This is a genomic window from Pseudoalteromonas sp. SG44-17, from assembly GCF_014164235.1.
GTDB lineage: Bacteria > Pseudomonadota > Gammaproteobacteria > Enterobacterales > Alteromonadaceae > Pseudoalteromonas > Pseudoalteromonas rhizosphaerae.
This window is the reverse complement of sequence record NZ_JACJEV010000028.1, coordinates 1-56,372: the sequence shown is the minus strand read 5'-3', so window position 1 is coordinate 56,372 and position 56,372 is coordinate 1. Positions and strand designations below refer to the sequence as shown.

The 56,372-nt window shown below is 40.7% G+C and carries 52 protein-coding genes and 1 pseudogene; 30 read left to right on the top strand and 23 right to left on the bottom strand.

Translation table 11 applies throughout. From position 1 onward, the window contains the following. The first annotated feature begins 94 nt into the window (after positions 1-94). The 10 genes and pseudogenes from H5182_RS17095 (at position 95) to H5182_RS17050 (ending at position 6,346) form a co-directional block, all read left to right on the top strand. Positions 95-343, top strand: coding sequence for a hypothetical protein (locus H5182_RS17095; RefSeq protein WP_182760372.1), 249 nt, complete (start codon positions 95-97; stop codon positions 341-343). 31 nt (positions 344-374) lie between these two features. Beyond that, positions 375-710, top strand: a pseudogene (locus H5182_RS17090) (DUF600 domain-containing protein). Between the two features lie 386 nt (positions 711-1,096). Beyond that, a complete protein-coding gene (locus H5182_RS17085; protein ID WP_310736405.1) occupies positions 1,097-1,918 on the top strand; it encodes a hypothetical protein in 822 nt (273 codons plus the stop codon). Between the two features lie 10 nt (positions 1,919-1,928). After that, the gene (locus tag H5182_RS17080) at positions 1,929-2,675 is read left to right on the top strand and encodes an immunity 49 family protein (protein ID WP_259398159.1); all 747 of its coding nucleotides are present in this window, start codon (positions 1,929-1,931) and stop codon (positions 2,673-2,675) included. Positions 2,676-2,708: 33 nt separating this feature from the next. Further along, positions 2,709-3,209: a hypothetical protein gene (locus tag H5182_RS17075; RefSeq protein ID WP_182760371.1), complete on the top strand. Its 501-nt coding sequence runs from the start codon at positions 2,709-2,711 to the stop codon at positions 3,207-3,209. 32 nt (positions 3,210-3,241) lie between these two features. After that, positions 3,242-3,574, top strand: a complete 333-nt coding sequence (locus H5182_RS17070; RefSeq protein WP_182760370.1) for an immunity protein YezG family protein — start codon at positions 3,242-3,244, stop codon at positions 3,572-3,574. Between the two features lie 61 nt (positions 3,575-3,635). After that, a complete protein-coding gene (locus H5182_RS17065) occupies positions 3,636-3,878 on the top strand; it encodes a hypothetical protein (RefSeq protein ID WP_145242522.1) in 243 nt (80 codons plus the stop codon). A 263-nt stretch (positions 3,879-4,141) separates the two neighbouring features. Next, entirely contained in the window at positions 4,142-4,486 is a 345-nt protein-coding gene (locus H5182_RS17060; RefSeq protein ID WP_145242524.1) for a PEGA domain-containing protein, read from the top strand. A 155-nt stretch (positions 4,487-4,641) separates the two neighbouring features. Further along, positions 4,642-5,271, top strand: a complete 630-nt coding sequence (locus H5182_RS17055) for a hypothetical protein (protein ID WP_259397348.1) — start codon at positions 4,642-4,644, stop codon at positions 5,269-5,271. After that, positions 5,261-6,346 (top strand): rhomboid family intramembrane serine protease, encoded by a 1,086-nt coding sequence (locus H5182_RS17050; RefSeq protein WP_145242010.1) that lies wholly within the window; start codon positions 5,261-5,263, stop codon positions 6,344-6,346. The genes H5182_RS17055 and H5182_RS17050 overlap by 11 nt, the downstream gene beginning before the upstream one ends. A gap of 50 nt (positions 6,347-6,396) precedes the next feature. Here the strand turns inward: H5182_RS17050 and H5182_RS17045 are convergent, their stop codons facing one another. Together H5182_RS17045 and H5182_RS17040 are read right to left on the bottom strand one after the other, a co-directional pair. Then, entirely contained in the window at positions 6,397-7,593 is a 1,197-nt protein-coding gene (locus tag H5182_RS17045; protein ID WP_145242012.1) for an iron-containing alcohol dehydrogenase, read from the bottom strand. A gap of 46 nt (positions 7,594-7,639) precedes the next feature. After that, on the bottom strand, positions 7,640-7,999 hold the full coding sequence (locus H5182_RS17040; RefSeq protein ID WP_145242014.1) for a DUF1294 domain-containing protein: 360 nt from the start codon (positions 7,997-7,999) through the stop codon (positions 7,640-7,642). A gap of 52 nt (positions 8,000-8,051) precedes the next feature. Here H5182_RS17040 and H5182_RS17035 point away from each other — a divergent pair, with 52 nt between their 5' ends. Continuing rightward, a complete protein-coding gene (locus tag H5182_RS17035; protein WP_145242016.1) occupies positions 8,052-8,579 on the top strand; it encodes a hypothetical protein in 528 nt (175 codons plus the stop codon). Between the two features lie 267 nt (positions 8,580-8,846). Here H5182_RS17035 and H5182_RS17030 read toward each other — a convergent pair whose 3' ends face one another. Both H5182_RS17030 and H5182_RS17025 read right to left on the bottom strand, forming a co-directional pair. Continuing rightward, positions 8,847-10,967 (bottom strand): methyl-accepting chemotaxis protein, encoded by a 2,121-nt coding sequence (locus H5182_RS17030; RefSeq protein WP_182732119.1) that lies wholly within the window; start codon positions 10,965-10,967, stop codon positions 8,847-8,849. Positions 10,968-11,407: 440 nt separating this feature from the next. Further along, positions 11,408-11,836: an organic hydroperoxide resistance protein gene (locus tag H5182_RS17025; RefSeq protein ID WP_182732118.1), complete on the bottom strand. Its 429-nt coding sequence runs from the start codon at positions 11,834-11,836 to the stop codon at positions 11,408-11,410. Between the two features lie 125 nt (positions 11,837-11,961). Between H5182_RS17025 and H5182_RS17020 the strand changes: the two genes are divergently transcribed. The 5 genes from H5182_RS17020 to H5182_RS17000 all read left to right on the top strand — a co-directional run bounded on the left by H5182_RS17020 (position 11,962) and on the right by H5182_RS17000 (position 16,048). Next, positions 11,962-12,393, top strand: coding sequence for a MarR family winged helix-turn-helix transcriptional regulator (locus H5182_RS17020; RefSeq protein ID WP_145242022.1), 432 nt, complete (start codon positions 11,962-11,964; stop codon positions 12,391-12,393). Positions 12,394-12,497: 104 nt separating this feature from the next. Further along, entirely contained in the window at positions 12,498-13,508 is a 1,011-nt protein-coding gene (locus H5182_RS17015; protein ID WP_182760369.1) for a zinc-binding alcohol dehydrogenase family protein, read from the top strand. A 361-nt stretch (positions 13,509-13,869) separates the two neighbouring features. Continuing rightward, positions 13,870-14,100, top strand: coding sequence for a helix-turn-helix domain-containing protein (locus H5182_RS17010; protein WP_182719062.1), 231 nt, complete (start codon positions 13,870-13,872; stop codon positions 14,098-14,100). A 64-nt stretch (positions 14,101-14,164) separates the two neighbouring features. Continuing rightward, entirely contained in the window at positions 14,165-15,511 is a 1,347-nt protein-coding gene (astB, locus tag H5182_RS17005; RefSeq protein ID WP_145242028.1) for an N-succinylarginine dihydrolase, read from the top strand. 3 nt (positions 15,512-15,514) lie between these two features. Further along, the gene (locus H5182_RS17000; protein WP_182732116.1) at positions 15,515-16,048 is read left to right on the top strand and encodes a GNAT family N-acetyltransferase; all 534 of its coding nucleotides are present in this window, start codon (positions 15,515-15,517) and stop codon (positions 16,046-16,048) included. A gap of 253 nt (positions 16,049-16,301) precedes the next feature. Here H5182_RS17000 and H5182_RS16995 read toward each other — a convergent pair whose 3' ends face one another. Next, positions 16,302-17,156 carry a mechanosensitive ion channel family protein gene (locus tag H5182_RS16995; RefSeq protein WP_182733874.1) on the bottom strand — a complete coding sequence of 285 codons (855 nt, stop codon included), beginning with the start codon at positions 17,154-17,156 and terminating at the stop codon, positions 16,302-16,304. 346 nt (positions 17,157-17,502) lie between these two features. Here H5182_RS16995 and H5182_RS16990 point away from each other — a divergent pair, with 346 nt between their 5' ends. Next, complete coding sequence (locus tag H5182_RS16990) at positions 17,503-18,183, top strand: SDR family oxidoreductase (RefSeq protein ID WP_182733872.1); 681 nt, start codon at positions 17,503-17,505, stop codon at positions 18,181-18,183. Between the two features lie 58 nt (positions 18,184-18,241). Here the strand turns inward: H5182_RS16990 and H5182_RS16985 are convergent, their stop codons facing one another. The 7 genes from H5182_RS16985 to H5182_RS16955 all read right to left on the bottom strand — a co-directional run bounded on the left by H5182_RS16985 (position 18,242) and on the right by H5182_RS16955 (position 27,056). After that, positions 18,242-20,560, bottom strand: coding sequence for a family 20 glycosylhydrolase (locus tag H5182_RS16985; RefSeq protein WP_182760368.1), 2,319 nt, complete (start codon positions 20,558-20,560; stop codon positions 18,242-18,244). Then, a complete protein-coding gene (locus H5182_RS16980) occupies positions 20,553-21,494 on the bottom strand; it encodes a PfkB family carbohydrate kinase (RefSeq protein ID WP_182760367.1) in 942 nt (313 codons plus the stop codon). The genes H5182_RS16985 and H5182_RS16980 overlap by 8 nt, the downstream gene beginning before the upstream one ends. Further along, complete coding sequence (locus tag H5182_RS16975; RefSeq protein ID WP_145242040.1) at positions 21,487-22,935, bottom strand: sodium:solute symporter family protein; 1,449 nt, start codon at positions 22,933-22,935, stop codon at positions 21,487-21,489. The genes H5182_RS16980 and H5182_RS16975 overlap by 8 nt, the downstream gene beginning before the upstream one ends. A 161-nt stretch (positions 22,936-23,096) precedes the next feature. Continuing rightward, positions 23,097-23,480, bottom strand: coding sequence for a RidA family protein (locus H5182_RS16970; protein WP_145242042.1), 384 nt, complete (start codon positions 23,478-23,480; stop codon positions 23,097-23,099). Then, on the bottom strand, positions 23,473-24,945 hold the full coding sequence (locus tag H5182_RS16965) for an amidohydrolase family protein (RefSeq protein WP_257326829.1): 1,473 nt from the start codon (positions 24,943-24,945) through the stop codon (positions 23,473-23,475). The genes H5182_RS16970 and H5182_RS16965 overlap by 8 nt, the downstream gene beginning before the upstream one ends. Continuing rightward, positions 24,945-25,796, bottom strand: a complete 852-nt coding sequence (locus tag H5182_RS16960; RefSeq protein WP_145242044.1) for a MurR/RpiR family transcriptional regulator — start codon at positions 25,794-25,796, stop codon at positions 24,945-24,947. Before H5182_RS16960 ends, H5182_RS16965 begins: the two co-directional genes overlap by 1 nt. 12 nt (positions 25,797-25,808) lie before the next feature. Continuing rightward, entirely contained in the window at positions 25,809-27,056 is a 1,248-nt protein-coding gene (locus H5182_RS16955; RefSeq protein ID WP_182760366.1) for an amino acid deaminase, read from the bottom strand. Positions 27,057-27,257: 201 nt separating this feature from the next. Between H5182_RS16955 and H5182_RS16950 the strand changes: the two genes are divergently transcribed. Next, a complete protein-coding gene (locus tag H5182_RS16950) occupies positions 27,258-30,197 on the top strand; it encodes a TonB-dependent receptor (RefSeq protein ID WP_182732113.1) in 2,940 nt (979 codons plus the stop codon). A 136-nt stretch (positions 30,198-30,333) separates the two neighbouring features. On the opposite strand, the gene H5182_RS16945 is transcribed toward H5182_RS16950, so the two are convergent. From H5182_RS16945 to H5182_RS16925, 5 genes are all read right to left on the bottom strand, one after another. Next, on the bottom strand, positions 30,334-30,870 hold the full coding sequence (locus tag H5182_RS16945) for a hypothetical protein (protein WP_145242050.1): 537 nt from the start codon (positions 30,868-30,870) through the stop codon (positions 30,334-30,336). Positions 30,871-31,004: 134 nt separating this feature from the next. Next, positions 31,005-31,421: a hypothetical protein gene (locus H5182_RS16940; RefSeq protein ID WP_182732112.1), complete on the bottom strand. Its 417-nt coding sequence runs from the start codon at positions 31,419-31,421 to the stop codon at positions 31,005-31,007. Positions 31,422-31,693: 272 nt separating this feature from the next. Continuing rightward, positions 31,694-32,491, bottom strand: coding sequence for a response regulator (locus tag H5182_RS16935; protein WP_145242054.1), 798 nt, complete (start codon positions 32,489-32,491; stop codon positions 31,694-31,696). A gap of 127 nt (positions 32,492-32,618) precedes the next feature. Next, positions 32,619-33,335 carry a Sir2 family NAD-dependent protein deacetylase gene (locus H5182_RS16930; protein ID WP_182732111.1) on the bottom strand — a complete coding sequence of 239 codons (717 nt, stop codon included), beginning with the start codon at positions 33,333-33,335 and terminating at the stop codon, positions 32,619-32,621. A 17-nt stretch (positions 33,336-33,352) separates the two neighbouring features. Further along, positions 33,353-34,342 (bottom strand): GGDEF domain-containing protein, encoded by a 990-nt coding sequence (locus H5182_RS16925; protein ID WP_259397344.1) that lies wholly within the window; start codon positions 34,340-34,342, stop codon positions 33,353-33,355. A gap of 578 nt (positions 34,343-34,920) precedes the next feature. Between H5182_RS16925 and H5182_RS16920 the strand changes: the two genes are divergently transcribed. After that, positions 34,921-35,478, top strand: a complete 558-nt coding sequence (locus tag H5182_RS16920; protein WP_182760365.1) for a DJ-1/PfpI family protein — start codon at positions 34,921-34,923, stop codon at positions 35,476-35,478. 21 nt (positions 35,479-35,499) lie between these two features. Further along, positions 35,500-35,856 carry a ribbon-helix-helix domain-containing protein gene (locus tag H5182_RS16915; protein WP_145242060.1) on the top strand — a complete coding sequence of 119 codons (357 nt, stop codon included), beginning with the start codon at positions 35,500-35,502 and terminating at the stop codon, positions 35,854-35,856. On the opposite strand, the gene H5182_RS16910 is transcribed toward H5182_RS16915, so the two are convergent. Further along, positions 35,853-38,774, bottom strand: coding sequence for a TonB-dependent receptor (locus H5182_RS16910; RefSeq protein ID WP_182760364.1), 2,922 nt, complete (start codon positions 38,772-38,774; stop codon positions 35,853-35,855). The genes H5182_RS16915 and H5182_RS16910 overlap by 4 nt on opposite strands. A gap of 162 nt (positions 38,775-38,936) precedes the next feature. Then, on the bottom strand, positions 38,937-40,052 hold the full coding sequence (locus H5182_RS16905) for an FAD-dependent monooxygenase (RefSeq protein ID WP_182760363.1): 1,116 nt from the start codon (positions 40,050-40,052) through the stop codon (positions 38,937-38,939). 103 nt (positions 40,053-40,155) lie between these two features. On the opposite strand from H5182_RS16905, the gene H5182_RS16900 reads away from it, so the two are divergent. Then, positions 40,156-41,043, top strand: a complete 888-nt coding sequence (locus H5182_RS16900) for a LysR family transcriptional regulator (protein WP_182760362.1) — start codon at positions 40,156-40,158, stop codon at positions 41,041-41,043. A 149-nt stretch (positions 41,044-41,192) separates the two neighbouring features. Here H5182_RS16900 and H5182_RS16895 read toward each other — a convergent pair whose 3' ends face one another. From H5182_RS16895 to H5182_RS16880, 4 genes are all read right to left on the bottom strand, one after another. Beyond that, a complete protein-coding gene (locus tag H5182_RS16895; protein WP_084447949.1) occupies positions 41,193-41,438 on the bottom strand; it encodes a YfhL family 4Fe-4S dicluster ferredoxin in 246 nt (81 codons plus the stop codon). A 10-nt stretch (positions 41,439-41,448) separates the two neighbouring features. Beyond that, positions 41,449-42,852: a tRNA 5-hydroxyuridine modification protein YegQ gene (gene yegQ, locus H5182_RS16890; protein WP_182760361.1), complete on the bottom strand. Its 1,404-nt coding sequence runs from the start codon at positions 42,850-42,852 to the stop codon at positions 41,449-41,451. Between the two features lie 151 nt (positions 42,853-43,003). Then, on the bottom strand, positions 43,004-44,329 hold the full coding sequence (locus H5182_RS16885) for a methyl-accepting chemotaxis protein (protein WP_182760360.1): 1,326 nt from the start codon (positions 44,327-44,329) through the stop codon (positions 43,004-43,006). Positions 44,330-44,886: 557 nt separating this feature from the next. After that, positions 44,887-45,474 (bottom strand): hypothetical protein, encoded by a 588-nt coding sequence (locus H5182_RS16880; protein WP_182760359.1) that lies wholly within the window; start codon positions 45,472-45,474, stop codon positions 44,887-44,889. 244 nt (positions 45,475-45,718) lie between these two features. Between H5182_RS16880 and ndk the strand changes: the two genes are divergently transcribed. The 9 genes from ndk to der all read left to right on the top strand — a co-directional run bounded on the left by ndk (position 45,719) and on the right by der (position 56,323). Beyond that, entirely contained in the window at positions 45,719-46,150 is a 432-nt protein-coding gene (gene ndk, locus H5182_RS16875; protein ID WP_008111339.1) for a nucleoside-diphosphate kinase, read from the top strand. A gap of 171 nt (positions 46,151-46,321) precedes the next feature. Beyond that, positions 46,322-47,455, top strand: coding sequence for a bifunctional tRNA (adenosine(37)-C2)-methyltransferase TrmG/ribosomal RNA large subunit methyltransferase RlmN (locus H5182_RS16870; protein WP_145239689.1), 1,134 nt, complete (start codon positions 46,322-46,324; stop codon positions 47,453-47,455). 112 nt (positions 47,456-47,567) lie between these two features. Beyond that, positions 47,568-49,529 carry a type IV pilus biogenesis/stability protein PilW gene (gene pilW / locus H5182_RS16865; protein ID WP_182760358.1) on the top strand — a complete coding sequence of 654 codons (1,962 nt, stop codon included), beginning with the start codon at positions 47,568-47,570 and terminating at the stop codon, positions 49,527-49,529. After that, entirely contained in the window at positions 49,526-50,398 is an 873-nt protein-coding gene (locus H5182_RS16860) for a RodZ domain-containing protein (RefSeq protein ID WP_182760357.1), read from the top strand. Before pilW ends, H5182_RS16860 begins: the two co-directional genes overlap by 4 nt. Before the next feature lie 5 nt (positions 50,399-50,403). Beyond that, on the top strand, positions 50,404-51,522 hold the full coding sequence (gene ispG / locus H5182_RS16855; protein ID WP_182760356.1) for a flavodoxin-dependent (E)-4-hydroxy-3-methylbut-2-enyl-diphosphate synthase: 1,119 nt from the start codon (positions 50,404-50,406) through the stop codon (positions 51,520-51,522). Positions 51,523-51,658: 136 nt separating this feature from the next. Beyond that, a complete protein-coding gene (hisS, locus tag H5182_RS16850; RefSeq protein WP_145239702.1) occupies positions 51,659-52,939 on the top strand; it encodes a histidine--tRNA ligase in 1,281 nt (426 codons plus the stop codon). 16 nt (positions 52,940-52,955) lie between these two features. Then, on the top strand, positions 52,956-53,576 hold the full coding sequence (locus H5182_RS16845; RefSeq protein ID WP_145239705.1) for a tetratricopeptide repeat protein: 621 nt from the start codon (positions 52,956-52,958) through the stop codon (positions 53,574-53,576). 9 nt (positions 53,577-53,585) lie between these two features. Next, positions 53,586-54,764, top strand: coding sequence for an outer membrane protein assembly factor BamB (gene bamB / locus H5182_RS16840; RefSeq protein ID WP_182757529.1), 1,179 nt, complete (start codon positions 53,586-53,588; stop codon positions 54,762-54,764). 92 nt (positions 54,765-54,856) lie between these two features. Further along, positions 54,857-56,323: a ribosome biogenesis GTPase Der gene (gene der / locus H5182_RS16835; protein ID WP_145239710.1), complete on the top strand. Its 1,467-nt coding sequence runs from the start codon at positions 54,857-54,859 to the stop codon at positions 56,321-56,323. The last annotated feature ends 49 nt before the right edge of the window (positions 56,324-56,372 follow it).

The window sequence follows — 56,372 nt, the reverse complement described above, 5'->3', positions numbered from 1 at the left end:
TCTAATTTGATTGCAGCAGAATACGTTGCGCGTTTTAATTTCGTCATTTTTTCACCCAAATTTGTATGCTTATTAGCATAACATTTCTTTCTTAATGGGTGGCCAAATTAACTATGCCACTACACTTTACGTACTCTTAGAAATTAGAAAAGTAGTTTCTGATCACCCCACTCCATTTATTTCATTACAATTAAGTGATCCTAGTGATACGGAAATCGATTTAATGAAAAAAATCAACCAACTAATAGATAATGAAGATAAATCTCCTGAGTTTGAAACGTATTTAGAAAAAATAAGGTGGTGTGGAATAACCTTATTTAATAGTTTTGGCGTTCTATCTTAACTATAACAATTTATAACGCTAAGGACAGCATATGCAACCAGACATAAAAAACATCCGCCAACAACTCGGTCAGTACCTTTATCAGCAAATAAAATAGCCGTAGCTTGAAGCACAACTTATTTTAAACTGCGAAGATGAAAGCGTACTTGAATGCAAAGCCCATTATCAAACAGCAAATGACTCAAGTGAGCACCCAATCGCTGTTTCTAACGAAATAATCGAGTTATTCAGTACTTTGTTTGAGAATGCCACTAAGCACCAACCCAAAAACTGGACACGCGCTATTTTTACTATTAATCGCCAAGGCCAATTTAATCTCAACTTTGAGCGTGAGAATACCGTTCATGAAGTAATCACTGCGCAGTAAATGCACTAATTAATTACTTAAATTCAAGTAAAAAATAAACCCGCTCTTTAACAACATGTATGTTGTAAAGCTGGGCGCTACAGTCTTCAAAGATTAGTGCCCTAGCCTTTCATTTTTGCACAAGTAAATTCGAGTCTACGCATTCGTGGCAGCGGGTTTACCCCGCGACATAATTCCCCCGCAGCCCACAACGAATTATTATTTGATGATAAAGCCAATGACAGCAACGAATCGATGGAAGCCGCTATTGCAGTGTTCCGGCTTTATACCCAACGAAAGTAGGCAAAGGCGACCCAGTAAAATACCTGCGCGAAATAAACTGGCAAGACTTAGGCAAACAAGCCGCCAGTGAAGTCAAAGCAATTATTAAAAGCTTTAGAGATACCTTGCAAGATATTTCAACCAGCTGGAAATACGACCTCCTACTGCCAGACTCGGCCATTGACGGCATGCAAGCTATGGTCAAACAGCTTGATGAAGTCACCCCGCAAATAGACCAAGGGGTAAAAAACGCCGCAAACGAAATTGGCAATCGCGTAAACAAAGCCCTCGATGAATTTGAGCCACCGGCAAGCACGGGTATAGTAGGCAAACCGAAGAAAACCGTTGCCAATGAACTAGAGCCGCCGAAAGGGAATGACTTGAAGGGGGCTACAGCGCTTAAGCGAGTCAGAAACCCAGCCCTTGATGCCCATTATAAAAACTTAGCGGCTTATGAAACGGCTTATAAGAACAAACTAGATGACGCTATTAAAAATGGTGATTCAAGCCATCGCATTGGTGCATTTAAAGCGAAGCTTACCGAAGTTAAAGGTGAACGTGCAGCAAGTGCCTATATGGCACAACACTTTTATAAGCCCGCGCCACCTGCGAAAATGGAGCTAGGCTTTGGTCCGGGCCCCGGTTTTGACCAAGTATGGGCTAAGCGGGATAAAAATGGCAACGTGCTAGAATACTTTATCGTTGAAGCTAAGGGACCTGGCGCCGAGCTCACTAAAGGAGCTAAGAAAGGCGATCAAATGACCACGAAGTGGATAAAAAATACAATTAAAAGCATGAGAAAATCCAAGAAATATCCGGCTCAAAATACACTAGGCAACGACTTATTCAATGCGAATGACTTAGATATACCGTTAAATAAAATTGTTATTGAAGCCGTTGAAAAAGGCGGTCAAGTCGTCGAAGGAAAATTACAACCTTTACCATAGAGAATTGATAATGCTACAGTTAAACCAACTATCAATAGAAAATATAGAAGAAAACATCTCACGTGCAAACAGCCATTTGGCCGCATGGATAGAGCGTTTTCAAGATAATACTAGAACCCCTGAACAAAATAAAAATAGCGTATTTAAAATAACCGATTTCTATTTTATGCTTGCATACGCTAAATACGCACTCGAAGAGCACTCAGAAGTAAAACCCAATTTTGAAAAAGCAGCACCGTTTGCTTTTTTATGCGGCTTCGACCCTAAATTAAAAACGAGTAATAACGATTGGACTATTCAACAAGAGCTAAATGTTGTTCTTCTCTTTGCTGAGCAGGATGTTTTAGAAAAGCTTAAACACAGTGAAATAAAGTTATCCAGCGTTCAACATCAAGCAAAACTCCAATACGCTGAACTATTAAAAGCGATTGGTACAGGCCAAACTATTAATAAAGATGATGTTGAGGCTGCTTTACTTGAAGCCAAAAACACTAAAGACAAAGATGTACTGCAATATATACTTCCTTTATTAGAAGCAATCTCGGCCTTAGTCTCAGGTGATGAATTACGTTGGCAAACTAGTATCGACAAAGCCATAACTTGGCATAAAGATGAATGTAAATTTGGTGATTTAAAAGATATGGAAGAAGGCTTTATCTGTTTAAATGCTCTTACTATGGCAAAGTTAGGCAAAGACATGCATGGTTGGCAATGCCAAACCGATTCACTATATTTACCTTTATTTTTAATTGATTAGTTTCGATAATCACACAACACGAGCCTATTATCTATGAGCAGTTTAATTCACCTATTACTTATTGACGAAGATAGTTACCCCACTACGCTTGCCGATGATGATGAAAGCAAATACCAACAGTTATTAGAGATAACCCAAAATGAAGCCATTCATTGGCAATCTATCGAAATAAATCTGCGCGGCTTTGAACCAGCACTGCAATTATGGGACGCCATCGCAGGTAATAGCCGTTTATTATTGATTGCTAGCTTTAATTTTTATCCTCACAAACTACTCCGACCCGATGCGGATATCAGCGGTAGCTTTGGTTTTTTTCCTGCGGATATGGTTAAAGATTTATACGCGATAATGGAGGAAGAATACAATTTTGATATTAGCAACTTAGAAGGGCAGCAAATTATTGCTGAAATTGAAAAGGATGGAGACGATGAAGTAAACCCCGAAGCCTATGAGCTAGTTCGAGATAAATACTTTGTAACCTTTAGAGATGCGGCTGAGCAAGGTAAATCTATCGTCGTACTCATTGAGCAATAATTAACTTATATAGAAAACGCTAAGGACAGCACATGCAACCAAATATTAAAAACATCCCACAACAACTTGGGCAATACTTGTACCAGCAAATAAATGAGCCATGGCTTGAAGCCCAGCTCATTTTAAATTGCGAAGATGAAAACGTACTTGAATGCAAAGCCTATTATCAAACAGTCGACGACTCAAGCGAACATCCAATTACCGTGACAGACGAGATTGTCAATTTATTCAAACAAGTATTTGATAAAGCAACAAAGCACCAACCAGAAAAATGGACGCGCGCTATTTTTACCATTAATCGCCAAGGCCAATTTAATCTGAACTTTGAGCGTGATAATAATGATGATGACGTTATCACTGCATAAAATACACACTAATTTAAACGCGTAAATTACGCTAATACAAAAAACACTAAGGACACAAAACATGGATGTTAAGAAAAACACCCGCAGCAAGCTAAGCCTAACCGCCTTACTTTTTTCAAATAGATTTATCAAAAGCCCTATTATTCGTATCGCGATCATCTTCGCCATTATTATCGCGTGTTTACTAATGATCAAAGTGGCCATAATGGCCTTTTACATCACTGTATTTATGCTAGTCGCTTTTTTAATATTGGGTACGTGGCAACGATTTACTAAGCTTAAAAAGAGCAAAACCCTAAACTAATATTTATTATAGTCATAATGAAACTGTTTCTTTTATTGCTATAAACATAATAAAATAAGGAAAACTGGTATTTTTTGCAACTATGATTTGAACCTCATCCTTATACATACTAAAATGCCATTTGATTTATAGTTAAAGTAAATATAAAAGTCATGGAAGACTCTAGTAAATACATAATCCTTCCTATTGTTATTCCATGATTTTTCGTTGCTAAAAGTGATATAAACAAAGATGTTTATAATGAACAATTTAATGGAGTAATTATGAAAAAATTAAGTGCGCTGGTTGCTATAGTGATGCTATCAGGTTGTTCAAGTAACCCTAAAGTTGAACAACAGACGGCTTCTGCTGAGCAATCTGTTGTCACCACAGAAGAAGTAAACAGTGCAATATCACTGACCGTTATTACTTCTCCTGATGATGCCCGTATTCGCATAATGAATATAAAGCCGAAATACCAAGCAGGTATTGAACTCGATGAAGGTAAATACGACATCGAAATTACTAAAGACGGTTACTTAACCTATAGAAAGTGGGTTACTGTTGATAAGAAAACGATCCTGACTATCGAGTTAGATCAAATTGAAGCAAGCCAATCTGCATTATGACACCACTGATGGCAAGTTTATTCTTGCCATCACCAATTTGTATTGCCTGTGTTAAAAATTAAGTATAGTTTCCATAAAAAGTAATTGTCGTATTAAAAAAATCCCCGTATCCTGTTGCGCTTATTAAATGGACAGTAAAAATAAGGATATGAATTTTGGAGTCATCACAAAACCACTCTGACCAAGCAAATACACCTCCTCGAATACCTAACGTACTGAAAAAAGTTGATAATAAAGAGCTAAAAAGTACTAGCTTTTGGTTGAACCAAGTGTTTTTAGTACTTTCAACTATTTTTGGTGTTTACTTAGCTGCGCAAAGCGGTTTAGAGCAAGCACTAAAATTTGATTCATATAGTAAAATGGAGGATAACTATTATTTGCGTACTTCATTATATGATGAAGTAAATGATAATTTAGAGAATATAAAACGCTATTCGTTACTTTTAGCCAAAAGCCCACACACAAGTGAACTTGAATATAATAAACCCACGCTTGAAAAGTATATTTGGCAAACTATGCAGTACTCACCAACAACTCTTGAAACTCCGAGTATATTTCTAACACAAATTCGTCGTTTTTATAGTCGTGCTGAGTTTGTCATTGATGCGGCGTTAAAGCGTAAAATGTCTGCGCGCCAAGCGTCAATTGAACTAAATCAAATTGCCGATATTATTGAGCAACAAACATTACCTCAACTAAAAGCTAGTGCATTAAATTTACAACAAGAATTACAACAAAACGATATTATTATCGGCTCATTGAAGGAGGCTGATAATGCCAACTAAACGCTGCCCTCACTGCAAAGATCACCCTTTGGATGTTACTCATTATCAAGGTGAAGAGATAGATATCTGTCGCGAATGCGGTGGCTTATGGTTTGAAAAAAACGAAGTTAACCGGATGATTGCCGAAATCAACGAAGGTCCTATTGGTGAAAAATACGAGACTCATTTTGGTGAGTCATTAGGTATTTCTAAGCTAGACTGTCCCGATTGCAGTAAGAACCTTGAGCGCTTTCATTTACTCGAAGATTTTCATACCGAAATTGATGTTTGCCGTCATTGTGATGGCAGTTGGATTGAAAAAGGTCAATTAGAAAGCGTTGAAAACAGCCCCGAGCTCAAAGCAAGCCTAGACAAGCTAAACCAAAAAGTTAGTTGGAAAACTTATCTGTTTCAATTTTTAACGCAAATGCCCGTTGAATATAACCTAAAACCAAAACAAACGCCGTGGGTTACTCGCGGTTTAATTGCACTCAATGCCATTGTTTTTGCCTTGTATTTTTTCAATTCAGACGCATTCAGTGCCACCCTCGAATTATTTGCAATGAATCCAAGTAAGATCTCTCAAGGCGAACATTTATGGAGCGTGATTACCTGTGTTTTTTTACACGGCTCAGTAATGCACCTTATTGGTAATATGTACTTTTTATACATTATTGGTGATAACCTCGAAGACGTATTAGGTCATAAAAAGTTTTTAATATGGTATATGGTATGCGGTTTGGCAGCGTCTTTTGCTAGCTTTATCGTTGATCCCAGCTCGATTATTCCAAGTGTCGGGGCTAGCGGCGCAATTGCAGGGCTATTTGGTATGTACTTAATGTGGTTTAGGCACGCCAGCCTAACTTTTATGTTTATCATTTATCAAAAGAAATTATCTGCAGTGTGGTTTTTTGTAATTTGGTTAGGGATCAATATTTATGGCATGATTGCAGCACCTGATGGTATCGATTATGGCGCTCATATAGGTGGCTTTATCGCAGGGTTATTGATCGGCTTTGCTCTTAAAGCAAAAATCACTGCACAAAATCCTATAATTGAATTATTAAATCAACCTGAAGCACAGTTAAAACGCTAATTTAACGCTTAAACCTTCCCTATCTGTGCTGATGGGAAGGTTTTCATTTATTACGTATCACTCACTACTTTATGAATAATGGCTTGGCATTGAGCTACGTTCATAAATTTTGGTACTGGATAGTCCCAGTTAGCCTCTACAATTGCAGCATCAGCAAGCTTAGGTATATCAGCTACTTTTAGCTCTTTTAAATGACGAGGGATAGCTAAATCAATAAGTAACTGCTCTAAGGTGTTTAATAGTATTGCTGCTTTTTCTGCTGGTTTTTGGTGTGATTGTGTTAATTGGCAATGATCAGCAATAGCCGCCAGCTTTTTATCTATACTGGAACCATAAAATTTCAGCACATGCATCAATACCACACTATTTGCTAAACCGTGAGCTGTGCCGTATTGCGCGCCAAATTGATGCGCTATAGCATGCACATAACCTACAGATGTTCGGGTAAACGCTTGTCCTGCATAAAATGAAGCGAGTAACATATTTTCCCGCGCAACTAAGTCATTACCATTTTTATACGCTGTTAATAAATTTTGTAAAATAAGTTCGATTGCCCGCAATGACTTGTCATCACTAAAAGCAAGGCCATTAGTGCCTATGTATGCCTCAAGTGCATGCGTGAGTGCATCGATACCTGTAGCTGCGGTAATAAAATCAGGCACCGTTTGTGTTAGCTCAGCAATTAAAACTGCATCACTTGGTACAAGAGCAAAGTCAGTGGCGGCATATTTTGTTTGCATTTGCGGATCGTTTACCACCGCAGCAACGGTCGTTTCTGAGCCAGTACCTGCAGTTGTTGGAATAGCACATAATGGGGGAAGTTTTTTCAGTACTTTAAACAAGCCTTTTAACTGCTTAACTGATTTATTAGGTCTTACTGCACGTGCGCCAATTAATTTGGCACAGTCAATTACTGAGCCGCCACCAACGGCGATAATACTATGACATGTGTATTGCTGATAAAGTGCTAAACCGCTTTCAACATTGCTAATCGTTGGATTAGCATCAACGTCACTAAACAGCTGCCAAGAGATTGCCTGCTCATCCAGCAAAGCTAAAATGGGAGCAACAACGCCTAAATTTTTTAACGTATTGTCAGTTACAACTAACACAGGTTTATTTGGATTAAGTAATGCAAGCCATTGCTTAAACCCGCTATAACCTTGATACAAACGCGGATCAGGAATACCAATAAAAATAACAATACATTTTAAAATAAAATGATAGCAGCGATATAAAAAATACATAAAATCAGACTTTTGTTATTTTTAGGTTACCTGATAGTGCATCAATTTAAAGCAATTGCCAATAATAGGCAGCCCCTAATACAGAAGTATTTATAATGATAGTGAGCCAAAGTACCGCAATAAATGCACGTTTTTGTGATTTATGTCTTAACCATTGCTGAGCGATCAGTGCTCCCGGCCAACCACAAATTAATGCTAAAATATGTAAACTACGTTCCGGCACTCTAATAGGCTGATCTGTTGACTCTATCGCCAAACGCTTATCCCATTTATAAACTAAAAACGTAATACTGCTCATAGTACAGTAAACACTGGCGACCAAATATGGCCAATAATCAAGCAGCCCACCAATCACTAATACAACTAGAAAACTAACAGAAAAAAGCAATAATGTTTTTTTAATCAACGGACTCTCGCCTATACTACAATTTGAAAAACTAATAATGATAGGCACGATTATGTCATACCTAAAAACACTTTTACTATCTTTTTGCTTTATCTACGCTGGTGCTATTAGTGCACAAACGATTGACTTAGCACCAGAGCTTGAAGTATTTAAACCTTACCTCGGCACATGGCAAGCTGATTTCAATGTTGCCGATAATAAGCCAAAGATTCAGGATGTAAGTCGCTGGGAGCGAGCCCTCAATGGGAAAGCAATTCGTACCCTTCACTCAATTAATGAAGGTGAATATGGCGGCGAATCAATGATATTTTGGGATAGTAAAAAGCAGTCATTAGTTTTTTATTATTTCACTACAGCAGGCTTTTATACTCAAGGGACATTGAAAGTATTGAGCCCTACGCAGTTTGTAGCATACGAAACCGTAACAGGTTCAAAAGAAGGCATTACAAAAGTAAAATCAACCAGTGATTTTAAAGATGAGCAGTTTGTTGTCTCTACCTCTTATTTAAAAAAGGGTGAATGGACAAAACCTGAAAAACGTATTTACACTCGCAGTAACAAACAGGTTATTTTTAAATAGAAACGGCATAAAAATAGTCGAGTAAATCGATTTGCTGGACTGATGATTTACGTATAAAAGCCATACCTAATTTGAAAGAGGTAGCGCGTTGAAATATTTTGCCGCTCTTTGGTTTGTATTATTTTGACAGCTGAATTAGGGGTGGACCTAGTTTAGAGTTGATAATGTAACTCAAACTAACCACGCCGAAGTGGCGTGGCTAGTTTGTGAGCGACAGGTTAAGTTATACCGGTTTTATACAGAACCAAGTTAATCACATTGGAGGTATTATGTTTTCAATTTATTCAATTCATCGTCTTGTTGTGCAACAAGCTGATTGAGCATTTGACTACCATCGCCAGCTTGAGTTGATAAATCAGCAAGTTGTGATGCAGCATCGGAGATCAACGTTAAATTACGATTAATTTCTTCAGTTACAGAACTTTGCTCCTCTGCAGCCGTCGCTATTTGGGTGATCTGATTAGTTATCTCTTCCACTTTAATTACCACACTGTGTAAAGCATCAAAAGCAACGGTAGTTTCATCAACTGCAGTTTGTGCTCGCACAACTCCTTTTTCAATCACTGTTGAGGCATTACCCACTTCAAGCTGTAAGTTGTCAATTAAGCCACTAATGTCATCTGTTGACGCACGAGTTTTAGATGCCAGAGCACGCACTTCATCGGCTACGACAGCAAAGCCTCGCCCCTGTTCACCAGCGCGAGCTGCCTCAATCGCAGCATTAAGTGCGAGTAAATTAGTTTGCTCTGAAATAGTGCGGATCACATCTAAAATTTGTGTAATATCGTTACTACGCGCCGCCACTTTGGCTACGGCTTGATTGGCTTGCTTTATTTCTTCAGACATAGTTTTCACTTGTGATACCGCAGACGATAAACTCGCTTCGCTACTGACCACTAATGAATTAATTTCATCCGCTTGCTGCGCTGATTGCTCTGAAGCACGGGCAACTTCAAGTGCAGTGGCACTCATTTCATTCATTGCCGTTACGACACTTTCAATTTCTTGAAACTGAGCTTGCACATTTTGCTTAGTATCAACGGCTACATGTGCGGCAATTTGTGCCTGCTCCTTAGTTTGCCCTGATACATCTTTTAATTGCGCAATTAAATCACGTAACTTTTCCAAAAACGCATTAAACCCAACAGCGAGCGCAATTAACTCTGCATGAGTGTCAACCGTTAACGTTTGTGTTAAATCCCCTTCACTACTGGCTAAATTATCAACCCGTAACTGAATTTGTTGCAGCGGCGCCACGATGCTTTTGACAACTAAAGTCATAATAATAAATGCAGCGCCAGCAATCACTAACCCAGATATTAAAATTAACCCACCAAGAGTGTTGGCATTATCTTGCATACTTGCACTGAGCTGCTGTGGTCCTTGTAGTGCAAGCTCTGCAGGTACTTCTACTAGCAAAGTCCACTGACGACCAGCAAGTTTAATATCTATTGGGTAATTGACTAAATATTCATTTTCGCTCTTTTGTACTCCAGAGCTTTCTTTCAAACTAGTATAATTTTTTAACACCGAGGCAGAGACTGCTTCTTTTAGCGGACGACCAAGTTTGTCTTTGTTATGACTGCTACCCACAATTAAATCCATCGAACTTAATAAGGTAACTCGCGCCTGACCATTATATAATTCTTTTGATAACTGCTCGGTCATAGTTTGAAAAACTGGCAGTGTAATATCAACGCCACTGAGGCCAATAAACTTACCGTCGCGCAGTATTGGCACAGTCAAAGATGTCATCATTTCCGAATTGCCGGGGGAGATTTCGTACAAGTAGGGTTCCATAATGCACGGTTTTTTAGTGTCTTTAGCACATAAGTACCACTCAGCCTCACGTTGACCAAATTCGTTTAAAGTCGTAACGTATTTTTCTGCTGCATCTTCAACAACTTGCTGTTCAATCACACCTTCACGGCTGCGAGTGAAGTAAATCTCTAAGGTGCCTTGGCCTGCGACTGAATGATCAAAACCACTTTTATATTGTTGATCGTTACCATCAAAACCATTAGCTTCAAATTGCGAGTAGATTGAAGAAAGTATCGAATTACCTTCTATAATAGAGCGATTAAGCTGTACCACCGAATCACGTGTTAAAGCATCTTTAGCCGATTCATTACCAAGTATCGCAGCGAGTGAAAAAGGCACTCGATATGCTTCGTTGATAAACCCTGCGATTTTTTCACCGTACACTGCAGCATTACTGGTGAGCTTTTCTTCTACCTCTGTAACTATCAATTTTTCAGCTTGTGCTGATAACACTTTATTGCTGCTTGATAATTGCCACCAAAGCACACTCGATAGCACTACAACGGTGATAAAAATACTACCTAAAGTAAGCCATAGTAACTTTTTCGCCAACGCTAATTGCCGCATTCCACTTATCCTCGAATTAAAACTACGTTTACATTCTAGTTCAATTATTCATAAGTTAATCAATTTTGTTGAAAAAAACCGTATTAATGGATATTCCTAGACCACTCAACCTAACCAGTGGTTAATAAACTTTCCCGATAACAAAGCCAATTTAGACATAGAGTTGATCATTACTGAACTATTTGTGTTAATGCTTGGCAATGACATACATGGTTTAACATACTGAAATAGTATTAATATACAATGATATAAGTGAGGATATTGATTGTCGGGTAGCGCAAACTAAGGATTACAAATTTTAGTACAGATTATCACAATTGCGCTTCTTGGTTATAAATGGCGCTCTAAAAAGCTCATGGTTATAAATAAAAGCCACAAAAAAGGCGCATTTAAAATAAAAATGCGCCTTTAAAAATATAAATTATTAAATTTACAATAAGTTAGATAACCGACAATTCAATTGCGATATTACCACGAGTAGCATTTGAATATGGGCAAACTTCGTGTGCTTTAGCCACTAACGCTTCTGCGGTGTCTTTATCTACATCACCGACAAAAACAGCTAATTTTACAGCGATACCGAAACCACCTTCGATTGGACCAATCGATACTTCTGAATCAATGCGGGTATCAGCAGATAACTTAACTTTAGCTTGGCCTGCAACTAATTTTAATGCGCCAATAAAACACGCTGCATAACCCGCTGCAAACAACTGCTCAGGGTTAGTGCCTTGACCATCATCGCCACCTAACCCTTTTGGAGTTGAAAGTGCCACATCTAAACGGCCATCGTCTGATTTTGCAGTGCCCTCGCGGCCACCCGTTGCAGTTGCTTTAGCTGTGTAAGCGACTTGTAGTAATTCTTTCATAATGTTTTCCTTATTTAAGGTTGGGACTAAATTTATTTTGCATGCAAAATAATAAAGTAGTTTATTGATCATTGCAAATATTTTGCATGCAAATTAAAATGCAGTGTCATCATTCGAGAGCTACTATGAAATATCCACAATTGAAATTAGATAATCAAATTTGTCATCGTCTGTATATGGCCTCCAATTCAGTGGTACGTGCCTATCGAGATGCACTAAACGAACTTGAACTGACCTATCCACAGTATGTGGTGATGATGGCGCTCTGGGAAGAAGATGAGATCAGTATTGCACAGCTGCTGGAAAAAACCGCAATAGATGGCGGCGCCATGACACAAATTTTGAAAAAAATGACCGATAAAAGCTTATTAGCCGTGGTTAAAGATGAAACAGATAAACGTAAGCGAGTCGTAAAGTTACACAAACAAGGCATACAGCTGCAACAACAAGCAGCGAATATCCCTGAGCAAATTCGTTGCCGTTTTCCATCTATTACGCAGCAAGAAGCCACACAACTAATTACTTTACTTGATAAACTCAATACTGACTTAAGTTAATTATCAAAAATTTTGAGAGCGATTCGTGTATATATACCCCACTCTTTTTCTATTATAAAACTGCGTTATAGTGGGTGCAGCAAAACAATTTAACGGAGCAACTCATGAAAGCCATTGGATACCAAACAGCAACCAAAACACTTAGCAATCATTCTTTCGAAGCCATCGAGTTACCTATTCCAACAGCATCCGGTCACGATTTATTGGTCGAAGTAAAAGCAATTTCAGTTAATCCTGTCGATGCGAAGATCCGCGCAAATGTTAGCCCTGAACAAGGTCATAAAGTCATTGGTTGGGACGCTGTTGGGATCGTAAAAGCTGTTGGTGATAAAGTAAGTTTATTTAATCTGGGCGACCGGGTTTATTACGCTGGTGATTTAACTCGCTCAGGCAGTAATGCTGAATTTCAACTAGTTGATGAACGTATTGTTGGCCGTGCGCCTACTACCTTGAACAATGCCCAAGCTGCTGCGTTACCGCTAACCAGTATTACAGCCTGGGAATTACTGTTTGATCGTTTGCAAATATCACGTTCCAACAATGCAAAACCAGCTTCATTATTAGTTATTGGTGCCGCAGGCGGTGTTGGCTCAATTTTAGTGCAGTTGGCCAAACAGCTAACCAACTTAACGGTGATAGGCACAGCATCACGCGTAGATAGCGTTAGCTGGTTAAATGCGCTAGGTGTTGATCAAGTGCTTGATCACTCACAAAGCTTAGATGCACAACGAACAGAGCATAATCTTGCTGAATTTGATTATGTAATTAGCCTCACTCATACCGATCAACATCTTGATGAAATTATTAAAGTGATCAAACCACAAGGTAAATTAGCTTTAATAGACGACCCAGCAAGTTTTGATATTTTAGCGCTCAAGCGTAAGAGTATCTCACTGCATTGGGAGTTTATGTATACTCGTTCAATGTTCCAAACTGACGATATGATAGCGCAACATCAGTTACTTACTGAATTAGCAGAGCTAGTTGATAACGGCATCATTAAAACTACCTTAGGCCAACATTTAGGGAAAATTAATATAGAAAACCTGCTCAAAGCGCACGCAATATTAGAATCTCATCAATCACGCGGTAAGCTGGTACTTGAAGGGTTTTAAACTTACTTAATATTATTGCGCGCTCATCTGAACGCGCAATAATTCCCCTTCTGCTCCAGCAAAGTGCAAAGCCATCATTATTTTTCACTACATTAGTGCTTATACTCAATCATACAACAACGAAAAAACCTTAAGCTATTGATTTGTTTTAACTAAAAATAATTATTCAGACTGGCACAGATCTTCCTTACAAAAGAGTAACTCACTAATCTGAGTTTTATCTTCATTTACCTCGTCTACAGGGAGCGAGCTATGACTAATATTTATCATATGTTGTATTTACTATGGCGCTTAGATATAAGCATTTGGCATATTCACCATGCCAATGATCCTCACACCACCGCAGAAAAGGAGCGTGAATATGTTAAGTAACTACCCGCACTTAGATGAAGCGCTTAAAAAGTTGTCGGTGCATCAATTAACAATTAGCCAAGCCTCCGAGCACTATGATTTACCCAAACGAGTGATCTATAAAGCACTGCGTCAACAACAAGCAAAAATAGCACAGCAAAAAAGCTACCTACTCGCAGCACAAAAACGTTTGCAACAAAACTTGCAGAGCGTAGAACTAGAATTAGCTAATTTTAATTAACCTACTACTGATTATTTTCTGTATAGTTTAAATACACTAAAATTAGTAAAATTGCAGGATAACTATGACAGCTGTAGAAGTTAATTTTGATGGCCTTGTAGGCCCGACTCATAACTACGCGGGATTATCATACGGTAACGTAGCATCATTAAATAATGCGGCAAGTTACTCCAATCCAAAAGAGGCGGTACTGCAAGGCTTAGCGAAAATGAAAGCTATGCATGACTTGGGACTAACTCAAGGGGTATTTGCCCCACATGCCCGCCCTGATATAAATGTATTGCGTCGTTTAGGATTTACAGGCACTGCTGAACAAGTGATCAGTAAAGCGTTTAAAGCTGATCCTGTTTTAGTTCGCGCATGTTATTCAGCATCATCAATGTGGACTGCCAATGCCGGCACTGTATCACCATCAGCCGACACACTTGATGGCAAAGTTCACTTTACTGCTGCTAATTTGAATAACAAATTTCATCGCTCCCTTGAGCCTCAAACAACAACACGATTACTTAAAGCCATGTTTAATAACGAAGGCTACTTTAGTCATCATACCCATTTGCCAGATCAAGGTTTTTTTGGTGATGAGGGCGCGGCTAACCATACTCGCTTAGGCGACGAGCATGGTGTTCAAGGTTTGGAGCTGTTTGTATATGGTGCCAGCGCATTTAACAGCGCACTGCCTAAGCCAGTTAAATTTCCTGCAAGGCAGACACTTGAAGCATCACAAGCAATATGCCGACTACATCAGCTAAAACCATCTAGCCAATTAATGATTCAACAAAACCCTGAGGTGATTGATCAAGGGGTGTTCCATAATGACGTAATCGCGGTGGGTAACGCCAATGTATTACTCTGTCACGAGCAAGCTTTCTTAAATCAGCCTATCGCCCTACAACAAATAAAAGATGCATATATTGGCGACAAAACACTGCATATTATTGAGGTGCCAACAGCCAAAGTAAGCGTGCAAGATGCTGTAACTAGCTATTTATTTAATAGCCAACTGGTTAGTTTAAACAATGGCAAAATGTTACTGGTTGCTCCACAAGAATGTAAAAACAATCAGGCAGTTAACAGTTATATTGAAGAAATGATCCTTGCAGACAATCCAATTGATCAAGTGCAATTTTTTGATTTAAAACAAAGCATGCAAAATGGTGGTGGCCCTGCTTGCTTACGTTTACGTGTAGCGCTAAATCAGCAAGAACTCGCGGCAGTCAATCCTGCGGTTATTTTAAACGATAGTAAGTACCAACAACTATGTGATTGGGCGAATAAGCACTATCGTGACAAACTTAGTAATGATGATTTTGCAGATCCAAACTTGTTACGTGAAAGCTGGCAAGCGCTGGATGAATTAACTCAACATCTGCACCTAGGCTCTGTGTATCCATTTCAATTAGAAGGATAAACCATGCAAGATACAAGCGTTGTAGATACGCAAATACATAAAATCAGTTCACTAGCGGGATATCAGCAATCGCTAAATCATTTACTGGTTGATAGCGTTAACAATGGTGCATCGATTGGTTTTATCGCGCCATTGACGCGCGCACAAGCAGATCACTACTGGCACAGTATTGAATGCGATTTATTAAATGATAGCCGCGAATTATTTGTTATCACCGAAGGATCTGAGGTAATTGGTGCAGTGCAATTATCGCTGTGTCAAAAAGCTAATGGCGCTCACCGCGGTGAGGTTGAAAAGCTAATGGTACATAGCCAATACCAAGGCCAAGGATTTGCAAAACAACTTATGCATACCCTTGAAAAAAGTGCGCTGCAGCAACAATTAAAGCTACTGGTACTGGATACCCGCTTAGGCGATATTGCCTCACTTTTATATGAAAAATTAGGCTATATAGAAGCCGGTGAAATACCACAGTTTGCCCTTAGTTCATCGGGCGAATTACAAAGTACTGTGCTGTTTTATAAATTACTTAAGTGAGTTAAATTCGTCAATCGCTTACAACCTTATAATGTTATCAGCAGTCACTTCGCTTTTGTAACCTACCATAAAGGCATTTACTATAACGTTTAAATCGCTGCTAATACGTTGACAGAACAGATAAAATGGGATCAAGTAGACGAACTTATCAGCATGTTTTCAATGAGCACAAAAAGAAAACGCCAGTCAATATTAATTAACTGGCGTTAAGCTGACAGATTGCTATTTAATATATTAAATCACTATCTGTTATTTACACATCCTTGTTAACGGTTATTGCCGATGCCATCGACTCCGATATATGTAACGTACGCTGCGGAAATGGAATTGTCAGCCCTGCTTGCTCAATAGACTCTTTTACGCGTTTATTAAGATCCCAGACTGTTTGCCAATAATCACCGTTAACTGTCCACGCACGTAATTGAATATTCACTGAGCTTTCAGCTATCGATGTCACCATCACCTTAGGTGCTGGATCCGCTAATAATCGGCTTTCTGATGCGGCTATTTGTTTAAGTACATTTAAGCCATCATCTATTGAGTCAGCAAACGAAATACCTACTACAATATCCATGCGTCTTTTACCATTGCGAGTGAAATTTTTAATATTACCACCCCACACTTTGCCATTTGGCGAAGCGATATATAGGCCATCATTGGTTTTAAAAATAGTTGTAAAGAGGTTAATTTCACTCACAGTACCCGTTGTGCCACTGGCATCAACAAAGTCACCAACTTTAAATGGCCTAAGTATTAATAACATAATACCTGCGGCAATATTACTGAGGGTATTCTTTAACGCAAGGCCAATCGCAAGGCCAGCCGCCCCCATAAGTGCTATTAAACTGGCTGTATTAACACCAAAAATATCTAAAATAAACAACCCTGCAATGATATACACCAAGTAGCCCAGCACACTCGATAAAATTGGTAGTAAGGTTTTATCCATTTTCTTAAGAGGCGACTTAGAGTTTTGGATCGCTCTTTTAACAGAGCGCGCAATTAGAGCACCAGCTATAACAATAGCCAACGCTAGAATCAGTTTATAACCTAGAGTCATTATGGTTTCTGAATGATTTTGCCAAAACACTAATAACTTATCTTTCACTGTTTATTTCCACTAAGTAATTGCTGCAATTGAGCAAGGTTTAACATAGCTTACACAAGGTTAAAACCACATTGTTATAAGCCAATAAGTGTGAGCTGCTATAAACATTTGCGATTTGTAGCCTGCTAAAAAATAAGCTGGCCTCAAAGCGAAACCGCGCGATTATATAGCATAATAAATATAAACCTAACTTTTTATTTTAATCTTTAAAAACAATTAAAAATCATATAGTTAAATCAAACCAGCAAGTTGGTGTAATAAGCATTCAATGGAGGTTAATCCTTCACTGTTACCATTACCACTAAGAGTATCAAATCTAGTCTCAGATTTAATCGAGGAGCAAGTCATGAGTAAAGAAAAAGTTGTACTTATTACAGGCGCTTCCAGTGGTATTGGTGAAGCAACAGCAAAAACCTTAGTCGCAAACGGTCATAAAGTAATTTTGACCGCTCGCAGTGAAGACAAACTTAATGCGCTGGTTGAAGAGTTCGGGGCTGATAACGCATTAGCAGTTTGCGCAGATGCCACTGATTTTTCATCGCTTGAAAACGTAGTTAATACAGGTATAAAACACTTTGGCCGCCTTGATGTTGCATTTGCCAATGCCGGTATGGGTGTTCAAACGCCAGGTGTTGAAGAGGGCGATCCTGAGCAATGGCAAACAATGATTGATATTAATATCAATGCACTGCTTTACACCGCAAAACTCACTCTGCCACACCTAAGAAAAACCACAGGACACTTTATTTTAACCAGCTCAGCCGCAGGACGGATTGCCCTTAAAGGCTCTGTTTATGGCGCAACAAAATGGTTTGCTTACGGTTTTGGACAAAACTTAGCTGAAGAAATGAAGCCATGGCAAGGACGCTGCACCACTATTGCCCCAGGCATGGTCAATACGCCTTTTTTTGATGAAGCAAAACCCGACAAACTTGACCCAAATGATGTAGCCGAGGCGGTACTATTTGCTATAGAGGCAAACCCACGTTGCAATGTACGAGAGTTATTTTTGATGCCGAGTAATTAACGGACTCGACAGTAATAAATGCCCTTAACAGGGCATTTAATTTGATCCAAGCAGTAAATTAATTACTGCAACTTAAACGCGCCTGTTTTAATCGGTTAATTGATGCGATAACTTGCGCAATCGTACCATGATTGATCTCGATAACTTGCGACTCACTTAACGCATCTTTATTTTGCAGAGCATCAACAATTGCCAAATAGCTTGCTTGCCACTCATTAACCGCTAAAAATACCTGCGGATTATTAGTAAGTACTTGCTGCCACATTACTAGCTGACTTTGCAATGCGGTAAGTTTTTGGCGATCACATTGTTGTTGGTAATCATCCACCGCATAATCAAATTGTTTTAAGGTTAAACTCTCTACCGGTAAAACATCCACTAATTTATCCAGTGGCGCTAACTGATGGTAATCATCGCTTAGAAACGCTAAATGATGCAACGTGTAATAGTGTGCGGGCTCTATCAGCTGACTAAAAGTAAGTAACGCGTTAAGCGCACTGCTTGAAACCTCTGGTAGCTGCTCTAAACGTTGAATAAACTGCTGTTGATGTAGTAAGCCTAACTGTTCATCGGCGTATTGGTCCATTAGCGCAAGCCGAGTGTACATGCTGCGCTCATCCGTTAAGCTAGTAGGTGACCAAAAACGTTCTCCTATTGCATAGAGTCTTGGCCAAATACGCGTATCTAAATTATCAGAGGTGATAAGCTCAGCCCAAATAGTTGCTTCACCACCCAATACATTACCTAGCTTGGCTCGTTGCTGCTGATGTTTTAGTTGTTGGTTCAACTGCACCAGAGGTATCTCACCACCGACATTTGCCCTAAACACATAAGGAGTATTACCCACGAATGCGGGATCTTTGCTAGCCTGCGTTAAACTAAATGTCAGCTGAGTTGGCCCAAGCCAAGTATCAATAAGCACCTGATAGTTATTCGCTATTTTAGTCACTTTATCAGTGATGAATGCCCCTTTACCCGCGATGTTGACAATTGCTTGCATACGAGACTGATCACTTGCAAAGACAGTAATATCGCCAGTCACCGCGCTGCCTTTTATGCGTGTGAGGGTAAAATCAACATGTCCGATTACTGTCTTCGCCGTTACTGCGGGTTTCGCCGGCGGCAGCGGATGATTACGATAGTGATAGCTCGTCCACTGCGGCTGATCAATATAAAACCCGCTTGATAACAAACCATCAAAACCGGCCTCAGTGATCGCCGCCAATGAATGATGACCACGCCATGATTGCACTAAGGTGTTGTTAGGCAAATTAGGATGTAATACCTCATCCCAACCAATCATTTTCTTATTGTATTTTGCTAATATTTTAGCAACCCGTTGATTGAAGTAGGCGTGTAATGCATGGCTATCAGCCAGTTTTTGCTTATGCATATAAGCTTGAATATGACTATTGGCTTGCCAATCAGTATCATCAATTTCATCGCCACCAATATGCAAATACGGATCAGGAAACAAACCCGCAAGCTCGGCGACTACTGCATCAACAAATTTATAAACCTCAGGGTTGCTTGGATCCAGTAACGGTTTAAATACGCCCCAACGTCGCTCCATCTGAGTTAATTGAGTTCCGCTACCAAGTTCAGGATACGCAAGTATAATCGCGCTGGCATGACCCGGAACGTCAAACTCTGGCACCATCCGAATACCTAACTTTGCCGCATAGCTAACCACCTCTTTAATTTGTGCTTGAGTATAATAAAGACCATCGGATGCCTGCTGGTGTAGTTTAGGGTAACTATTTAGCTCAATTCGCCAGCCCTGATCATCGGTTAAGTGCCAGTGAAACACATTAAACTTGGCTGAAGCCAAGCCACGTAATGTCCGTTTTACATCTGCAATTGGCAAAAAGTGACGCACGCCATCAAATAATAAACCACGCCACGGATAAGTTGGTTCATCCGTAATAATTAGATTATTAACTTGTAGCGGCTGCTTAGCACTAAATAATAGCTGCGATAAAGTCGCCAATCCTCTAAGCATGCCGTATTGATTAGCACTCGTTAGGTCAATTTTATTATCTGCAATAGTTAGCGTGTAACTTTCATCCATATTTAAATAAGGTAACTCGCTCACTGTTTGCGTGATATTAATGTGTAATTGCGCAGCCACTCTTGGCGTAACTTGTAGATGCTGAAATTGGGTAGCAAACAACGAACTATTTAATAAAGGCAGGACGATAGCGTGCTGCGTTTTAGGTATAAATACCTTAAGAGTTGCTTCAAAGGTAGTACTCCCAGCCAATGCTTGCACCTCTTTAGGCATTGGCATCAGCGCTTCGGTGGCGGGCGCAGAAAAAGCATAACAAGAGCTGCTCAGTAGCATTGCCCCCATCATAAAATGAATAATTTTATGCATTGTTTAATTCCTGTTGTTTGCTTGCTTTGAGAGTCACTGTTGTAGCGACAATTGCCCCTGCGGCGGTGATCACTTGAGCCGCAAGTTGCTGGGCAGTCTGCACTGCAATTGCACAAGGACTCGCTAATATTTGTTCAGCTAAAAAACCCGCTGCAAACGCATCTCCAGCCGCGGTAGTATCAATTACCTTCGCGACTGCGGTTACTGGATAGTAATTAATTGTTTGTTGCTGTAACACAATGGTGTCATCCAGTCCTTGCTTAATCACTCGCAACGCTTGTGGGTATGCCCGATAAAAGTCGACCAACTGCTGTTGTTCACAATCACCAAACACACCAAAGTGATCGTCGTTGGTAACAAAAATGATATCTGCAACTAAAAAGGCTTGGCGAAACCAATAGTGTGCTTGCATATTACTTTGCCAAAGCACTTGGCGATAATTACTATCAAAAATAACGATGCCACCAGCTTGCTTAAACTGTGCAATAGCAGTCATTAATAGCTGTTTAGTTGGGTCATCATAAATTGCTAAACTTATAGCTGAAAAATAAAGGTAATCAAACTGTTGCTGCTGCAATGCAGCTAAGAATTGATGTTGAGTATCAAGCTTAAAATACTCTCTGGCAGCGCTATTTTTTCGATCATAATGAAAAACTCGCTCGCCATTAGCATCAAGCGTAATACCATAAGCGCCTAAAGTATGATTTGTTGCATATTGTAAAAAATCGAGTTTAAGCGCTTGCTGCTGCCACCTAGCCTTAGCTTGCTTACTTAGTTCGTCGCTACCAATGGCAGATATAAAATAAACATGCACCTGTTCTCCCATAAGACGTTTAAAGTAAACTGCCGTATTGTAGGTGTCCCCCCCAAAATTAAGCTCTTGATTTGTAGATAGTTCATGCATCGCTTCACCAAAAAATGCAATCTTAATCATGTTGCATTTCCTCGCGTTGAGCTTTTAAAATAGCTAATGCTTGTGCAGATGTGCACACTTGAACTGGGGTAAACAAAGTTACCATAGCAGCTAATAAAGCGGAGCCTAAAGTGGCCGGAATAATTGGGTTACTCCAATAAGCCAGCCAATTTGGCGTTAAAATAATCGCCAACGAAACCAACAGCGAAACCAATAAAGCAGTAATGGCCCCCTGCCAATTAAAGCGTGGCCAAAAATGACCAAATAACACGCATACACATAGACCCGACATTAAAGTGGCGATCATATTTGTAATGTAACCAATCACATCGTTAGTTAATAACGCCAATAATAACGCAATGCCTATCGTCATCACTAAGCCCATCCGCGAAAGTAATACAACATCTTTAGCGTGGGGCATTCGTTTGAATACTAAACTATACAGATCACGTATTAATACACTCACAGCTGCAATCGCATCTGAGCTAGCACTGGAAATCGTGGCTGAAAGGCCAGCAATAATAACCAGCGCTGCCAAGCCAAAAGGTAATAATTCAAACGCCATAAAAGGGAAAGAAAATGCACTGTTCTCTAAAGCAGGATTCAGTGCATAAGCTGCCATACCGATGATGGCAGGTACTATGGCAAATACTAAATACAAGCCACCCGATAAATAAAACGATTGACGAATACTTTTAACATGCTTGCCAGAATAAATACGTTGGCGAAATGATGGCGCAACCAAGACGCCTATTAACACCGCGAAAAATAATGATAAGCCATGCACTGCACCTATTTTATCCAATGATAAAAAGCTTTGGTTAAGCGCAGGTTGCGCATTGGCCATATCAGCCAAGCCACCCACTTCATAAAGAGCGACCCCAGCCATCAAGAAAAAGCCAACAAATAACACCAATGCTTGAATAGAGTCGGTCCATACCACAGCAACATAACCGCCAATCACCACGTAAATACTAAAGCCCAGTGCAATAATAAGTTTTGCCGAAAATGGCGATAACCCAGTAAGCCATGCTAAATACATACCACCGCCCAGAATATGCGCTCCTAACCAACCAATACTGGCGACAAAAATAAATATTGCGATGGTATTCTTAACGAGTGGATGTGCTCCCACATAGTATGATACTTCTTCACTCATAGTCATGAATTGGTGTTCACGCACTGGCGCAAATAATTTTGCTAATAATAAAATTCCCGCAGCACCACCAAGGCCATAGATCATCCCAGCCCAGCCATTTAAATAAGCAAATCCCACAGCCCCCATTGATGATCCTGTTCCTACCATAGTGGCAACTGTAGTACCTAACGTAAGAAAAAACGGTAAATTACGTCCCCCCAGTAAAAAGTCATCGCCACCTTTAGAATTTCGGCTTACCCACCAACCAAACCAAATCATAAATCCTAAGTAGCCTAAAAAGGCCATTAATAATTGCCACTTCATAAGACACCCTGCTCCACCAATCCACGCTGCGCTTTGTAACAGCACTTCTAATTATTAATTACGTGGTTGATGTTAGTTATTATTCTGACCTAAGAGCGGTTATTATTTTGTGTGCTCTTAGGTGTAAATGTCAGCGCTGTCATTCAGCTACTGACAAAATCTTAAGGTGCCTTATAACAAGTAACATCCACCTCAACTTTACAATCGACGACTAAATCCGCGACCGCACAAATACGTGCCGGTGGATTAGCGCCAAAATACTCTTTAAACACTTTATTAAACGACTGAAAGTAACGAGAATCAGTTAAAATAACAGTAACATGCACCACATCTTTGAGCTCATAACCGGCCTCTTTCATAATCTCGAGGCAATTTTCAATCGCCAGTGTTGATTGCTCAATAATCCCCCCTTCAACCACTTCTCCATCTTTCATTGGGGTTTGTCCAGATACCATCAGCCAACCACCCGCTTCTACTGCGCGTGCAAACGGTAAGTGCTGACCACCGGTACCTTTACCGCCTTCAATACCAATTCGTCTAATCATCTTTACTTGCTCCTAGGGATGTTAAAAATTTACCTGAATATGCAGGTAGAATATGTTTATCTATAAGGGTTGCTTGGCCATTGGTCCAGACACGATGAATTCCTGAAGCCGCCAGCTCTGGATCAACAAATGTTGCGTTATCAATAATCTCATTGGCATCAAATAACACCAAATCGGCAAAGTTGCCTACTTTGATCACTCCACGATTTGCCAACCGATAGTTAGCCGCGCTTAAGCCTGTCATTTTATGAATCGCAGTTGCTAATGAAAAAATTCCTTGTTCACGGCTGTAATGACCCAGCACTCGGGGAAATGAGCCCCATAACCGAGGGTGTGGGTGTGGATCGCACGGTAAACCATCTGAACCAATCATGGTTTTATCAAACGCTAAAATAGTGTTTACATCGTCTTCATTTAACCCATGGTACACAGCACCAGCTGGCTGCAGTTTTTCAGCAGCATCCAGCAAACTGACGTCCCATTGTTTAGCAATATCAGCAAGTAATTGCTCGGCCATTGCAGGGTGGGCATCAGACCAAGTGATAAAAATATCGAAGTCGTCAGTCACTTGGTTCAAATCTAAGGTACTGGAGCTGGCCGCATACGGGTATGCGTCGCAACTACATTTTGAGTGCTCGCCTTGTGCTGCAAATTTTGCTAACAGCTCTGGGGCGCGTCCCCAGTTATTTTTACCTGCACACTTCAAGTGGGAAATAATCACTTTAATGCCAAACTTTTGCTCCATAGCAAACGCTTCATCCATCGCCTCAAGCACGGCATCAAACTCGGTGCGTAAATGGGTGGTATATAAAGCATCATGCTTTTGTAAGATAGCGCCAAATGCCTGTACCTCTTGTTCAGGTGCACACTGTGCATTGCGATAGGCAAGCCCAGTGCTCAAACCGAGGGCACCTTGGGTTATGGCTTCATCCAATTGCAATTGCATCGCGGCAATTTCGTCAAGCGTCGCTGGACGTAATAAGTCATCCATAACGTTATTGCGCAATGTGGTATGCCCTACCAATGCGGCAACATTCACATTGGCTTTTTGTACATTAAATGCATCGATATAATCGCGCATCTGTGCAAAAGTAAACTCTGCTTTTTCACCCAGCAGATTCATTGGATCCGGCGCATCTGCAGTTAGTTTTGCCGGCGCCGCGCTGATCCCACAATTACCGGTGATCACCGTTGTCACCCCTTGACTTATTTTCGCTGCCATCGCTGGGTTTCTTAACAACTCAAGATCATCATGGGTGTGTACATCGATAAACCCCGGGGCTAGGCATAATCCATTGGCCATTATTGTGTGTGTTGCCTGCCACTGTGATAACTCGCCGAGTGCGACAATATGTTCACCTTTAATTGCGACATCCATGTACTGAGGCGCATTGCCTAAACCATCAAATACTTTTGCTTGATAAATGATTGTGTCTGCTGATTGCGAGATATCGTGCCGCATCATTAATCTCCTAGTGGTGCTCTGTCTGGTCCTTGACGATACTCATCTAACTCATGTTTGATGCGACGAAGTTTTTCGCGAGATTTTTTCTGCGTTAAAATAGCCACTTCACTTGCCAATATGTCTACTGCAGCAAGCATCGCGTAACGGCCTGTACTGGGCGTAAAAATGTAATCTGATTCGTTAGTTTTAATTGGTAAGTGAATCGTTGCGATATCAGCAAGCGCACTCTCTGGGCAAACCGCAATCACTTTAGCGCCATAATCTTTGGCAATATTTGCCGCATCAATTAAGTCATTTGCTAAGCCTGTAAGCGATAACACCACCACCACATCACTGATATCAACACTGGCGGCAGTCATTCTCATCATCACCGGATCACTGTAAGCGTTACTGAGTACATCCAGTCGAAACAAGCGGTTATGGCATTCTTGTGCAACTACAGAGCTACCCCCACCAACGCCAAAAATTAACGTATGACGGCTTTCAGCAATACAGCGAGCTGCTTCTTCAATCTGCGACTGTTCAATTAATCCGGCATTAATATCGAGAATATCGTGTATTGCTTTGTATATAGCTGGAATATCTTCACGTACAGAGGCATTTTCACTAATAAAGCGCTCTCCTACTGCAAGTGATTGTGCAAGCTGTAGTTTCATATCACGCACATTATCGCAGCCCAGCGCTTTTGCTAGCCGAGTGATAGATGCGTGACTGACTTTTGCGCGCTGTGCTAAATCACTTATACTTGCCGATGCTGCATATTGCAGATCGGCTAAAATTAATTGTGCAACGAGTTGCTCTGATTGCCGTAAATGGCCTAAACGCTCTTTAATTCGTGAAACAATATCCAATTAACTACTCTCCTAAAAATACGTATCAAAGATACCAACAACGTTATAATTATCATCGATAACATTAATATAACGCCATTTATCAAATGTCAGGCAAGGATGTGAAGTCCCAAAGGCAATAATATCACCGACTTTTAAGTGGCTATTTTGATCAACACGCAGCATGGCATGCTGATCCATTATTTTTTCAACTTGCCAATCAGCACCTGCTTTAGTAACAACACCGTGTTGGTCAATATGTAAATTCGCAATAGGTAGCCCGGCATCAAATGCCACATCGCGCTTACCCATACCAATAATTGCTCGTCCCGGTTCTGGCAATGACTGTACATATGCCCAAACCTCTAAACATGATTGTAAATCGCTACCAATATTACACGCCAACGGATTACGCGCTAGAATCTGTTGCTGCGCATGGCCATAAATCCCTTGATCATGAGCGACATAACAGCCAGGGCGGATCACAGGCACCATGTTATCGAGCATGTTACTAGGTGCAAAAGCATCGCAGACTAAGTCGTACCACGCTGAGCCACCTGCGGTAATAATTACTTGTTCTGTGGCAAAAGCCTGCTGCTCAATCAACTCTTTACATGTTGTTACCGCATCCGTTAAAAATGCAGTCACTTCACTTTGTGTACTCAACACTCCTTCATACACTTCAATGCCCGCAAGCTGTAATGAAGAAAACTGCTTAATATGCGCAACCAATTGTTGGAGCTTTTTTTCATCAACTACACCACAACGTCCACCTGGCACACCTAACTCAATAAATAATTTAACTTGTATGCCTTGCTTACTAAAGAACTCACCAAGGCTTGTTACATTGCTAACATCATCCACTAAACAATAAAAATCAACCTGATACTGTTTTAATAAATAGCTAAGCTGCTGCATGTTGGCTTTACCAACTAATTGGTTCGCCATGATAATGCGCTTAGCGCCAGCTTGTGCTGCTACCACTGCTTGTTGCACAGTTGCAATGGTGATCGCGTAAGCACCTGCATTTAATTGCTTTTTAAAAATATCCGGTGCCATGGTGGTTTTACCATGCGGTGAAAACTCCACCTGACTTTGTTTGGCGAACTCAGCCATCCATGCAATGTTATTATCTAAACGCGTTTGATAAATACACGCACAAGGAAGACTCACCTGCTGCTTAGCAACATTGCAATCACCTTGTATGATCGTTTCGCTGTTGCCTAAGCCTTTATTCATAGTATAAATTTTTGCGGCGCGTTTCATGGCTAACTTTTCCATAAATAAAACTCTTATTTTAAATCATTACCTTAGATAGCAACGTTGGATTAAAAATCAAAAAATTATCAAATGTTAATGTAATTGTTATTGCATTTTGTTTGAAAGTGATGTTAATTAATAACAGGCAAGTAGTCAATACCTGTTACAAATTAACAGGAAATAATAATTAACTTTTAAATCTACAGGATGAGGTATATCAGCATGAGCATTAAAAACCGTCACCAACCCACTTTAAATAGGAGCCTAATAGCAAAAACCGTCGCCGCTATTGTATGTGGCTATACCAGCTTTGGCGTTTTTGCCGCAGACCAAGCACAGACAGCAAATGACGACATAGAAACTATTGAAGTGCGCGGTATTGCCGCCAGTAACAAACAAGATATTAACAACAAACGCTTTAGTACTGGAGTAATGGATTCTATTACCGCGGAAGATATTGGTAAATTGCCTGATGTAACCATTGCCGATACGCTGCAACGTATCCCAGGCATACAAATTCGCCGCTCTGCGGGTGAGGGCTCAACCATTAACGTTCGCGGTATGCCGCAAGTAACCACTTTGCTCAATGGCGAACAATTCTTAAGTGCAGGTTCAATTACAACATTACAACCAGACTTCACTGATGTCCCAGCGGCGCTGCTATCAGGGATTGATGTGCTTAAATCACCTCAAGCCGACACCTTGGCCGGTGGCATTTCAGGTACTTTAGATTTAAAAACACGTAGACCATTTGATCTTGACCAAGGCACAACCTTCTCACTCACAGGAGAAGCAACCCGTGGTAGTTTATCAGAGCAAACCGACCCTAAACTGGTAGCCTTTGCCGGATATAACAATGACAAATTTGGCATTATTGTTACTGCCGCTTATGACGAAAGCACCTTAGCGAATTACCGTAATGGCACAATTTTAACCTCTTCAGAAGTGCAAAATGAAACCGACCGCGATTTTAACGGTGATGGCGATTTTAACGACAGCTTTTACAGCCAACGTTTTTATGGCGTGATGGACCGAGAAACAGAGCGTGATCGCCTTGGCCTAAACACTACCATTCAATATCAAATTGCCGACACACTAACTTTTACTGGTGACTTGTTTTATACAAAAATGGATGACGCCGATCGTAAGCAAGGGGTGATGGTTGATAATGCCCGTGGTTCTATTTGGGCGTATTCTGATAACTTTATTCCTCGCTTAGATAATGATCGGGGCGGACAAATATACACAGTCAACGATGCTAACTTAAAAGTTCGTCGGGTAAGCGCCTACTCTGAAAGTTTAACTAACGACCGTGAATCAACCAATGCTAGCTTTTTATTCGAATACCAAGGTGATGGCCCACTCTCTGGTGAATTTAGGTATATTCATGGCTCTGCAGAGCGAAGCCATACTGAAAATGTGGCCCACGGCTTTTTAACCTCAGGCGCACAACATGGTTTATTAAAAAATCATGGTGATGGTATTACGCCAGTTAACCCCAATGGCTATGGCCCAGAAGAAGTTGATGTGAGCTTTTCTCGCAGCGGCGAATATTTAACCCTTGGTTTTGCAGAAGGCTTTGGTAATGATATAAGCCAATATAATCTCGTTTCAACCTACTCTGAAAATAACTTTGAAGAACAAGCCACACTTGATGTTGCCCGTATTGATGGCCATTATGCCTTTGAGACAGATCACCTACAGAATCTTGATTTTGGTCTGCGGGCATCAAAACGAGACGTAGAGCGCGAAACCTATATTCTCGTTGCACCATTTACCACCGGCAATATTAGTGCCGATGTGATGTGGAAAGATTCCGGCGCATCATTAGGTGATACCAATGGCGACGGTGAAAATAGCGTAGCAGGTGGTGATTTAACCATAGGGAAAACTAACTTCTTTAGTGATATGCCCGATGGTTGGGTCAACCAAGTCAATGGTTTAGGGCCAGGTGGCACTGGGCATAGTTTTTACTTAATCGATCCTAAAGTAATGGACGATCCAATGGCATTTCAAAATGCAATTTACCCGGGTAACAAACGATTAGCTAATCCGTCACGTACTTACCAAGTAAAAGAACAAACTCAAACAGCTTACTTTAAAGCAAACTTTGCTGGTGAATTGGGTGATTTGAGCTATACCGCAAATATCGGCGCACAATATATTAAAACCGAACTCGACATGCTGCAAAATCAACTAGGCTCTGCGCGTCCTTGTTCGTTGTGTACTGCCAGTGAGAAAACCGGTGAAAAATGGCTAAACAGAGATTACTCAGATTTTTTACCATCAATGAACTTTAATTTAAACCTAACCGAAGATGTGATCCTACGTGCAGGTTACGGTAAAACAATGACCACGCTCGATATTGGAAAGCTTGCTGGTGGTATAAGTGTTGGTCGTACCCGAGCCGGAGATGTACTTGCCGCTGAGCTTGGAGTAAGCCCTGACTTATTAGTGGCAGTACAAGGTCGCCAAAATGGTAATCCTGATCTAGAACCATGGCGCGCAACTAACTATAACCTATCTGCTGAGTGGTATTTTAATGACAGCGGTTTATTAAGTATTTCAGCCTTTTTAATGGACATAGAGTCATTTGTTGAAAACGGTATTGTCATGCAAGGCTTGCCTGATATTGATGGCATTATTCGCCGTGAAGTACCTGTAACCACTGAAATAAATGGCCAAGGTGGTGACATAAAAGGTTTTGAAGTTGTTTATCAGCAAGCATTTGACTTTTTACCAGCGCCATTTGATGGCTTAGGCTCATCACTAAACTTTACTTATGCGCCAAGTGACAGCGCTAACGTTGATGTTTATGGCAAAAGTTTACCAATTCAAGATAACTCAGAAAAATCAGCCAATGCTGTACTTTGGTACGAAAAAGGCCCATTACAACTACGTCTTGCAGCTAACTACCGTAGTGATCGCTTAGACAGCTTAAGCTCGCCAATGGGCGAAGGGGTAATGCCATTTTGGACCGATAGCACTTTGTACTTTGATATGTATGCCGGCTATGAATTTGCTGAAGATATGAGCATTTATACCTCAGTGAGCAATCTAACCGAAGAAAAAGAAGATATTTACGCACAGTGGTCTGATCATGTGATCACCCAAAATATCTTTGAGCGTCGTATTACGTTTGGTATTCGTACCCGTTTTTAACGCTTAACAACACATTTGGCACACTTCTGCCCAGGAGATAAAAAGACTTAGCATTATTTAAATAAGCTTTTTTGCCAAATAGCAAACCAGTACAGCTAATTAAGCTGTACTGGTTTTTATACCTAAGTGGATTCATCTAGGCTGATTGCCGATAGTGATCAACAGCAAAACTAAATAAAACTTTGATCATAAAAAATAGACTCACCATCAAAAACCACGTTGGCAGCGATAAGTAAATCAACAAAAAGATGCCATAACACATTAAGTTTGCAGCAATAAAACCCTGGATTGATTTACCATGTAACGCATTAACAACAGATGCTGCCACTATTGTATATGCCCACATAAGCAGTGCAGTATCTAGTGGCTGTGAAAGTAACCACGCAATCACTATTATATGAACGTGAATGGCAATAAAAATCAGCCTATTTTTAGGACGCTTTGTGTAAAACTCATTGGTACCAAGAGTGAAATTAGCAATACATCCTGCTAATACGTCAGCAATTAATATAAAAGCTAAGATTGCTCGCCAATTATCGAGTTTAATCTCCGCAACCGAATAAATAACCCAACTGCCGACTAAAGCAAACAAAATAGTACCGGTGATCTCTAAAATCGATTGTTTTTCGCCAAACACTTCATGCAAAAATTCAGGGGTTTTAAAATACTTCATTGTTAAACATTTCCTTATTTAAATTAAATTAAATTTTTGAACAACGACTTTCCATGTTTTTAACTATGCAAGTAGGCGACAAGATAAGCACCACTAGCAGCCAACGAAATAACATTATCTATATAGACACGGCATTAATTAAAAAAACACCGTAAAGGTAGCAGGATATGCTCAGGGATCTGATCAGAAATCACATACTTTTTTGCATCAACTGTGACTTCAAATAAAAGATACTCTGAATTTCTGCCAATATAACGCTCACCTATATTTGGCGTTATCTTATATATATTTCCGGTAAGAGTAAGCTGACTAGAGGCTGATATCTTTTCAAACCCGCCGTAAGGGCTGAGATGACCCTCTACGTTGTGATCTTTTAAGTAGTCGTTTCGAGGATGGCCAAACCATATAGGTTCGACACGAATTTCACTACTTTGAAATAATTTATTTGCTTGATAATGAATGGGCTCAAAGCACTGCTTCTCTATTTTAATATCACTGCAACCACTGATAAATATCACGGCAAGTATTGTAGTATACTCAATGTATTGCATATCAACGTATTCCTTTACATACACTTGGAGTTAGCTATTGGCAGCACTGCAATACCAGCATTCTTTATAACTCACATTTGCGCTGACGCTGGAGCAAACATATATCAAGGATATCGTAACTGCCTGCAACTTCCAGTGTAATTTGATGAATATTGACGCTTAAACATGACTTCATTAGCAAAGACAACAACTATGTCTTTTTAGTGTTCAGAATTACTTTTCTTAATTACGAGACTTAATAGCAGCCTAGATTACTATTAAGCCATTAATATCTAAGACATTATTTTAAATAGCAGCTCTCTTACTGTGGCAGGTTCAAATGGCTTGTCACATATGGCGTCTACACCAGCTTGAGCAATATTAGCTAAATGAGTGTCGTTTGCCTCAGAACTCACCATCAAAATAGGAATATGCGAGTAAGCATTCGAGCTTCTTACGGTCTCCGTTAGCTCTTTGCCATCCATTTCTGGCATATTGTAATCAGTAACAATTAAATCAAATGATTGACTATTAAGGTGGTCAATCGCTTGTTTGCCATTTTCGGCTTCTACAGGCGCCGGTATTCCCATTCCAGCCAAGACCCTAATAATATGCTTGCGTGCAAAACGACTGTCATCAACCACAAGGACACGCAATAGCGTTACATCAAAATGTTCTAATTCAACTTCTTCTTCAGTAATAATATCTAATGTTGCCTTTAACGCTCGCGTAATTGCCTCAGCACTAAACGGCTTTGGTAAAATAGCTAATACCCCGGACTGCCTTAACTGTTCAAGATAGGTTTTATTGCGCTCTGTCGATACCAACATAAAAGCTTGATGCTCAATACCTGGGGTTACTCTGATTTTTTGCAATAAAGAATCAGCGCTACCGTCAGAAAAATACATGCTGCTAATGACCAAATCCGGCTGATAATTCTCCAGCATTGTTAACGTTTGCGCTTGAGAAGTAGCAGTTTCTATTTGTGTAACACCGCATTGAGTAAGTGACTTTATAATAAGCTTTTGCTGAACATCTGATGGCTCTACTAATAATATTGATAAATTGGCTATTGCTGTTAAGTCTTTCATTTACATCTCTTCAGTATTGCTATGTTTAATTAGTAACGGTTATTTTTGTAAAAATCAAAAATACAGTCATCGTGATTATGCTTTTTATGATCTTTTTTGCTAAATAAAGCGCGTATCAAGCTCGCGTTTAGTTACGTTGAATATAGTCTAATGCCGTCATTTTATGATAATTAACATTACGATGCATAACATGCGCAGGTTCTGGATCAACAATTTCGATTGGGATATCGTAACTGCGTGCCACTTCTAGCGCCATTTGAGTAATATTAACGCTAAACGAAGTGCCAATAAAAACGATTTTATCGGCATCAAGCATCCGCTGTTGTGCTTCGCTAATACGATAAAGCTCAGTGTAATATTCATCAAATAACAACACAAAAGGCTTTAAAGATTGATCCAGCACAGGCTGCTGGTTTTCGATGTTAAACAGCTCAAGCAGTGACTCATGTAAGCGGCTTTCGTCTACATTATCCCACGGTGTCGCATGCGCTTTCACATCATCACCTTGCTCATGAAACAAAGTCATTTTATCAAGCCGACCATGAATGGCGATATAGTTTTTATTGCCTGCTTTGCCATCTAGCCCGTCAATATTTTGTGTGATCAGGTTTTTATCGCTCAACCATTGATGAACTTCGTTAGGACCATGGTTACGGTAGGTGGCAAAGCGATGATAATACCAAGCTAAAAACTCACGCGGGTTGTTTACATACATAGCACGTGTAGCCATTTCCATTGGCGTATAGTTTTTACTACCAATAGTCCAAAACCCATCTTCACCTCGAAAGGTAGGAATACCGCTGGCGGCACTCACACCGGCTCCTGTTATATATAATGTATTCATAGCGTTCCCAATAAGCGCTAAACACACGTTTTATTTTTGCCTTGCTCCTTTGCTTGATAAAGCAATTCATCAGCTTTGTGCATCGCTTTATCAATAGACACATCCGCGGTTAATTTACTGATCCCCATACTCACTGTAACAGCCAGCTGGTTTACACCAATATCTAAACGATTTTGTGATAAAGCATGATGAATATCGTTGGCAAATTGTGTCGCTTGTTGTTTATTTTTATGACGTAGAAAAAATAAAAACTCTTCACCGCCCCAGCGCGCCACCATATCATTTTCACTTAACTGAGCAACAAATAATTCAGCAAGGTGTTTTAGCACTTCATCGCCAACTGAGTGACCATATTGATCATTAATATCCTTAAAATTATCTACATCCGCAATAATGATACTCGCCGTTTGCTGCTGTGCTTCAAATTGCTCGAGCTCTTCCATTGCATAACGTCGATTGGGTAGGTTTGTTAAAGGGTCACGAGTCGCTAAATATTCATTTTTTTGAACAAGTTCAATCAAACGATGGCTGTACATTTGCCGAAAATATTCATAAAAGCCACTCAACAGAGCAACAATAATAAAAGAAGCAATAATGCGAATTGGAAAATAAACCGAGTAGCCGCTGTAAAATTTAAAGTAGCTCGATAAATAAAAGGCGCCAGTTACGCAAATTACAAAAATAATTAAATCAATGATTCCCCGTTTAAAACCACGCACAAAAAAAGTAACCGGAGATACAATAAAAATCCAAATCGGCCCAGTGCCATGGCTCCCACCTGTAAGTACTAAATAAATCATTAAAGCATATAAAGTATACAGAACAATTAAAGAGGAAATCTCAACTCTATCGCCAAGAAAAAAAGAGGAGGCAAATAAAGCCGATGAGCCTAATAAAGGATAAGCCAAAATAGGTTGATTATTAAACAAAGCTATCATCGCCATACAAAGCGTTGTTACCGTACCTATTGCGGCGAATAACCTAATAATAAGTTTTCGCTCGGCCATATCGGAATAGCTAATCATCAATACAATGCATCACTTATCAATAGTAAAGGCAATCTTTGCATGCAAAAACTGATTGTAAGATTGCACTAAAATTAAAATAATTAATCAGTTACCAGTTCAAATATAGTCTAGACATAAGATCATTGTAAAAGTGAAAGTAGGAAATAATTACTAAAAGTCAACTTATACACGGATAACATCTTCGTATTACTAAGCTGAGCAAATAGGTTTTTGCACCTCATTGCATAAAAAATTCGCCTGCTCATTAACAATAATCTTCAGTCTTATCTAAGTTGCAACAGACTCGGTAAGACTGGAAATATTGCTAAAGCAGAGGATAAAAGCGGCCTCAAAAGTATCATTTAATAATTATATTTTGTTTTTTATAAGCCTAGCGAGAAAACATTAAAAACATATGGTCAGAGCATTTATTGATTTTTTACCGTAGCGATTGCAGCATGATATTACCGATCAGTTGATAAATTAAAGCTGTAGTATTCCCATACTACCCTTACTTACTGTGAGCATGTTTAACTGGACAAGCAGTAAATACATTAACAAATCGTAAGGAGCAGCAAATGGCTAAAGTACTAATGATCACTGGTGACTTTGTAGAAGACTATGAAAATATGGTGCCGTTTCAGGCATTAATGGCAATGGGCCACGATGTGGATGCAGTCTGCCCAGATAAAAAAGCAGGCGATATGATTGCCACCTCTATTCATGATTTTGAAGGGGATCAAACCTACAGCGAAAAGCGCGGTCATAACTTTGCGCTCAACGCGACATTTGCCAACATTAATGCCGCTGATTACGATGCGCTTTACTTACCAGGAGGACGTGCACCTGAATATCTACGTTTGAATGCTAAAGTAATTGAGATCATTAAGTATTTTGCAAATAACAATAAACCTATCGCTTCGGTGTGTCATGGCGCGCAATTACTCACCGCCGCAGGTGTTATTAAAGGTAAAAAAATCTCTGCTTACCCAGCTTGCCAACCAGAAGTGAAAATGGCCGGTGCCGAGTACCTTGAGTTACCAATGGATGGTGCAATTACCGATGGAAATTTAGTTTCAGCACCAGCTTGGCCTGCGCATCCGGCTATGTTAAAACAGTTTGTCGCTTTGTTTTAACTAAAATTACAGGGAAAGGTCATGTGCCAATTATTTATAAATGCTCACAGTGAATTATGGAGTAATAAAACGAAGTCTTTACGTATTGATGGTGTTGTCACTTCAATTCGGTTAGAGCAGTTTTTTTGGCACACTTTAGAAGAAATTGCCGCACGCGATAACATGAGTATTAATCAGATGATTTGTAAACTGTATCGCGAATCCCTGCAAGCAAAACATGACGTGAGCAATTTCACCTCTTTTTTAAGAGTTTGTTGCTCACGTTATCTCGCGCTGATCGCCAATGGCGAGATCTGTCGTGATCTTAGCCAACCATTGGCGAGTGTTGATGTACAGCAAGTGCTCAACCGTGAGCAAAGCCGGTACTTTTCAAATTAAAAGCTGTAATTAATCCCAGCATAATAACGGCGGCCTGAATAACTAGTATTAAGTAGCCTCGCATCGGTATCTTTACCCAAACGTGTTACCGACTCAGATTGCGTTAAGTTAATTACCGCTGCGGTAAAGCTTAAGTTATCGGTAACGTTATATGCTGCGTTTACATCTACTTGCTGGTATGGGTCTTGGTAGACATTTAAACCACTGTTAATACCGAGCACCGTTTCACCTCGTTTATTGTACGAAGCGCGAATGTTAAAACTATCCCCTTCATAATAAACGGAGGTGTTATATTGATAGTCAGCACTGCCTATTAATGGCGACTCTGCTAACTTTTCACCTGCAACTGTTACATCGGCCTGATTGGTGTTGTTATACGTGTAGTTTGCGTAAATACCAAAGCCACTATCAAAGGCGTGTTGAATAAACACTTCCACCCCTTTTGATACCGCATCAGTACCATTACCTACGGTGCTATACGGTGAAATGCTAATAATACCAGCATCAACAAGACCTGTTTGCCCTGCAAATTCACGCTGTGAATCAATCACCAGTGGCACGATAAAGTTATCGACCTGTTTATGAAATAACGCTACACCTAATGCAGAGCCTGGCGCGTAGTAATACTCAAGAGATAAATCGGCTTGTACTGACTCAAACGCTTTTAAATTTTTATTACCACCACTGCCACTAAAACCGGGTTGTTCATTAAAAGCGGCGCGATCATCTGCCCATTCGTCCGACACATAAGTAATACGCTGTTGACTACCCAAATCGCCGTAATCGGGGCGCGACATCACTTTAGCAAGCGCACCACGGATCACCACATCATCGCTGGCATCCCACGCAATATTTAAACTCGGCAATACGTGAGTGTCTGTTGTTTGCTGCGTGATCAACTGGTATTGCTCAACTAAACGATCATCACCGGTGATTTGCTCACCCGTTTCGTCATCGGTTTCATCCAATAAAAAAGTATAGAGATCGGTTGAAGCACTGCGAGTCTTGGTTTGTACAACGCGCACACCAAAATTACCGCGTATATCACTGTATTCAAAATCACCTTGTAAATAAAACGCACTGATCTGCTCGGCAATATCATAGACAAAGTTATCTTCAATTCGAGTATATGGCACATAGTTGCTGTAAATATAATCGCGATATTTATCCCAATTAATAGTTGGCATTAAATTGATATTAAAGCCACCAGCAATATTGCTTTCACCTTCCACATTAAACACATCTTGTGCCTGTGGCATACCATTATTCCATTGATAGCTATCAAATTGCGTGATCCCCCCTGCGCTTGCCTCGCCTGCGGCAATATCAAAACTCGGATCAAGGAAAAAGTTGTTGCCCGTTTCGCGATGCAGTGATGCATCACGGTATTTTGCACCAGTGCGAATGGTGGTCAATATGCCCCAATCAACATAAAAATCAACGTCGCCTTGGTAGTACTTTTCTTCTAAGGTGCTACGTACAAAACTTGAGTTCGATGATCCTGCATCACGACCTCCGCCAACACCTGCGAGTAAGTTATTGAGTGTATTTGGGTCTATCAGCATCGAAATACGGTCATCACTGATTGACCAAGCGGCACTTTGCGAGGCGTTCTCAATATTACTTTGCCCCTCACCCGCGTTTGAGCTTTTATACGCTGCTTGCCAACTTTCTTTTGGCCCGCCTTTAGCTTTAGTTTTACCGACGACAAAGCGTGCTGTAAAGTTGTCGCCTTCGTAGCTTAAGTTAAAATCAAAAGTATCAGAGGTTGACTCTTCAACCACATAACTGCCGCGCAACCACGGCAATTGCATATCTTTTTCAACGCCACTGGCCATGGCACTATAGTCCATGCCATTGACAATTGTGCCACTTTCATCAAGTGTAATACCTGTTAAAAAGTCAGGATTTAACGCCCATTCCGGCATATCAACAACCGAGTCGCTGCGTTGTTGCTTTAAACTAAAGCCAAAGTAATTAAAACCTAGTTCAATGCGATTAGTTGGTCGCCACTGAGTCGAAAACTGCATGCCTTCACGTTCACGTTTTTCATTCACAACAGAGCTGCGCACCACCTGCGGAAACCATATATTCTCATAACGTTGCCCGTTGGCATCAGTCACTGCGCCCCAGTCATTACTGTTATCAACCTCGTTACCATTTATATCAACGGCTTGCTGACCTGTGTAACGCCAAACATTGGCATCTGTGCCACCAGATAGCGTACGGTTGGTGCGTTCTTGACGGGTATAGCCAAGTAAAAAACCAAAGCTATCGCTATCGTTTTTCCATGAATACAAACCAGTAAACTGAGGTTCATAATCTTCCGTTACATCTGCATAAGTACTTTCAACATTAAAAACGCCCGAATTAGCATCCATATCCAGTGGTTTGCGGCTACGCATTAACACTGTACCACCCACGCCACCTTCATCTAGTCGCGCTTCAGGTGATTTAAATACTTCAACGCTTGCGATCATCGCTGATGGGAGTAAAGCATAATCAAATGAACGAGATGGTTCTCCTGGTGACGAGGCAATAAAATTACCATTTAACTGCGTGTAAGTAAGATCAGACGATAAACCACGAATACTTACCGTTGATCCTTCACCGCCTTCACGTTCAATCACTACACCCGGCACACGGGCTAATGAATCAGCCACGTTTTTATCAGGGAATTTACCAATGTCTTCAGCGGTAATGGCATCAACCACAGAACTCGATAAACGCTTCACCGCTAAGTTTTCAGTCATGCTAGAGCGAATACCTCGCACTTCAATCACTTCCATATCTTTTTCTGTTTGAGTGCCTGTTAATTGCTCGGCAGCCGCCGCATTCATAGCACTAAAAACCGATAAACTAATAACTGAAAAACGCAGCGATGCTGCTAAAGGCGAGTAACACGTTGAGGTTGACATTGAATGTACGAGTCCATTACTGGTTAACAATTGTAAAGGCGGCAATTGTACACAGCCAGACTTAATGGATTGTTAACCACAACTTACAAGTAACTGAATAAGCGAACAAATAACCACCTCATAAGTAGCCTTCCTCGTACCTAAATAACAGAGCTCGATAGGTTAATTACTCAAACCTTGCATCCATAACGTTACTAACTGCTGGGCAGAGATACCTAGCGCTGTTGTCTCATTAGTGTCAGCTGCTGTAGTAAAAATTTTCTGCGCAACTTGCCGACCAACAAGTTGAGAGGCTGAGGTTTTATCTATACGTTGTTGATAAAAAGCCGTTAAGGCGTGCTCTAAATCATCATACTTTTCTAACACCCGTACAAGATGCCAAGCATCTTCTAGCGCCTGACATGCCCCCTGCCCTGAAGTAGGTAAAGGAGCATGAGCCGCATCTCCCATAATCAGTACGTTACCTTGATGCCAATATGGCAAACGGTCAATATCGTGCACAAATATTCGTTTCAGTGAGTTTTCATCATAAGACTTAAGCACCTGCTGTACTGCATCTGGCCAAGTTAAAAAGCGTTGGTGCATTTCTTCATACCAAGCAGATAGCGGCCGCGCTTTATCAATATTTGCACTCCAACCCGCAGCCCAATAACAAAGGTCTGCTTTAACAGGCACAATACCAAAGCGCTCGCCACGGCCGCGAAAATCATGGATCACGTTATCTAAAGTGCCCGGTTTTAACTGGCTAATAGCAATAATATTAATAAACCCCTGATACTGAGGAGTGATTTTTTCAGCATATAAGAATTGCCTTACCACCGAGTTCATCCGCCCATCAGCACCCACAACTAAATCAAAATCTTGTTTTAGTTGAGCAATCTCTGATACGGTTATTGCGCTGTTAAAATGTATGTTTGCTCCTAAATCAGCTAATGTGCGGCCCAACACACTCATAAGATCACGGCGCAATATACTGATACTAGAAAAACCACTGAGTGTATTTACTTTTGCAATATCAAATTCACTTTGCACCGTGCCATGCTGATCACACAGACGCATAAACAAAGGCATACCGCCCAGCGCTTGGATATGTTTATCCAAGCCCATTTGCTGTAACACAAACATTGCATTCGGCCATAACGTTACCCCGGCACCTATAGAAGAAATCTCACTATCGCGCTCAAATATGCTCACCTGATAACCTTTTCGTGCTGCAAGAATGGCCAGCGCTATTCCCCCGATGCCCGCACCCACAATGGCAATTCGCTTGCTGTTCATATTCTTTACCTCAATAATTAACTGAATAACCATTATCACAAAGTCATTTTTTAAGATAAATTAGTAATAATTGCGTTATTAATCCCATATTTTGAGTTAATTAATGATTGATAAAATCGAACTTCAGTGGTTACTCAGCTTTCAGTGCGTATATGAACAACTGAGCTTTAAACTCGCAGCCGAACAACTGCAATCGCCTACATCTAATGTTAGCCGCCATGTCGCGTTATTAGAGAAGCAACTTAATTTAAGGTTATTACAACGTACCACCCGAAAAATGATTGCAACGGCTGCAGGAAAACAACTTTATCAATCTATCACCCCACTGATACAAGCAATGAATGACTCGCTAGAAGAGGTGTCTGTGTATGGTGATTCTCTTGCCGGGCACCTTAAAATCATCATGCCTGATCTGCCTTTTTTAGCCGAAATAAGCGCAGAGTTTTGCTCTGTGCATCCACAAATACAACTAAGTTGCGATACACAATTAAATCCAACCGAAGGCTTGTTAGAGGGGTTTGATTTGGTGCTACGCTTTGGCCGTGGGCCATTGGACGATTCAGGTTGGATTGCTAAAGAACTGCTGCGCTGGCCCAGTTGCATTGTTGGCGCGCCACAACTGATAAACAATGCGCCACCGCCTCGCTCGCTAGATGAGTTAAGTAAAGTTCCTTGTATTACTAGCTTATCAGTACTGCAAGGTATGCCTTGGCGTTTTAAACAACAACAAGCAGTGCAAGTAAAATCTAATTTTAAAGTAAACAGTGGCAACATGGCCAAAGCCGCTGCACTAAAAGGACTCGGCTATGCCATTTTACCCACTCATGCATGCCAAGAAGATATAGACAACGGCTCATTGATCAATATTAAACTCGACCATGAACCAGAAGATCTGGTGTTATACGCATTTTATGCAGGCAGGAAATACCCGCTAGAAAAGGTAAAAGTATTTTTAGAATTCTTAAAGTCTAAATGCGCTACAATTCAGTAGGGGATCAATGCAGTTAGATGTATATGGTTAAAAGAGAAAGGTAAGAGTTAACCAGCTAAATTTTGCAGACACTGTCTGCAAAATTTAAAAACTGCCATAAACGTATCTATAAAGCGTTTAAATTTTTCGGTAATAATGGGCAGTGCTTTTTAACCCATCAATCTCACATACTTCTCCGCCAGTTCATCTATACTTTCACGATGATTCGGATCGGGCTTTATACAATCAATGGGGCATACGCTCACGCAGGTGGGTTTGTCGTAGTGGCCTACGCATTCGGTGCACTTTGCAGGGTCGATTTGGTAGATTTTAGCGCCCATATAAATTGCTTCGTTAGGGCACTCTGGATCGCACATGTCACAGTTAATGCATTTGCTGTTTATTAGTAATGCCATGATTTACCCGTTAAACAACTTGTTTGAAAGGATTGCGGGTGTCTTGGTTTTCATCCAGATTACGCATTAATATGGCGTGTTCTAAATCGATATTGTCGGGCAGTGGAATTTTTACTATGTGGCCTGAACCTTTAGCATCGGTAATACTTTCGCCTTTTTTGTTTTCCATGCATTCAAGGGTAAAGCTAATATTACCTTTAGGGGTCATCAGCTCTAATGAATGACCCACACAGAATTTGTTTTTAACATCAATCTCAACTAAACCAGTGGCATTTCGCCCTAATACTTCGCCAACAAATTGTTGCTTGGTAGAAACTGAATGGCCGTATTCGTAGTTTTGATAATCTTGATGGGCGTGGCGCTTTAAAAAGCCTTCGGTGTAACCGCGATGGGCTAGGTTTTCTAATGTTTTAAATAAATCAGCGTCGAATGGTTTTCCTGCTGCGGCATCGTCGATTGCTTTACGATAAACCTGTGCTGTACGCGCAACATAATAAAACGATTTAGTACGGCCTTCTATTTTTAAGCTATGCACGCCCATTTTTGTAAGCTGCTCTACGTATTGCACGGCGCGTAAATCCTTTGAGTTCATGATATAAGTGCCGTGTTCGTCTTCAAACGCTGGCATGTATTCACCCGGGCGGCCTTGCTCTTCAAGCATAACAATATCGTTACTTGGTGCGCCGTCGCCAAGAGTAGGAATAATCTGCTGAGGATCAAATTTATGTACCATTTCACCGGTTTCGTTTTCAACACCCGGTTTTACATCGTATTCCCAGCGGCATGCATTGGTACAGGTGCCTTGATTTGGATCGCGTTTATTAATATAACCTGACAACAAACAACGGCCAGAATACGCCATGCATAATGCGCCATGTACAAATACTTCTAGCTCTGTTTCTGGGCAAAGCGTGCGAATTTCACTTATTTCTTCAAGTGATAGCTCGCGGGACAAAATCACCCGTTCAATACCTTGCTTCGCCCAAAACTGTACGCTTGCGTAGTTAACTGCGTTTGCTTGTACTGATAAATGAATAGCCATATCAGGCCATTTTTCACGTACTAGCATGATTAAACCCGGATCTGACATGATCAGCGCATCTGGCCCCATAGCAATTACCGGTTCAATATCGCGTAAATACGATTTCACTTTGGCATTGTGCGGGGCAATGTTTGATACTACATAAAACTTTTTATTCAGCGCATGCGCTTCATCAATGCCTATTTTTAACGTTTCCAGATCAAATTCATTATTACGCACTCGCAAGCTATAACGAGGTTGCCCGGCATACACCGCATCAGCCCCATAAGCAAAGGCATAACGCATGTTTTTTAAACTGCCTGCTGGTGACAATAACTCTGGGATAAATGGTTTAGTTGAAAAAAACTCTGAGGTATTAGTGGCTGACGGCATGTGCGCTCCATACATCGAACCGAGTACAAGTCGGTTGCATGAATAGTTAGGGTAAATAAAGCGCGCAAGTATAAGGATTACGATTAACCGCAACCTTGATCAAGATCATAAAAGACTGTAATCAACTAGCAGGATCCTTCTGCTCGTTAAATCAATTTTTACTCCCGAGCTGGTTTGCAAACTGACTAACAGCATCAACGACTTGTTGCGCACCTTTTTTAATTTTGCTCATTACAATGCCAGACTCGTTGGACAGCTCTAAGCCTTGTTGTGCTTTAACTTTGCCTTGTTCAATAACCGCCACTGTTGATTGCGTTAAACTTTGATTTTGTTGTACCACATCAACAATCTCTTCGGTTGCTTTACTGGTTCTTGAAGCTAATTGGCGAACTTCATCGGCAACTACCGCAAAACCACGGCCTTGATCGCCCGCTCGGGCTGCTTCAATCGCGGCATTAAGCGCTAAAAGATTCGTTTGGTCGGCAATGCTACTAATACTTTGTACTATATTTGCTATAACCTGAGATTGCTTATCTAGTGCTGAAATCTCTTTGCCGGCTTGCTCCATTTGAACGGCTAATTCATTCATTACTTGTACTGTTTGTTGTACCACTTTTGCGCCTTGATCGGCGATATTGTCGGTCTCTGTTGATGTGCTATGGGCAATACTTGCGGCTGCTGCAATAGCCTGCTCTCTTTCTACCTGTTTGGTGATCACAGTGGCAAATTTTACTATTTTATAGAGCTCATTCGCCTCATTAAAGATAGGATTATAAGATGCTTCTAACCATACAGTATTGCCATATTTATCAATGCGTTTAAAACGACTTGCGATGTATTCGCCCTTGCGTAATCGCTTCCAAAACGCATCATATCCGGCTGAATTGGCTTCATCCGACTCACAAAAAATACGGTGATGTTGACCGACTACTTCTCGCTCAGAATAACCCATACCTTTTAAAAAGTTATCGTTTGCTCTTAATACGATTGCATCGGTGTCAAATTCAATCACAGCTGTAGAGCGATGCAGTGCTTTAATTAAATCTTGATTTTCACGGGAAGTTTCTATAGTTCGTGTTAACAAAGTGCAGTGCAAAGTAAGATGAATAAACTGCCCATGCTGATCGGTTATTGGGTGTAAAATGCTACGCAACCAATCGCGTTTTCCATCTTGGTGTGTAAATTGAATTGCCCCAGCCCAATGTTTACAGTCCTTTATCGCTTTTTTAAATGAGTTAAAATCAGGATTTTGTCTGGCATTTTCAGGTATAAAATTAAGTACACTTTGCTCCAATAACTGTCTATCTGAATAGTTAAATTCGCGTTCAAAATTAGTGTTCTGTCTGATCACATGGCCCTGTTTATCGAGCTCTAGAACAAGCATTTCGCTCTCTAGACTTTGCTTTACCTGCTCGCCAATAGCAAGCATGCCTTCTAATTCGGCAATTTTATTTTTAAAAGATTGGTTAAAAAACATATGTTACCCTAGTTATTTAGTGTGCACGGTATACATTTTTAGCCAGAAAACGTATCTAATAAAATGAAAACGACTAAACAATATAAAAAAAGTGTAGCTTAAAGCTAGTTATACTATTGTACGTAATATAACTATTTCTAGCTCAAAAAGAGTTAAAATATTTCTTTTTCTGTGATGGATAAGAATTTTTTACCTAAAAAGAAAATGAAAATACCAATTCCACTAAGATAAACTTAAATATAATCAAAATAATGAAAACATTGCGCATCAATTCTTCCGTCACAAAGGCGGGGCATGACTGCTGATTATTCAGCTTTTAGTTGTTTTAAAAAAGTATATCTGGCAGCAACAAAGCGAGCCTAAATGAATAGTTAAAGTGGTTACTTTTTACATTTTTGTAATCTTTGCCTAGATACTTTTTCGTTAGAACAATATGTCGACCGCTTCAGTCTAAAAACTGCAGATAATCCAATAAGGTAGATGGGAGCACATGTTAATTAGCTGCAATGGCATTTAAACCTTGCAGCCAATCGTTCTTACAAGCTATCACCAAAGAGTTACTTAGAAAGTAACACCTCAGGTGTTTGTAATAAAAACTGCTTGCCATTATCTAAGCTTATTTCGATATAAAACACATGGCTGCCTTCAAATTCAGGCGCTGTATTGAGCGTAAAATTAAAGTATCTTTGCATCATAACGGGTAGTGACTCTTGCACTTTTGCAACTGTAATAGCTTCTTGGCTGTTCTCAATATTAAATTCAATGACACTAAACACATCATTTAAACTGCTGCCAGATGTTAAATCAGCACTAAAGTCAGCGGACGAATAAATATTAAGCTTAGTTAATTTATTATTAGCCGGAATAACAACAGGCAAAGTTACGCAATTTTCAGCATAAGTTTTGCCTTCATCAAGTTCGTTACCATCGCTGTAAACATTGGCTCCTGAAGCTTCAAATGATAAGTCAACTTTATCATAAGAAATTAAAGTATTCGCTTGGTACTCACCACCATTAACCGCTAATTCAATCTTATTTATATCAATTGCAATAGCTGTAGGGGGGCACTCTAATGCAGCCTCGTTGTCTGAACCACACGCTGTAATAAAATTGGCTAACAGCACAATCACAAATAACTTTTTCATTATTATTTCCTTTTTAAGATATTCAATTTTCTAATTACAACTCAAATTTATGAAACAATTACGACACAGTAATAATTTCCTGCTAACAAAGCCCTATTTCCTATACTCGGTCCACGGTTATTTAAATATCGCACAATTGTCATCAAGCTAGTTTTTAATAAAACTAGGCATTGCCTACTAAAACGCGTATAATTCGCGCCCGTTAATATTCACACTTTTACTTAAAAATTATTGGAGCATAAAGATGGCTTTAGAGCGTACTTTCTCAATCGTAAAACCTGATGCAGTTGCTAAAAACCACATCGGCGCTATCTACAACCGTTTCGAAACTGCTGGCCTTAAAATCGTTGCAGCTAAAATGGTTCACCTTTCACAAGAGAAAGCGGAAGGTTTCTACGCAGAACACAGCGAGCGTCCTTTCTTTGGTGCTTTAGTATCTTTCATGACATCTGGTCCAGTAATGGTTACAGTTCTTGAAGGCGAAAACGCTGTTCTTAAAAACCGCGAAATCATGGGTGCTACTAACCCTGCTGAAGCACTAGCTGGTACTTTACGTGCTGACTACGCTGATAGCATCGACGAAAATGCTGTTCACGGTTCAGACGCTGTTGAATCTGCTGCTCGCGAAATCGCGTACTTCTTCGCAGACGAAGAGCTTTGCCCACGTACTCGTTAATTCGAACGCGCTAAGCAAAAGTAAAAAGGGCTTTCGAGCCCTTTTTTAGTCATTAGTTAAAGTATTAATTATCTAATTTATGATGTTTTACTTAATGATTAAAGTGAGTGAATTGTGTACAATTCGCCTTTGTAAATTTTTATCACCACCGTCACTGATTAAGGTTGTTTCATGACCACTGAGCAAAAAAAGATTAACTTATTAGATTTAAACCGAGATGCAATGCGCGAGTTATTTGTATCGTTCGGTGAAAAGCCATTCCGTGGCGATCAGGTGATGAAATGGATTTATCATTTTGGCGTTGATAACTTTGACGAAATGAGCAACGTTAACAAAAAGCTGAAAGAAAAACTAAAAGCAGAATGTGAAATTGTCGCGCCTGAAATCACCGTACGCCAACAAGCCAGTGACGGTACAATCAAGTACGCGCTGATACTTGAAGGCGGCCAAGAAGTTGAAGCCGTGTGGATCCCAGAAAAAGAACGTGCCACCTTGTGTGTATCATCGCAAGTTGGTTGTGCGCTTGAATGTACATTTTGCTCAACAGCGCAGCAAGGGTTTAACCGTAACTTAAAAGTATCTGAAATTATCGGCCAAGTTTGGCGTGTGGCCAAAGACATAGGCCTTGATGGCAACAGTGAAAAGCGTCCGGTCACCAACGTCGTTATGATGGGCATGGGCGAGCCATTGCTTAATCTTAAAAACGTAGTTCCGGCAATGGAATTAATGATGGACGATTGGGGTTTTGGTTTATCTAAACGCCGCGTTACTTTAAGTACCTCTGGTGTGGTGCCTGCACTTGATTTATTGAAAGAAAAAATCGACGTTGCATTGGCTATTTCTCTACACGCACCTGATAACGCATTACGTGATATTTTAGTGCCAATCAATAAAAAATACCCAATTGAAGAGTTTTTAGCGGCGTGTCGTCGTTACATTGATGGCTCTAAAGCCAATAAAGATGTGACCATTGAGTATGTGATGCTAAATGGTATTAACGACAGCACAGATCAAGCCCATGAATTAGTTAAAACACTCAAAGGCACACCATCTAAAGTGAACCTTATCCCGTTTAACCCATTCCCGGGTAACGAATATACACGCTCTAGCAACAGCCGTATTGACCGCTTTTCAAAAGTGCTACAAGCAGCAGGTATTACCTGTATTGTTCGTCGTACTCGCGGTGATGATATTGATGCGGCCTGCGGCCAGTTAGTTGGTGATGTAGTTGACCGTACAAAACGTTTAGCGAAAAAGAAAATGCGCGACGATAATGCGATTGCGGTTAATATCCACCAAGCATAATCTGTTGTCGTGAATCAAAAGCCCTTAGCGCTGCTTTATTTTTAAATAAATGATGCAAGATAAGGGCTTTTCGGTAATATAGGTGCATGGACAATAATAAAGAGAAGAAGTAATGCGATCTTTACTTGCTTTAACTATCAGTGCACTCGCTTTAACTGGGTGTGTAACTGAAAATAGTTATGATGGCAATGACAAACCAGTCGTTGAAAATAAAATCAATAATACCGGCGCAGCACGTACCCGAATAGCCTTAGCATTAGAATATTTAAGCACTGGTAATAGCTCGCAAGCAAAGTATAACCTCGAACGCGCCGCGTCTTTCTCTCCTGATCTTCCTGAAGTCCATTATTCATTTGCTTATTATTACCAACAAGTCGGCGAAAACGTACAAGCCGATAAAGCCTATCAAAAAGCAATAAAAATTGATCCCAATGATCCTAATACCCGAAATAACTACGGGGTATTTTTATGCGGTATTGACGAGTACGACCGCGCCACAGAACAACTACTCAAAGCCATTGCCATCCCAAGTTATATACGAGTAGCAGAAAGTTATGAAAATTTAGCTCTGTGCGCCATTGAGTTTGATGATTTTGATAACGCTGAAAAATATTTCAAATCGGCCATTAATCACAGTTCAATGCGTGCCTCATCACTGATCAGTTTAGCCGCTTTGTATTACGCTAAAAGTGATTTACATAGAGCAAAAGAAATACTTGAGCGTTATGAGAATAGTGGTCAAGTATCGTCTCGCTCATTGCTATTAAGCTATTTAGTTGAGCAGCGTATGGGCCACATTGAAAAAGCCGAAACCACTGCGGCAATGATATTGCAAACCTACCCAACCTCAAGTGAAGCGGGGATCATTCGCGAGCAAAAAATCAAACGTAGTGAGTTTGAAATACTGCGCTCGCAATACCGCCAAGCAAAATTAGATGAGCTACAAGCAAATAGCCCTGCGGGAGAGGTGATTTCGGCACCCAAAATACGCATTGTAAAAAAGAAAAAAGCGCCAGCAACTAGTACGTCGGCGCAAAGTATCACAACGCCAACAATGGCCGTTAAAAATAACAATGCAAGCAGCAATGAATTAACTGCCGCGTTGCTAACCTCACCGGTTACGCCAACGCAAAGCACCGCATCACAAACTAGCCAGCAAAGCCAAGCAACAGTATCAACACCTGTCGATACGAGTGGTATTTTGGCGGCTTTAAGTACCACAGCAATAACAACGCCAGTGCAAACAAACGTTGATACTACCGCTGTACAGATCAGTGCTCCAGCAAACAATAATGATCCTGCCGCAGTAATGTCTGCTCTGGTGGTCGCACAAACACCAAACAATCCAGCTGTAACTTCAACTCAAGCGACGGACATTGCATCATTAGCCTCTGAGGAGGCAGTTACTAAAGCATTAGCAATACCAACTGTGCATTTAGCAACAGCGCCCACAGCGACTGCCGCAACGCCTCCCCAAACGCTTGCTCGCAGCAACAAAGCACAAGATGGTGTAAAAATTGTTTCTTTTGGTGCGCCCACTGATAGCCAAGCCGTTGCAAATAACAGCCAGGCTTCAACCCCAAGCCAAGCACAATTTAGTGATCAATTAACGGATGAAGAAAAGGTGGTTTTTTACCAGCCAAAACGCAACGCCGCCGTCTTCGCAGAGTCAGGATATAGCTCTACACCTGAAATCCGTTTTCAAGATCCGCAACAAAATACTCACGCACCGTTGCTAAATTCGCGGATCCCACAATTAACGACGCCTTACCATGTTTTGCAAGATGGTGAAAACCTATTTAGCATTTCAGTACGATACAATGTTAAACTACAGAAATTACTCCAATGGAATGGTCTGAAAGAATCTGATCGGGTGGTCAATGGGACGAAAATTTATCTCAACGATCCCAACATTTATTACGAAATTAACGTCGGTGATACTTTGTATAGTATTGCCACCAAGCGTCGCTTGTTAATTGATCAGTTAATGCGATGGAATAAATTAAGCCCAGATGTTGCACTTAAACCTGGGCATAGACTGTTACTAGTGGACCCTGAATCATACTCATTATGAATGATGAAAATACGGAATCAACAACGCTCACTCTTGGCCAAACTTTAAAAAGTAGCCGCGAGCAAGCGAATGTCAGCTTAGAAGAGTTGGCAAAAAATTTAAAATTATCGGTGTTGCAATTACAACGTCTTGAGAATGACGAACACCAATTAATCGGCCCTGCTACCTTTGTTAAAGGTTATGCAAAAAGTTATTGTCGCGCCTTTAATTTAGATACTGCCGCCGTTTTAGCGCTGTTCCCTGAACCTCAGGAAACCGTTAAAAAAACCAACATGCAAAGCTTTTCTAGACGAACAGAAAAAGAAGCCCATGATAGTCGGTTGATGCTGGTGAGTTACGTTATTCTGGCAATTGTTATTGGTTCATCCGCATTATGGTGGTGGCAAAATTCAACCCCTCTTGACGAACAAGTTATAACGCAATCTTTAAATAGCTTTGCCGAAGAGACAGTTGCAGTCGCACAGGCAGAGCCTGACGTGGCGTCAATCAGCCAGCTAGAACAAGCTGGCCCTGATGAATCGATTGATGCCCCCACTGCGGCGCAAATTATGGAGCAACAAGCCGATACCACCGAACTAGACGTTGTCCCGAGCGAAGCGTCAAGCGAGCCACAAAATGATGGCCTTGGCACCATAGTTATGCATTTCAATGAAGAAAGTTGGGTTGAAATTCATGACGGCAAAGGTGATAAAGTGGCATTTGGTGTTAAAAAAGCGGGTTATGATATGACTGTATCAGGTCATCTGCCTTTTTCTATCGTGCTTGGTAAGCATCAAGCTGTTGATATCACTCTTGACGGTGAAAAGATTGATATTTCCAGTTTCCCAAAAAATCGTTTAGCTAAATTTAATTTACCGTTAACAGAGTAGTCACTATGTTTTCAGAATCTCCTATTAAACGCAGAAAATCTACCCGCATCAATGTGGGTAACGTACCGATCGGTGATGGCGCCCCTATTGCAGTGCAATCAATGACCAACACCGATACCATGGATGTTGATGCAACTGTTGCACAAATTCAAGCTATTCAAGATGCCGGCGCCGATATAGTGCGTGTTTCCGTGCCGACTATGGACGCCGCCGAAGCATTTAGAAGCATAAAAGAACAAGTCACCATTCCACTGGTTGCAGATATTCACTTTGATTATCGTATTGCTTTGCAAGTAGCAAAGTATGGTGTTGATTGTTTACGTATTAATCCTGGCAACATTGGCAGTGAAGAGCGTATTCGCGCGGTAGTCGATGCTGCCCGTGAGCACAACATTCCAATTCGTATTGGTGTTAATGGCGGCTCATTAGAGCGTGATTTACAAGAAAAGTACGGCGAACCAACGCCTGAAGCGTTACTTGAATCAGCTATGCGCCATGTGAATATTTTGCGCCGTTTAGATTTTGATCAATTTAAAATATCAGTAAAAGCTTCTGATGTGTTTTTAGCTGTAGGAGCATATCGCTTACTTGCTAAAGAAATCGACCAACCTCTGCACTTAGGGATCACAGAAGCAGGCGGTATGCGTTCAGGCTCAGTGAAATCAGCTGTAGGCTTAGGTATGTTACTTGCCGAAGGTATCGGCGATACACTGCGAGTATCTTTGGCGGCTGATCCAGTGCAAGAGATCAAAGTCGGTTTTGATATTTTAAAATCACTGCGCATTCGCTCTCGCGGGATTAACTTTATTGCCTGTCCGAGCTGTTCACGTCAAGAGTTTGATGTGGTTAGTACCATGAACCAACTTGAAGAGCGTTTGGAAGATATCATCGAACCGGTATCAGTATCGGTTATTGGTTGTGTGGTCAATGGCCCTGGCGAAGCGTTAGTGAGTGATATTGGCTTAGCTGGTGCAAACCGTCGCTCGGGCCTTTATATTAATGGCGAACGTCAAAAAGCCCGAATTGATAACAACAATATTGTTGATCAACTCGAAGGCTATGTACGCGACTTTATCGCACAAAAAGAAAAAAAGACCCCTATCGACATTAAAATCGTCGAATAAATACAATATAGTCGGCAAACAAAGCCGTTTGCCGTTTACCTTTATAGCTAGAACGCTATAATGACGGGTCAATTTTTAGCATTCTTGTTGTGTAGTCATCTTTTATTACGCAAAAAACAGTTTTTAGGATTTAGCAGTGGCAAAACAAATTCAGGCAATACGTGGAATGAACGATTGTCTGCCGGGCGATACCCAAGTTTGGCAGAAAGTAGAAAACATCTTACGCGAGACAGTAGCATCGTTCGGTTATCAAGAAATTCGTTTTCCAATTGTAGAATCAACCGATCTTTTTAAACGCTCAATTGGTGAAGTCACCGATATCGTTGAAAAAGAAATGTACACCTTTGCCGATAATAATGGCGACAGCTTAACACTTCGTCCTGAAGGTACCGCTGTATGTGTACGTGCTGGTAATCAAAACGGCTTACTGTATAACCAAGAGCAACGCCTTTGGTATATGGGCCCAATGTTTCGTCATGAACGTCCGCAAAAAGGTCGCTATCGTCAGTTTCACCAATTTGGTTTAGAAACCTTCGGTATTGCCAGCGCTGATATTGACGCTGAAGTGATTTTACTGACGGCGCAATTATGGCAACAATTTGGCATCAGCGAACATGTTCGTTTAGAGCTTAATTCTCTAGGTTCAAACGAAGCTCGCGCGCAGTACCGTGATGCACTTGTGGCATATCTTGAGCAACATATTGATGCACTAGACGAAGACTCAAAACGTCGTATGTACAGCAACCCACTGCGCGTGCTAGATAGCAAAAACCCTGATGTACAAGCGGTTTTAGTTGATGCACCAAAACTGTCTGAACACTTAGATGCTGAATCAAAAGAACATTTTGAAAATTTATGTGAACGTTTAGACGCCGCAGGCGTCATATACACGGTTAATGAAAAGTTAGTCCGTGGCCTTGATTACTATAACCGCACTGTTTTTGAGTGGGTTACAGATAGCCTCGGCTCACAAGGTACTGTATGTGCAGGTGGCCGTTATGATGGCTTAGTTGAGCAATTAGGTGGCAAAGCAACGCCAGCTGTGGGCTTTGCTATGGGTCTGGAACGTTTAGTGTTAATGTTACAAGCATTGGAATGTGTTGGTGACATTCGTCGCAACGCTGATGTATATTTGGCAGCGATGGGCGACAAAGCCAGCATTCAAGCCCCTATTATCGCAGCTAAATTACGTGCTGAAGTACCTGGCTTACGTATCATGGTCCATGCCGGTGGCGGTAACTTTAAGAAACAACTTAAACGCGCAGATAAAAGCGATGCACTCGTTGCACTGATTATCGGCGAAGATGAATTAGAACAAGGCGTAGTGACAGTTAAGTATTTACGTGAGCGTAAAGAACAGGTCACCTTAGAATTAGAACAAATTAAAACGCTTTTAGCTGAGCTAATAAACAGCTAAAAAAGACGAGGTAGTAATGGATATTTATTCAACAGAAGAACAACAAGCTGAAGCGATCAAACGTTTTTTTCGTGAAAATGGTGTATCACTGGCGCTAGGTGTAGTGCTTGGTTTAGGTGGCCTGTATGGCTGGAAAGCATATAACCAAAATCAAATTACAACTGCTGAAAGTGCCTCTGATGCATATACTCAGCTGGTTGAAGGTGGCGAAGTATTAGGTTCGGCAGATACATTTATCGCAGAGCACAAAGATACTAACTACAGCGCACTTGCAGCCTTTGTTGCTGCTAAAGAAGCCGTAGAAAAAGGTCAACTTGATGTAGCCAGTGAAAAGCTCAGCTGGATAATGAATAATGTTACCAATGCAGATTTAAAAGCAACGGCGACCACCCGTTTAGCTCGCGTGCAAATAGCACAGCAGCAATACGACCAAGCTTTAACAACGCTTAACGCTAAACTTGCAGATTCATTCACTGCAACAGTCGCTGAGCTTAAAGGTGATATATACACAGCTCAAGGCGATGCAAATCAAGCTCGCACCGCTTATCAGACTGCTGCAGATGCGGGCGGTCTGGAGAATAACCCATTATTGCAAATCAAACTTGATGACTTAGCAGTAACTAGCCCAACGGCGTAAGGGGTTACCATGAAAAAATTAACAGCGGCAACCATAGCGCTATGTATGGCAACCTTAGTCGGTTGTTCATCAAGCGATGACGAAGACGAACTGGTATTGCCTGAAATCGTTAATCAGTTTGAAACCAAAGTAATTTGGCAAGAAAGCATTGGTGACGGTGTTGAACATTACTTTTCTCGGCTAACACCGGCGGTATATAAAGACCGTGTTTTTGTAGCAAGCCGCGCTGGTAAAGTCGAAGCGCTATCGCTTGAAAACGGTAATACTCTTTGGGAGACGGATGTTCGCGAAAATTTGACCTTTTGGCCATGGCAAAGCGACATTAGTGCAAAATTATCCGGTGGTATTTTACAAGCTTATGGTAAAATTTTTATCGGCTCTGAGCATGGTTATTTAGTTGCCCTTGACCGTGAAACGGGTGATGTTGTTTGGCGCAAAAAAGTTCCCGGTGAAGTGTTATCAAAACCAGCTGCCGGTGATGGCCTTATATATGTTAACCTAGGCTCAGGTAAATTATTAGCTCTTCACCCTGATACCGGTGAAGAGCGTTGGAGTCATGAGCAAGAAGTACCCGCATTAACACTACGCGGACAAAGCTCTCCGACCGTTGCTAACGGCGGTGTATTAGTTGGCCTTGAAACAGGCAAGTTAAGTGTACTTATCTCTGATAGTGGTTACTCTGCGTGGAGTGCTGAAATTGCTACAGCAAAAGGCGCATCAGAATTCGAACGTTTAGTCGATGTTGATACACAACCTCTGATCAGTGGTCCTTATGCGTATGCTATTGCCTATAATGGTAACTTAGCAGCTGTAGATATTCGCTCTGGTAATGTTGTCTGGAAACGCGAATACAGCAGTTACCGTGAAATTGCCATGGATACCCAAACTATTTACGTAGTAGATAGTAATGGTGTTGTTTATGGATTAGATAAAACCTCTGGCATTGAACGCTGGAGTCAGCCAGCCCTTCGTGGTTGGTACTTAACAGGGCCTGCGGTAGCAGGAAATTACTTAGCCATGGGTGACCAAGAAGGTAATCTACATTGGCTGAATAAAGAATCAGGCGAACTTGTATCGCGTGAAGACTTCGACAGTTCAGGCTTTTTTATTGAGCCAATTGTTGCTGACGACAAACTGATTTTATACACCCGAGATGGTGAAGTTAGTGCGGTAAAAATACCGGACTAATTTGCTAAATAACTATAAGTTATTAATAGTTAATTTATTTTTTTAAGGCTTCGCTATGCGAAGCCTTTTGTTGTTTTTTTAAGAGGTAGTTTATGCTTCCCGTGATCGCTCTAGTTGGGCGACCCAATGTGGGCAAATCCACATTATTTAACCGTTTAACACGTACGCGTGATGCACTCGTTGCCGATTTTCCAGGCTTAACGCGAGATCGAAAATATGGCCAAGCTAATTACGATGGCTATGAATTTATCGTGGTAGACACGGGCGGTATTGATGGCTCTGAAGAAGGCATCGAGATCGAAATGGCTGATCAATCGCTACTGGCGATTGAAGAAGCCGACATCGTATTATTCTTAGTTGATGCACGCGTAGGTATGACAGTAGCTGATCAAGCTATTGCCAACCATTTACGTAAACAAGAAAAGAAAAGCTTTGTTGTTGCCAATAAAACTGATGGTATTGATGCTGACTCAAATTGTGCTGAGTTTTACCAATTGTCACTGGGTGAAGTACATCATATTGCAGCCGCTCATGGCCGTGGTATTACCTTGTTACTTGAACACACCTTACAGCCTTTGCTTGCAGAGCTGAGTGCGCAAAATGATGATGGTAAAGGCGATGACGACGAGTTAATCGATTTATACTCTGAAGATGATGAAGATTCTACAGCGCATGAAGCATTTGCAGATAAGCCAGTAAAACTTGCTATTATCGGTCGTCCTAACGTAGGTAAGTCAACACTGACTAACCGTATATTAGGTGAAGAACGCGTTATTGTTTATGATATGCCGGGCACAACCCGCGATTCTATTTATATTCCAATGACTCGTAACGAAAAAGAATACGTGTTGATCGACACCGCTGGTGTACGTAAACGCAAAAAAGTCAGCGATGTGGTTGAGAAATTCTCAGTGATCAAAACCCTCCAAGCAATCGAAGATTGTAACGTGGTGCTATTGGTTGTAGATGCCCGCGCTGGCATTTCGGATCAAGATTTAAGTTTACTTGGTTTTGCCTTAAATTCTGGCCGCTCACTGGTTATTGCTGTGAATAAATGGGATGGCCTTGATGATTACGTGAAAGATCGTATTAAATCGGAGCTTGACCGTCGCTTAGGCTTTATTGACTTTGCACGCTTACACTTTATCTCAGCTTTACATGGTACAGGTGTTGGTCATTTGTTTGAGTCAATTGACGAAGCTTATGAATCAGCAACTAAGCGTATTAGCACTGCTATGCTGCGCCGCATCATGGACATGGCACAAGCTGATCACCAGCCGCCACTGGTTCGTGGTCGCCGCGTTAAGCTTAAATACGCGCACGCGGGTGGTTATAACCCACCACGTATCGTAATTCACGGTAACCAAGTACATGATTTACCAGATAGCTATAAACGCTACCTAATGAACTACTATCGTAAAGCATTAAAAATTATGGGCACGCCTATCAAAATCGAGTTTAGAGAAGGTGATAACCCATTTGCAGGACGTACTAATAAAGTGACTCTTTCGCAAAAACGTAAGATCCGCGCATTTAGTAAAGAAAACCGCAATAAATGATATAAGCTGTAAGCTGTAAGCTGTAAGCTGTAAGCTGTAAGCTGTAAGC

What these genes read in the sequence shown, in the direction of transcription:
- H5182_RS17095 (WP_182760372.1), top strand. Translation starts at nt 95, where the DNA reads ATGGGTGGCCAAATTAACTATGCCACTACACTTTACGTACTCTTAGAA.
- H5182_RS17080 (WP_259398159.1), top strand. Translation starts at nt 1,929, where the DNA reads ATGCTACAGTTAAACCAACTATCAATAGAAAATATAGAAGAAAACATC.
- H5182_RS17075 (WP_182760371.1), top strand. Translation starts at nt 2,709, where the DNA reads ATGAGCAGTTTAATTCACCTATTACTTATTGACGAAGATAGTTACCCC.
- H5182_RS17070 (WP_182760370.1), top strand. Translation starts at nt 3,242, where the DNA reads ATGCAACCAAATATTAAAAACATCCCACAACAACTTGGGCAATACTTG.
- H5182_RS17065 (WP_145242522.1), top strand. Translation starts at nt 3,636, where the DNA reads ATGGATGTTAAGAAAAACACCCGCAGCAAGCTAAGCCTAACCGCCTTA.
- H5182_RS17060 (WP_145242524.1), top strand. Translation starts at nt 4,142, where the DNA reads ATGAAAAAATTAAGTGCGCTGGTTGCTATAGTGATGCTATCAGGTTGT.
- H5182_RS17050 (WP_145242010.1), top strand. Translation starts at nt 5,261, where the DNA reads ATGCCAACTAAACGCTGCCCTCACTGCAAAGATCACCCTTTGGATGTT.
- H5182_RS17045 (WP_145242012.1), bottom strand. Translation starts at nt 7,593, where the DNA reads ATGTATTTTTTATATCGCTGCTATCATTTTATTTTAAAATGTATTGTT.
- H5182_RS17035 (WP_145242016.1), top strand. Translation starts at nt 8,052, where the DNA reads ATGTCATACCTAAAAACACTTTTACTATCTTTTTGCTTTATCTACGCT.
- H5182_RS17030 (WP_182732119.1), bottom strand. Translation starts at nt 10,967, where the DNA reads ATGCGGCAATTAGCGTTGGCGAAAAAGTTACTATGGCTTACTTTAGGT.
- H5182_RS17025 (WP_182732118.1), bottom strand. Translation starts at nt 11,836, where the DNA reads ATGAAAGAATTACTACAAGTCGCTTACACAGCTAAAGCAACTGCAACG.
- H5182_RS17020 (WP_145242022.1), top strand. Translation starts at nt 11,962, where the DNA reads ATGAAATATCCACAATTGAAATTAGATAATCAAATTTGTCATCGTCTG.
- H5182_RS17015 (WP_182760369.1), top strand. Translation starts at nt 12,498, where the DNA reads ATGAAAGCCATTGGATACCAAACAGCAACCAAAACACTTAGCAATCAT.
- H5182_RS17010 (WP_182719062.1), top strand. Translation starts at nt 13,870, where the DNA reads ATGTTAAGTAACTACCCGCACTTAGATGAAGCGCTTAAAAAGTTGTCG.
- astB (WP_145242028.1), top strand. Translation starts at nt 14,165, where the DNA reads ATGACAGCTGTAGAAGTTAATTTTGATGGCCTTGTAGGCCCGACTCAT.
- H5182_RS17000 (WP_182732116.1), top strand. Translation starts at nt 15,515, where the DNA reads ATGCAAGATACAAGCGTTGTAGATACGCAAATACATAAAATCAGTTCA.
- H5182_RS16990 (WP_182733872.1), top strand. Translation starts at nt 17,503, where the DNA reads ATGAGTAAAGAAAAAGTTGTACTTATTACAGGCGCTTCCAGTGGTATT.
- H5182_RS16985 (WP_182760368.1), bottom strand. Translation starts at nt 20,560, where the DNA reads ATGCATAAAATTATTCATTTTATGATGGGGGCAATGCTACTGAGCAGC.
- H5182_RS16980 (WP_182760367.1), bottom strand. Translation starts at nt 21,494, where the DNA reads ATGATTAAGATTGCATTTTTTGGTGAAGCGATGCATGAACTATCTACA.
- H5182_RS16975 (WP_145242040.1), bottom strand. Translation starts at nt 22,935, where the DNA reads ATGAAGTGGCAATTATTAATGGCCTTTTTAGGCTACTTAGGATTTATG.
- H5182_RS16970 (WP_145242042.1), bottom strand. Translation starts at nt 23,480, where the DNA reads ATGATTAGACGAATTGGTATTGAAGGCGGTAAAGGTACCGGTGGTCAG.
- H5182_RS16965 (WP_257326829.1), bottom strand. Translation starts at nt 24,945, where the DNA reads ATGATGCGGCACGATATCTCGCAATCAGCAGACACAATCATTTATCAA.
- H5182_RS16955 (WP_182760366.1), bottom strand. Translation starts at nt 27,056, where the DNA reads ATGGAAAAGTTAGCCATGAAACGCGCCGCAAAAATTTATACTATGAAT.
- H5182_RS16950 (WP_182732113.1), top strand. Translation starts at nt 27,258, where the DNA reads ATGAGCATTAAAAACCGTCACCAACCCACTTTAAATAGGAGCCTAATA.
- H5182_RS16945 (WP_145242050.1), bottom strand. Translation starts at nt 30,870, where the DNA reads ATGAAGTATTTTAAAACCCCTGAATTTTTGCATGAAGTGTTTGGCGAA.
- H5182_RS16940 (WP_182732112.1), bottom strand. Translation starts at nt 31,421, where the DNA reads ATGCAATACATTGAGTATACTACAATACTTGCCGTGATATTTATCAGT.
- H5182_RS16935 (WP_145242054.1), bottom strand. Translation starts at nt 32,491, where the DNA reads ATGAAAGACTTAACAGCAATAGCCAATTTATCAATATTATTAGTAGAG.
- H5182_RS16930 (WP_182732111.1), bottom strand. Translation starts at nt 33,335, where the DNA reads ATGAATACATTATATATAACAGGAGCCGGTGTGAGTGCCGCCAGCGGT.
- H5182_RS16925 (WP_259397344.1), bottom strand. Translation starts at nt 34,342, where the DNA reads ATGGCCGAGCGAAAACTTATTATTAGGTTATTCGCCGCAATAGGTACG.
- H5182_RS16920 (WP_182760365.1), top strand. Translation starts at nt 34,921, where the DNA reads ATGGCTAAAGTACTAATGATCACTGGTGACTTTGTAGAAGACTATGAA.
- H5182_RS16915 (WP_145242060.1), top strand. Translation starts at nt 35,500, where the DNA reads ATGTGCCAATTATTTATAAATGCTCACAGTGAATTATGGAGTAATAAA.
- H5182_RS16910 (WP_182760364.1), bottom strand. Translation starts at nt 38,774, where the DNA reads ATGTCAACCTCAACGTGTTACTCGCCTTTAGCAGCATCGCTGCGTTTT.
- H5182_RS16905 (WP_182760363.1), bottom strand. Translation starts at nt 40,052, where the DNA reads ATGAACAGCAAGCGAATTGCCATTGTGGGTGCGGGCATCGGGGGAATA.
- H5182_RS16900 (WP_182760362.1), top strand. Translation starts at nt 40,156, where the DNA reads ATGATTGATAAAATCGAACTTCAGTGGTTACTCAGCTTTCAGTGCGTA.
- H5182_RS16895 (WP_084447949.1), bottom strand. Translation starts at nt 41,438, where the DNA reads ATGGCATTACTAATAAACAGCAAATGCATTAACTGTGACATGTGCGAT.
- yegQ (WP_182760361.1), bottom strand. Translation starts at nt 42,852, where the DNA reads ATGCCGTCAGCCACTAATACCTCAGAGTTTTTTTCAACTAAACCATTT.
- H5182_RS16885 (WP_182760360.1), bottom strand. Translation starts at nt 44,329, where the DNA reads ATGTTTTTTAACCAATCTTTTAAAAATAAAATTGCCGAATTAGAAGGC.
- H5182_RS16880 (WP_182760359.1), bottom strand. Translation starts at nt 45,474, where the DNA reads ATGAAAAAGTTATTTGTGATTGTGCTGTTAGCCAATTTTATTACAGCG.
- ndk (WP_008111339.1), top strand. Translation starts at nt 45,719, where the DNA reads ATGGCTTTAGAGCGTACTTTCTCAATCGTAAAACCTGATGCAGTTGCT.
- H5182_RS16870 (WP_145239689.1), top strand. Translation starts at nt 46,322, where the DNA reads ATGACCACTGAGCAAAAAAAGATTAACTTATTAGATTTAAACCGAGAT.
- pilW (WP_182760358.1), top strand. Translation starts at nt 47,568, where the DNA reads ATGCGATCTTTACTTGCTTTAACTATCAGTGCACTCGCTTTAACTGGG.
- H5182_RS16860 (WP_182760357.1), top strand. Translation starts at nt 49,526, where the DNA reads ATGAATGATGAAAATACGGAATCAACAACGCTCACTCTTGGCCAAACT.
- ispG (WP_182760356.1), top strand. Translation starts at nt 50,404, where the DNA reads ATGTTTTCAGAATCTCCTATTAAACGCAGAAAATCTACCCGCATCAAT.
- H5182_RS16845 (WP_145239705.1), top strand. Translation starts at nt 52,956, where the DNA reads ATGGATATTTATTCAACAGAAGAACAACAAGCTGAAGCGATCAAACGT.
- bamB (WP_182757529.1), top strand. Translation starts at nt 53,586, where the DNA reads ATGAAAAAATTAACAGCGGCAACCATAGCGCTATGTATGGCAACCTTA.
- der (WP_145239710.1), top strand. Translation starts at nt 54,857, where the DNA reads ATGCTTCCCGTGATCGCTCTAGTTGGGCGACCCAATGTGGGCAAATCC.